This window comes from Paenisporosarcina quisquiliarum, assembly GCF_043641925.1.
GTDB classification, from domain to species: Bacteria; Bacillota; Bacilli; order Bacillales_A; family Planococcaceae; genus Paenisporosarcina; species Paenisporosarcina quisquiliarum_A.
The window spans coordinates 1-54528 of sequence record NZ_JBHZRU010000014.1 but is presented as its reverse complement, the minus strand read 5'-3'; the positions used below and the strand labels follow the sequence as shown (position 1 = coordinate 54528).

The 54528-nt window shown below is 38.5% G+C and carries 70 protein-coding genes, 1 other RNA gene and 4 riboswitches (1 of these 75 only partly in view); of the genes, 21 read left to right on the top strand and 50 right to left on the bottom strand.

Annotated elements, in window-relative coordinates:
• Positions 1-400 carry the 5' portion of a metallophosphoesterase family protein gene (locus ACHUE4_RS11465; RefSeq protein WP_394190122.1) on the bottom strand. It extends 332 nt beyond the left edge of the window, so only the first 400 of its 732 coding nucleotides appear in the window; its start codon is at positions 398-400; its stop codon lies beyond the left edge, outside the window.
• A 141-nt stretch (positions 401-541) separates the two neighbouring features.
• Between ACHUE4_RS11465 and ACHUE4_RS11460 the strand changes: the two genes are divergently transcribed.
• Both ACHUE4_RS11460 and ACHUE4_RS11455 read left to right on the top strand, forming a co-directional pair.
• Entirely contained in the window at positions 542-1516 is a 975-nt protein-coding gene (locus ACHUE4_RS11460; protein WP_394190120.1) for a F510_1955 family glycosylhydrolase, read from the top strand.
• Between the two features lie 85 nt (positions 1517-1601).
• A complete protein-coding gene (locus ACHUE4_RS11455; protein ID WP_394190117.1) occupies positions 1602-1928 on the top strand; it encodes a four-helix bundle copper-binding protein in 327 nt (108 codons plus the stop codon).
• 113 nt (positions 1929-2041) lie between these two features.
• Here the strand turns inward: ACHUE4_RS11455 and ACHUE4_RS11450 are convergent, their stop codons facing one another.
• From ACHUE4_RS11450 to ACHUE4_RS11420, 7 genes are all read right to left on the bottom strand, one after another.
• Entirely contained in the window at positions 2042-2623 is a 582-nt protein-coding gene (locus ACHUE4_RS11450) for a histidine phosphatase family protein (RefSeq protein WP_394190115.1), read from the bottom strand.
• Positions 2624-2670: 47 nt separating this feature from the next.
• A complete protein-coding gene (locus ACHUE4_RS11445; protein WP_394190113.1) occupies positions 2671-2916 on the bottom strand; it encodes a hypothetical protein in 246 nt (81 codons plus the stop codon).
• Positions 2917-3042: 126 nt separating this feature from the next.
• On the bottom strand, positions 3043-3777 hold the full coding sequence (locus ACHUE4_RS11440; protein WP_394190111.1) for a class I SAM-dependent methyltransferase: 735 nt from the start codon (positions 3775-3777) through the stop codon (positions 3043-3045).
• A 103-nt stretch (positions 3778-3880) separates the two neighbouring features.
• Positions 3881-4165, bottom strand: coding sequence for a hypothetical protein (locus tag ACHUE4_RS11435; protein WP_394190109.1), 285 nt, complete (start codon positions 4163-4165; stop codon positions 3881-3883).
• 57 nt (positions 4166-4222) lie between these two features.
• A complete protein-coding gene (locus ACHUE4_RS11430) occupies positions 4223-4777 on the bottom strand; it encodes a GNAT family N-acetyltransferase (RefSeq protein WP_394190107.1) in 555 nt (184 codons plus the stop codon).
• A 99-nt stretch (positions 4778-4876) separates the two neighbouring features.
• The gene (locus ACHUE4_RS11425) at positions 4877-5338 is read right to left on the bottom strand and encodes a GNAT family N-acetyltransferase (protein WP_394190105.1); all 462 of its coding nucleotides are present in this window, start codon (positions 5336-5338) and stop codon (positions 4877-4879) included.
• A 223-nt stretch (positions 5339-5561) separates the two neighbouring features.
• The gene (locus tag ACHUE4_RS11420) at positions 5562-5966 is read right to left on the bottom strand and encodes a DUF6843 domain-containing protein (protein ID WP_394190103.1); all 405 of its coding nucleotides are present in this window, start codon (positions 5964-5966) and stop codon (positions 5562-5564) included.
• 415 nt (positions 5967-6381) lie between these two features.
• Between ACHUE4_RS11420 and ACHUE4_RS11415 the strand changes: the two genes are divergently transcribed.
• On the top strand, positions 6382-6939 hold the full coding sequence (locus ACHUE4_RS11415; RefSeq protein WP_394190101.1) for a TVP38/TMEM64 family protein: 558 nt from the start codon (positions 6382-6384) through the stop codon (positions 6937-6939).
• 320 nt (positions 6940-7259) lie between these two features.
• Here ACHUE4_RS11415 and ssrS read toward each other — a convergent pair.
• Positions 7260-7453, bottom strand: a non-coding RNA gene (gene ssrS, locus ACHUE4_RS11410) — 6S RNA.
• 162 nt (positions 7454-7615) lie between these two features.
• Between ssrS and ACHUE4_RS11405 the strand changes: the two genes are divergently transcribed.
• The 5 genes from ACHUE4_RS11405 to ACHUE4_RS11385 all read left to right on the top strand — a co-directional run bounded on the left by ACHUE4_RS11405 (position 7616) and on the right by ACHUE4_RS11385 (position 10385).
• A complete protein-coding gene (locus ACHUE4_RS11405) occupies positions 7616-7711 on the top strand; it encodes a YjcZ family sporulation protein (protein ID WP_394190099.1) in 96 nt (31 codons plus the stop codon).
• A gap of 150 nt (positions 7712-7861) precedes the next feature.
• Positions 7862-8641: an alpha/beta fold hydrolase gene (locus ACHUE4_RS11400; RefSeq protein WP_394190097.1), complete on the top strand. Its 780-nt coding sequence runs from the start codon at positions 7862-7864 to the stop codon at positions 8639-8641.
• Positions 8642-8665: 24 nt separating this feature from the next.
• Positions 8666-9316: a plasmid pRiA4b ORF-3 family protein gene (locus tag ACHUE4_RS11395; RefSeq protein ID WP_394190095.1), complete on the top strand. Its 651-nt coding sequence runs from the start codon at positions 8666-8668 to the stop codon at positions 9314-9316.
• 11 nt (positions 9317-9327) lie between these two features.
• Positions 9328-9969, top strand: a complete 642-nt coding sequence (locus ACHUE4_RS11390) for a plasmid pRiA4b ORF-3 family protein (protein ID WP_394190093.1) — start codon at positions 9328-9330, stop codon at positions 9967-9969.
• Between the two features lie 278 nt (positions 9970-10247).
• Positions 10248-10385, top strand: a complete 138-nt coding sequence (locus ACHUE4_RS11385; RefSeq protein ID WP_394190091.1) for a hypothetical protein — start codon at positions 10248-10250, stop codon at positions 10383-10385.
• A gap of 40 nt (positions 10386-10425) precedes the next feature.
• On the opposite strand, the gene ACHUE4_RS11380 is transcribed toward ACHUE4_RS11385, so the two are convergent.
• From ACHUE4_RS11380 to ACHUE4_RS11340, 9 genes are all read right to left on the bottom strand, one after another.
• Positions 10426-10959: a cupin domain-containing protein gene (locus tag ACHUE4_RS11380; RefSeq protein ID WP_394190089.1), complete on the bottom strand. Its 534-nt coding sequence runs from the start codon at positions 10957-10959 to the stop codon at positions 10426-10428.
• A gap of 1 nt (position 10960) precedes the next feature.
• Entirely contained in the window at positions 10961-11590 is a 630-nt protein-coding gene (locus ACHUE4_RS11375; RefSeq protein ID WP_394190087.1) for a methylthioribulose 1-phosphate dehydratase, read from the bottom strand.
• Positions 11587-12246, bottom strand: a complete 660-nt coding sequence (locus ACHUE4_RS11370) for a 2-hydroxy-3-keto-5-methylthiopentenyl-1-phosphate phosphatase (protein WP_394190085.1) — start codon at positions 12244-12246, stop codon at positions 11587-11589. Before ACHUE4_RS11370 ends, ACHUE4_RS11375 begins: the two co-directional genes overlap by 4 nt.
• Positions 12243-13469, bottom strand: a complete 1227-nt coding sequence (locus ACHUE4_RS11365) for a 2,3-diketo-5-methylthiopentyl-1-phosphate enolase (protein WP_394190083.1) — start codon at positions 13467-13469, stop codon at positions 12243-12245. The genes ACHUE4_RS11370 and ACHUE4_RS11365 overlap by 4 nt, the downstream gene beginning before the upstream one ends.
• Positions 13470-13540: 71 nt before the next feature.
• A riboswitch (SAM riboswitch) is annotated at positions 13541-13646 on the bottom strand.
• A 95-nt stretch (positions 13647-13741) separates the two neighbouring features.
• Positions 13742-14056, bottom strand: a complete 315-nt coding sequence (locus ACHUE4_RS11360; RefSeq protein WP_394190081.1) for a DMT family transporter — start codon at positions 14054-14056, stop codon at positions 13742-13744.
• Positions 14056-14388, bottom strand: a complete 333-nt coding sequence (locus ACHUE4_RS11355) for a DMT family transporter (RefSeq protein ID WP_394190079.1) — start codon at positions 14386-14388, stop codon at positions 14056-14058. Before ACHUE4_RS11355 ends, ACHUE4_RS11360 begins: the two co-directional genes overlap by 1 nt.
• A 54-nt stretch (positions 14389-14442) precedes the next feature.
• A riboswitch (guanidine-I (ykkC/yxkD leader) is annotated at positions 14443-14545 on the bottom strand.
• Positions 14546-14633: 88 nt separating this feature from the next.
• The gene (locus tag ACHUE4_RS11350) at positions 14634-15074 is read right to left on the bottom strand and encodes an NUDIX hydrolase (RefSeq protein ID WP_394190077.1); all 441 of its coding nucleotides are present in this window, start codon (positions 15072-15074) and stop codon (positions 14634-14636) included.
• Positions 15075-15170: 96 nt separating this feature from the next.
• Complete coding sequence (locus ACHUE4_RS11345; protein WP_394190075.1) at positions 15171-15743, bottom strand: MEDS domain-containing protein; 573 nt, start codon at positions 15741-15743, stop codon at positions 15171-15173.
• 226 nt (positions 15744-15969) lie between these two features.
• Positions 15970-16107, bottom strand: coding sequence for a hypothetical protein (locus ACHUE4_RS11340; protein ID WP_394190073.1), 138 nt, complete (start codon positions 16105-16107; stop codon positions 15970-15972).
• Between the two features lie 170 nt (positions 16108-16277).
• Between ACHUE4_RS11340 and corA the strand changes: the two genes are divergently transcribed.
• Positions 16278-17240, top strand: a complete 963-nt coding sequence (gene corA / locus ACHUE4_RS11335; protein WP_394190071.1) for a magnesium/cobalt transporter CorA — start codon at positions 16278-16280, stop codon at positions 17238-17240.
• Positions 17241-17575: 335 nt separating this feature from the next.
• Here corA and lepB read toward each other — a convergent pair whose 3' ends face one another.
• Both lepB and ACHUE4_RS11325 read right to left on the bottom strand, forming a co-directional pair.
• Positions 17576-18205, bottom strand: a complete 630-nt coding sequence (gene lepB / locus ACHUE4_RS11330) for a signal peptidase I (protein ID WP_394190069.1) — start codon at positions 18203-18205, stop codon at positions 17576-17578.
• A gap of 150 nt (positions 18206-18355) precedes the next feature.
• Positions 18356-19183: a VanW family protein gene (locus tag ACHUE4_RS11325; protein ID WP_394190202.1), complete on the bottom strand. Its 828-nt coding sequence runs from the start codon at positions 19181-19183 to the stop codon at positions 18356-18358.
• A gap of 132 nt (positions 19184-19315) precedes the next feature.
• Between ACHUE4_RS11325 and ACHUE4_RS11320 the strand changes: the two genes are divergently transcribed.
• The gene (locus ACHUE4_RS11320; RefSeq protein WP_394190067.1) at positions 19316-20071 is read left to right on the top strand and encodes a hypothetical protein; all 756 of its coding nucleotides are present in this window, start codon (positions 19316-19318) and stop codon (positions 20069-20071) included.
• A gap of 223 nt (positions 20072-20294) precedes the next feature.
• Here ACHUE4_RS11320 and ACHUE4_RS11315 read toward each other — a convergent pair whose 3' ends face one another.
• On the bottom strand, positions 20295-20705 hold the full coding sequence (locus tag ACHUE4_RS11315) for a pyridoxamine 5'-phosphate oxidase family protein (RefSeq protein WP_394190065.1): 411 nt from the start codon (positions 20703-20705) through the stop codon (positions 20295-20297).
• Between the two features lie 66 nt (positions 20706-20771).
• Positions 20772-21791, bottom strand: coding sequence for a PQQ-dependent sugar dehydrogenase (locus tag ACHUE4_RS11310; protein WP_394190063.1), 1020 nt, complete (start codon positions 21789-21791; stop codon positions 20772-20774).
• Positions 21792-21922: 131 nt separating this feature from the next.
• On the opposite strand from ACHUE4_RS11310, the gene ACHUE4_RS11305 reads away from it, so the two are divergent.
• On the top strand, positions 21923-22114 hold the full coding sequence (locus ACHUE4_RS11305; protein WP_394190061.1) for a CsbD family protein: 192 nt from the start codon (positions 21923-21925) through the stop codon (positions 22112-22114).
• A 42-nt stretch (positions 22115-22156) separates the two neighbouring features.
• Here ACHUE4_RS11305 and ACHUE4_RS11300 read toward each other — a convergent pair whose 3' ends face one another.
• From ACHUE4_RS11300 to ACHUE4_RS11260, 9 genes are all read right to left on the bottom strand, one after another.
• Positions 22157-22897, bottom strand: coding sequence for an STAS domain-containing protein (locus ACHUE4_RS11300; protein ID WP_394190059.1), 741 nt, complete (start codon positions 22895-22897; stop codon positions 22157-22159).
• Positions 22884-23537 (bottom strand): cobalamin B12-binding domain-containing protein, encoded by a 654-nt coding sequence (locus tag ACHUE4_RS11295; RefSeq protein WP_394190057.1) that lies wholly within the window; start codon positions 23535-23537, stop codon positions 22884-22886. The genes ACHUE4_RS11300 and ACHUE4_RS11295 overlap by 14 nt, the downstream gene beginning before the upstream one ends.
• Before the next feature lie 29 nt (positions 23538-23566).
• A complete protein-coding gene (locus tag ACHUE4_RS11290; protein ID WP_394190055.1) occupies positions 23567-23911 on the bottom strand; it encodes a hypothetical protein in 345 nt (114 codons plus the stop codon).
• On the bottom strand, positions 23908-24213 hold the full coding sequence (locus tag ACHUE4_RS11285) for an antibiotic biosynthesis monooxygenase family protein (RefSeq protein ID WP_394190053.1): 306 nt from the start codon (positions 24211-24213) through the stop codon (positions 23908-23910). The genes ACHUE4_RS11290 and ACHUE4_RS11285 overlap by 4 nt, the downstream gene beginning before the upstream one ends.
• 121 nt (positions 24214-24334) lie before the next feature.
• Positions 24335-24817: a GNAT family N-acetyltransferase gene (locus ACHUE4_RS11280; protein ID WP_394190051.1), complete on the bottom strand. Its 483-nt coding sequence runs from the start codon at positions 24815-24817 to the stop codon at positions 24335-24337.
• Positions 24818-24876: 59 nt separating this feature from the next.
• Positions 24877-25689, bottom strand: a complete 813-nt coding sequence (locus ACHUE4_RS11275) for a metallophosphoesterase (RefSeq protein WP_394190049.1) — start codon at positions 25687-25689, stop codon at positions 24877-24879.
• A 12-nt stretch (positions 25690-25701) separates the two neighbouring features.
• On the bottom strand, positions 25702-26319 hold the full coding sequence (locus ACHUE4_RS11270) for an NAD(P)-dependent oxidoreductase (RefSeq protein WP_394190047.1): 618 nt from the start codon (positions 26317-26319) through the stop codon (positions 25702-25704).
• A gap of 67 nt (positions 26320-26386) precedes the next feature.
• Complete coding sequence (locus ACHUE4_RS11265) at positions 26387-26833, bottom strand: DUF4385 domain-containing protein (RefSeq protein ID WP_394190045.1); 447 nt, start codon at positions 26831-26833, stop codon at positions 26387-26389.
• Positions 26834-26864: 31 nt separating this feature from the next.
• Positions 26865-27251 (bottom strand): VOC family protein, encoded by a 387-nt coding sequence (locus tag ACHUE4_RS11260; RefSeq protein ID WP_394190043.1) that lies wholly within the window; start codon positions 27249-27251, stop codon positions 26865-26867.
• An 87-nt stretch (positions 27252-27338) separates the two neighbouring features.
• Here ACHUE4_RS11260 and ACHUE4_RS11255 point away from each other — a divergent pair, with 87 nt between their 5' ends.
• Positions 27339-27713: a VOC family protein gene (locus ACHUE4_RS11255; protein ID WP_394190041.1), complete on the top strand. Its 375-nt coding sequence runs from the start codon at positions 27339-27341 to the stop codon at positions 27711-27713.
• Positions 27714-27911: 198 nt separating this feature from the next.
• Here ACHUE4_RS11255 and ACHUE4_RS11250 read toward each other — a convergent pair whose 3' ends face one another.
• From ACHUE4_RS11250 to ACHUE4_RS11230, 5 genes are all read right to left on the bottom strand, one after another.
• Positions 27912-28346 (bottom strand): GNAT family N-acetyltransferase, encoded by a 435-nt coding sequence (locus ACHUE4_RS11250; RefSeq protein WP_394190039.1) that lies wholly within the window; start codon positions 28344-28346, stop codon positions 27912-27914.
• A 110-nt stretch (positions 28347-28456) separates the two neighbouring features.
• A complete protein-coding gene (locus ACHUE4_RS11245; protein ID WP_394190037.1) occupies positions 28457-28984 on the bottom strand; it encodes a P-loop nucleotide/nucleoside kinase family protein in 528 nt (175 codons plus the stop codon).
• A 74-nt stretch (positions 28985-29058) separates the two neighbouring features.
• On the bottom strand, positions 29059-29415 hold the full coding sequence (locus ACHUE4_RS11240) for a cupin domain-containing protein (protein ID WP_394190035.1): 357 nt from the start codon (positions 29413-29415) through the stop codon (positions 29059-29061).
• A 27-nt stretch (positions 29416-29442) separates the two neighbouring features.
• The gene (locus ACHUE4_RS11235; RefSeq protein WP_394190033.1) at positions 29443-30912 is read right to left on the bottom strand and encodes an amidase family protein; all 1470 of its coding nucleotides are present in this window, start codon (positions 30910-30912) and stop codon (positions 29443-29445) included.
• 253 nt (positions 30913-31165) lie between these two features.
• Entirely contained in the window at positions 31166-31882 is a 717-nt protein-coding gene (locus tag ACHUE4_RS11230; RefSeq protein WP_394190031.1) for a CBS domain-containing protein, read from the bottom strand.
• An 88-nt stretch (positions 31883-31970) separates the two neighbouring features.
• Between ACHUE4_RS11230 and ACHUE4_RS11225 the strand changes: the two genes are divergently transcribed.
• Both ACHUE4_RS11225 and ACHUE4_RS11220 read left to right on the top strand, forming a co-directional pair.
• Positions 31971-32375, top strand: a complete 405-nt coding sequence (locus ACHUE4_RS11225; RefSeq protein WP_394190029.1) for an HIT family protein — start codon at positions 31971-31973, stop codon at positions 32373-32375.
• 81 nt (positions 32376-32456) lie between these two features.
• Positions 32457-32666, top strand: a complete 210-nt coding sequence (locus ACHUE4_RS11220) for a hypothetical protein (protein ID WP_394190027.1) — start codon at positions 32457-32459, stop codon at positions 32664-32666.
• A gap of 83 nt (positions 32667-32749) precedes the next feature.
• Here ACHUE4_RS11220 and ACHUE4_RS11215 read toward each other — a convergent pair whose 3' ends face one another.
• From ACHUE4_RS11215 to ACHUE4_RS11195, 5 genes are read right to left on the bottom strand one after another with little or no spacing between them, the layout of a single operon-like run.
• Positions 32750-33532 (bottom strand): ABC transporter permease, encoded by a 783-nt coding sequence (locus tag ACHUE4_RS11215; RefSeq protein WP_394190025.1) that lies wholly within the window; start codon positions 33530-33532, stop codon positions 32750-32752.
• Complete coding sequence (locus ACHUE4_RS11210) at positions 33529-34431, bottom strand: ABC transporter ATP-binding protein (protein WP_394190023.1); 903 nt, start codon at positions 34429-34431, stop codon at positions 33529-33531. The genes ACHUE4_RS11215 and ACHUE4_RS11210 overlap by 4 nt, the downstream gene beginning before the upstream one ends.
• Positions 34428-34628, bottom strand: a complete 201-nt coding sequence (locus tag ACHUE4_RS11205) for a PLDc N-terminal domain-containing protein (protein WP_394190021.1) — start codon at positions 34626-34628, stop codon at positions 34428-34430. Before ACHUE4_RS11205 ends, ACHUE4_RS11210 begins: the two co-directional genes overlap by 4 nt.
• Before the next feature lie 12 nt (positions 34629-34640).
• On the bottom strand, positions 34641-35756 hold the full coding sequence (locus tag ACHUE4_RS11200; protein ID WP_394190019.1) for a DUF1648 domain-containing protein: 1116 nt from the start codon (positions 35754-35756) through the stop codon (positions 34641-34643).
• Positions 35756-36142: a GntR family transcriptional regulator gene (locus ACHUE4_RS11195; protein WP_394190017.1), complete on the bottom strand. Its 387-nt coding sequence runs from the start codon at positions 36140-36142 to the stop codon at positions 35756-35758. Before ACHUE4_RS11195 ends, ACHUE4_RS11200 begins: the two co-directional genes overlap by 1 nt.
• A 159-nt stretch (positions 36143-36301) precedes the next feature.
• Positions 36302-36408: riboswitch (TPP riboswitch) on the top strand.
• Between the two features lie 144 nt (positions 36409-36552).
• On the opposite strand from ACHUE4_RS11195, the gene ACHUE4_RS11190 reads away from it, so the two are divergent.
• The 5 genes from ACHUE4_RS11190 to ACHUE4_RS11170 are packed head-to-tail and all read left to right on the top strand — an operon-like array spanning position 36553 to position 40524.
• Positions 36553-37158, top strand: coding sequence for a YkoF family thiamine/hydroxymethylpyrimidine-binding protein (locus ACHUE4_RS11190; protein ID WP_394190015.1), 606 nt, complete (start codon positions 36553-36555; stop codon positions 37156-37158).
• Between the two features lies 1 nt (position 37159).
• The gene (locus ACHUE4_RS11185; RefSeq protein ID WP_394190013.1) at positions 37160-37759 is read left to right on the top strand and encodes an ECF transporter S component; all 600 of its coding nucleotides are present in this window, start codon (positions 37160-37162) and stop codon (positions 37757-37759) included.
• On the top strand, positions 37752-39173 hold the full coding sequence (locus tag ACHUE4_RS11180; protein WP_394190011.1) for an ABC transporter ATP-binding protein: 1422 nt from the start codon (positions 37752-37754) through the stop codon (positions 39171-39173). The genes ACHUE4_RS11185 and ACHUE4_RS11180 overlap by 8 nt, the downstream gene beginning before the upstream one ends.
• Positions 39163-39924, top strand: a complete 762-nt coding sequence (locus tag ACHUE4_RS11175; protein ID WP_394190009.1) for an energy-coupling factor transporter transmembrane component T family protein — start codon at positions 39163-39165, stop codon at positions 39922-39924. Before ACHUE4_RS11180 ends, ACHUE4_RS11175 begins: the two co-directional genes overlap by 11 nt.
• A gap of 39 nt (positions 39925-39963) precedes the next feature.
• Complete coding sequence (locus tag ACHUE4_RS11170) at positions 39964-40524, top strand: GNAT family N-acetyltransferase (protein WP_394190007.1); 561 nt, start codon at positions 39964-39966, stop codon at positions 40522-40524.
• Positions 40525-40950: 426 nt separating this feature from the next.
• On the opposite strand, the gene ACHUE4_RS11165 is transcribed toward ACHUE4_RS11170, so the two are convergent.
• Positions 40951-42576 (bottom strand): diguanylate cyclase domain-containing protein, encoded by a 1626-nt coding sequence (locus ACHUE4_RS11165; RefSeq protein ID WP_394190005.1) that lies wholly within the window; start codon positions 42574-42576, stop codon positions 40951-40953.
• Between the two features lie 236 nt (positions 42577-42812).
• Here ACHUE4_RS11165 and ACHUE4_RS11160 point away from each other — a divergent pair, with 236 nt between their 5' ends.
• Positions 42813-43586, top strand: coding sequence for a FixH family protein (locus tag ACHUE4_RS11160; RefSeq protein ID WP_394190003.1), 774 nt, complete (start codon positions 42813-42815; stop codon positions 43584-43586).
• A 119-nt stretch (positions 43587-43705) separates the two neighbouring features.
• On the opposite strand, the gene ACHUE4_RS11155 is transcribed toward ACHUE4_RS11160, so the two are convergent.
• From ACHUE4_RS11155 to ACHUE4_RS11125, 7 genes are all read right to left on the bottom strand, one after another.
• A complete protein-coding gene (locus ACHUE4_RS11155) occupies positions 43706-45694 on the bottom strand; it encodes a catalase (RefSeq protein ID WP_394190001.1) in 1989 nt (662 codons plus the stop codon).
• A gap of 104 nt (positions 45695-45798) precedes the next feature.
• The gene (locus ACHUE4_RS11150; RefSeq protein WP_394189999.1) at positions 45799-46617 is read right to left on the bottom strand and encodes a YihY/virulence factor BrkB family protein; all 819 of its coding nucleotides are present in this window, start codon (positions 46615-46617) and stop codon (positions 45799-45801) included.
• A 116-nt stretch (positions 46618-46733) separates the two neighbouring features.
• On the bottom strand, positions 46734-47810 hold the full coding sequence (locus tag ACHUE4_RS11145; RefSeq protein ID WP_394189997.1) for an iron-containing alcohol dehydrogenase family protein: 1077 nt from the start codon (positions 47808-47810) through the stop codon (positions 46734-46736).
• A gap of 15 nt (positions 47811-47825) precedes the next feature.
• The gene (locus ACHUE4_RS11140) at positions 47826-48659 is read right to left on the bottom strand and encodes a MetQ/NlpA family ABC transporter substrate-binding protein (protein ID WP_394189995.1); all 834 of its coding nucleotides are present in this window, start codon (positions 48657-48659) and stop codon (positions 47826-47828) included.
• Positions 48660-48677: 18 nt separating this feature from the next.
• A complete protein-coding gene (locus ACHUE4_RS11135; RefSeq protein ID WP_394189993.1) occupies positions 48678-49349 on the bottom strand; it encodes a methionine ABC transporter permease in 672 nt (223 codons plus the stop codon).
• Complete coding sequence (locus ACHUE4_RS11130; protein ID WP_394190200.1) at positions 49339-50352, bottom strand: methionine ABC transporter ATP-binding protein; 1014 nt, start codon at positions 50350-50352, stop codon at positions 49339-49341. Before ACHUE4_RS11130 ends, ACHUE4_RS11135 begins: the two co-directional genes overlap by 11 nt.
• 68 nt (positions 50353-50420) lie before the next feature.
• Positions 50421-50529, bottom strand: a riboswitch (SAM riboswitch).
• Between the two features lie 79 nt (positions 50530-50608).
• Positions 50609-51406, bottom strand: coding sequence for a carbon-nitrogen family hydrolase (locus ACHUE4_RS11125; protein WP_394189991.1), 798 nt, complete (start codon positions 51404-51406; stop codon positions 50609-50611).
• 85 nt (positions 51407-51491) lie between these two features.
• On the opposite strand from ACHUE4_RS11125, the gene ACHUE4_RS11120 reads away from it, so the two are divergent.
• Entirely contained in the window at positions 51492-52655 is a 1164-nt protein-coding gene (locus ACHUE4_RS11120) for a pyridoxal phosphate-dependent aminotransferase (protein ID WP_394189989.1), read from the top strand.
• Positions 52656-52711: 56 nt separating this feature from the next.
• Here the strand turns inward: ACHUE4_RS11120 and ACHUE4_RS11115 are convergent, their stop codons facing one another.
• Entirely contained in the window at positions 52712-53848 is a 1137-nt protein-coding gene (locus ACHUE4_RS11115) for a polysaccharide deacetylase (RefSeq protein WP_394189987.1), read from the bottom strand.
• Between the last annotated feature and the right edge of the window lie 680 nt (positions 53849-54528).

Sequence of the window (54528 nt, the reverse complement as noted above, 5' to 3'; positions counted from 1 at the left end):
CTTGTCGTTTGTTTTCTTCTATATGATAGTGAATGCCTAAAACCCGCGTGCCGTTTACTTGTTTTTCAATGATGCGTGGCAATTGTTTAAGTTTAGTTACATGGTTCGGGTTTAATCGTTCAGCAATCCATTGATGATGCTCACGTGTGTGTTTGTAAGTTTCTGGATGGCCTTCACCTGCAATTAATGACAAGATTGCTTCATCGTGATTTCCGGTAATCATTCGGATATCTGATCGACCAAATAGAATGTCGAGTACTTCGTTTGAGTCCGGTCCCATGGCAATCATGTCGCCTAAACACCAAATTTCATGGATGTCCCCTCGCTTGTCGATTTCTTGTAAAACTGCTTTTAATGCTAGTTCATTTCCATGAATATCTGTGATAATCGCTAGTTTCATCTGTTTCAGTCCTTTTCACAAAGTCGTAACAATAGTTTACCTCATTTACCTACTAGAGGCAGATGGAAAGCCTTTTCAACCGAATTTTGGGTATAATGAGGGCAGCATTGGTACTTTATTGACGAAAGCGAGTGAATGAACATGAAAAAATGGATACTTATTTTAGGGGTGGCAGCAGCTACACTTTCTGCCTGTTCAAATGATGAACCCTCGTCGGTCGCTAAAAACGATCCGAAAAAAGCTGAAACTCAAGCAGAACCAACTCTTCCGAGTGAAGGGTTTTATGTAGATGCAACAGATTTGAAAGTAGATCATATTCATGGACTAGGATACCCCGCTTCAGGCGATGCATTTATGCTTGCCTCTCATCATGGCCCGGTGATGTATGAAGATGGTGTTTGGAAAGAAACGAAGACTGAAAAGCATGATTATATGGGATTCCATGCAGTATCCGATGGCTTCGTTTCAAGTGGCCATCCTGAACCTGGCTCAGACTATGAGAATCCCCTGGGTTTATTGAAAAGCACGAATTTAGGTGAATCGTTTGAGCAATATGCTTTTGAAGGCGAAATCGATTTTCACTATTTAGGTGCCGGTTATGAAACTGGGCGGATTTATGTATTCAATCAAATGCCGGTTGAAGGCATGGAAAATGGATTCTTTTACACGGATGATTTAGGCGAGTCTTGGGAAACGATGGCAATGGAACGATTTGACGCACAGCAAATGTCGAATATTTCAGCTCATCCAACGGAAGCGGATACGGTAGCGATTGGCACAGAACGCGGTGTTTATACATCTAACGATGGAGGGAAATCGTTTGAACTGGCAGTCGAAGGCGTTTACACCACTTATGTGATGCAAGGAACGGATGCTGCGTACATCGCTGAATTAAAAGATGACAAGATGGTGTTGCATAAGACTGATTTAGCTTCAGGCGAAGGTGAAACGCTCGCTATCCCTGAGTTAACTGCTGAGAACTCCATTATCTTTATGGCACAGCACCCAACGAATACGAAGGAATTAACCTTTGCTACGCTCCAAAATGATGTCTACCAGTCAACCGATGGTGGTGCGACTTGGGAACAATTACTGAATAAAGGTTCGGTAAAATAACGAACTTTATGGGTAAATCAAGTTTAAAGTGCTTTTTCAAGGGAAGGATACTACTAATCACTTGAAGAAAGCGAGGAGAAGAAATTTGAATATGTCCTATGAAGATTGTTTGAAGGCCTGTCAGGAATGTTTAGAGGCGTGTAATGTTTGCTTTGACTCCTGTCTCAAAGAAGAGGATGTCAAAATGATGGTTTCATGTATTCGACTCGATCGAGAATGTGCGGATGCGTGTAGTTATGCCATTCAAGCCATGACGCGAAACAGTCCATTTGTTAAAGAAATTTGTGAGTTATGTGCGGAAATTTGTGATCGTTGTGCAGAGGAATGTGGCAAACATGACCACGACCATTGCCAACGTTGTGCTGAGGCATGTCGCAAATGTGCAGAAGCTTGCCGTGCAATGGTAGCTTAATAAAAGTACAAAAGAGCCTTAATTCGCTATTTGAATTAGGCTCTTTTGTATGTTCACACTTAATAGGTTCCATCGTTTTAGCAATTGATTTAGAAGTCCTACAATTTGGTTATTTAACTGTTAACACTTACACCCCATATTCTTTGAACGTTCAGTAATTCCTGTTCATTGAATTCCATTCTATAAATATCAGGTTTTGATGTGCTATGTAAAAAATCCAAGTCATAAGTGCTATCGAAATACCCCATCATCAATGTCATAACAGCCCCGTGAGTTCCGATTACTACTTTTTCATTTCTCTTCGTATCTAGTAGTTCCTTTAAAACTCTTATAGCTCTTTTTTGACAATCAGCATTTGATTCTCCTCCCTCTAAGGAGAAATTTGAATCGAAAAATGACTTATCCAAAATCTGTACTAATTCTTTATCCTCTAATCTTTTGTTTTCAGGAGAAAATATCCTCTCTTTTAAATTCTCAAAAACTAAAACTTCTTGTCCTATTTCTTGGGCAATCTTTTCAACAGTCAATAATGAACGTATGTATGGGCTTGAAACAACTGCATCGATTTTTTCATCTTTCAATATGTCAGTTACTCGTTGAGCATCTAAATAACCTTTATCAGTTAATCCTCTTGTTCGTTCATTGCCTTCTTTTGGCGATTCACCGTGTCTCACCATATAAATAACAGTACTCAATATACTTCACCACCAATGAGTTTCTTTTGTTTTCCTGCCTTTTTAGTTCAATAAGAGGGTGAATAAATCCTATCCGTATCAGTATCAATAACAAAATCAGCTTGTATATTGCAGTCATAAGGAATTTGTTCAAAGTTATGAATCCTGCAAAATACGTTTGGAAGATCTTTCATCTCATAAGTTAATTTCTTTACTTGCAAATATTTTTGCTTTAACTGTTGTTTGGAACACTTTTTCCCAGAAAGAACAACTTGATGGAAATAACCATCGATTTCAATAATCAATTTTATCACTACTGGTTGCTAGTCAGTCTTATAGCTTAGATTTGTAATGCAGTAATTTCACCAAAACCTTATTAAACTAAACTGCCCTAATGTTGAATATGAAAAAGAGCTCTACTCGTTTATTGAAAAAGAAAATCATTTTTTTGCCTTGATAACTATAAAGGAAGGTCGTCTTTCTTCATTAATTAATTTCGGCATTTTTTCTAAGCCTGCTGGAGTTGACTGGGGTTCAATGATTTCCTCTAATACAAGACCGTTTTTTATCAGCGTATTAATTAATGTTGAAATTGTTCTATGGTACTTAATAACACCATCTATATACCAATGTTGTTCTCTTTCCCCTTCTACTTGATAATTATCCAATGCCCAATATAATCGATTTCCCTCTTTATCCTTTACCCAATTGTTCATCTCGTGCCGTGCTGTAACAATTGGATGTTCAGTTGAATAAATGAATTCACCATCTTTATTTAATAAACTAGTGACTTTTTTAATTAAGGCTGAGTAGTCAGCAATATAATGAACGGCAAGAGAGCTTATGATTAAGTCGAATTTTTGATTATGCAATTCTAAATCTTCTATTGCAATACAAAGGTAATTGATTTTCTCATGTTTGTTTTCTTTGTTAGCCTTTTCAATCATATTCATTGAGATATCTATTCCTAAAACACTTGCTGCTCCATTGTCTATACAATACTTTGCAAATTGACCGGATCCACAACCTAAGTCTAATATCTTCTTTCCTTTAAGACTTGAAATTGCAGATTTTAATGCAGGTTGTTCAACAAAATCGTTGTAGGATATTCCACTCTCCCGCAAAGAGGTATACCCTTTAAAGAAAATGTCATTATCATAGATATTTTGTTTCAATTAATCCCATCCCTAGTATTATTGATATTTGGTAAGTAGAAACAGAGCACGTATCTGTTTTCATTAAATTTCGCGTTAGGTGACGTACTTTCATGAGTAATCGTTATTCAAATGGATAAAAAATTTTCCAAGATAAAACTAATAAGCCTAAGATGAATACCCCAAACAAAAAAGAGATAACTTTAAAAATAATAATATGGTATCTGTGCGGAGTAAATCTCTCTGATATTGACAGTAGAAAACCTAACAATAATTCAACAAAAGAAAATGTAGCAAAGCCTCCAGTAAAATCGTCATCCTCTTCATACTTTTTAAAAGCAACATAAAAAGCATTTCCAACCAAAATTAATAAGAACAATGAAATTATAATTAAAACATATATATTCATTTAAAATGCCTCTCCTCAAGCATAGGAAACATATACATATTGACAAAATAATTTATATCAGATGGTTTTCTTCATCCATTCTTCTCTTGTCAATTTCATATTTATAGAATCTATACATTCTCCTTCGTATTCTAAGTCGTTTTCATCTCTGCTATCTACAACAAATCCAAACTTTTCGTAAACATGTTTAGCTCTTGGATTAAAGTCATATACACTCAACGTAAGTTGATCTAGTTTGATTTTTTTAAAGACATAATCAATCATCAGCTGGGTAGCTTCTGTACCTAATCCCTTATTCCTTCCTCTTGGTCCAATGAGTATCCTAAAATTCATACTATGATATTTTTCATCGTATAAATTGACAACTACTTCCCCCACTAGGATACCTTGTAATTGATCAACAATTGCGAGGTCTAATCGATCTGTTTGTTCATTTCTTGTATTGTACCAATGATGAATTGATTCCCGATTAAAATCGGAAGAACTTCCTGTAAGTTTTATTGCTTCTGTATCCTGTAAACATTCTTCTATATAAGGAAGGTCTTGTTCTTTAAAAGCTCTAAGGATAACTTTTTGTCCAACTAAAAGTGGCTTTTCACCTAAATATACCATTCGTTTCACACTCCATTTTAAATCATCAGCAAAGTTCCTAAATGGAATCTTGAGCTAACCAAAATTGCATTTGTAAGTCACTATTCTATATCTTCAATATCAGTAATAAATCATTTTCAGAAATTCATATCTACTACCATTTGTATCTTGCATAAAAGTTTCATCTTCTTCGAACCCTAATTTTTTATATACTTTTATTGCCCTTTGATTAAAGGTAGCTACTGACAATGTTATTTTTTCTGGGTTGTATTTAGCTTTGGCGAAATCTATTCCAGCTATTAAAAATATTAAGCCATTTCCATTACCCGTTAAATCTGGTCTCATTCCTAATCCTAAATCAATAGTACTTTCAGCAACTTTATTAAAACTAAAGAAGCCCATAACCTCAGTACCATTTATCACAACAAAGTGCGAGTTTCCTCGCTTATCTGGGTCAAGGAATTCAACTAAATCTTCTTGATCCGATTCCATATCGTAAAAAGAAAATTCACCATTATAATGCCAATTAAAAGCTATATCTTCTGCCCGCTCTTGTGTCATTTCTTCGAATTTATACTCCACTATTTCTAACTCCTTTAATTTATTTTTTAATCAAAACATCCTCCTTTCTCGATGCTGTAGTGGCACCAACAATACTGTTTGCAATGACTGCTACCGTTGTGTTGAGGCATGTCGAAGCTTGCCGTGCAATGGTAGCTTAATAAACGTACAAAAGGGCATAATTCGCAATTGAATTAGGCTCTATTTAAATTTCACCTTTAATTCATTGAAAAAGGAAACAACTTTAGTAACAATGCTCCTGATTTGAATCGAATGTTATCATCATCCTTTCGGAATTTCCGTTCGTCGTTGATGACACATTATAAAAATCATTTGTATTTATCTCACTGACTCTTTTCCCATCATTATCGATATAAAAAGCTTTTATTTTGTACCACCCTAAATCCATAATTAAATCATACGATGATGAAGTTGAAATACTTCCGTTTTCAGGGACTATTAATAGTAGTGTATCATCTATAATTTCGAGTTCTTTTTTGTTAGGCTCATTGAAATATATGTCAATACATCCTTTGAAACCTTTAGGCAAATGATAAACAATGGTAGTATCATTGTTTGGTTTAATTAGCCACCATATGAGAATTAACGACAGAACTATACTAATTAATATACAAATATTCTTTGTCATATCACTTTTTAAAACCTAGAATCTTAACTTCTACATTTTGCATTTTCAAGACCTCGAAACTTCTACTATCGTCACTTCTCCAACAGGTATCTTCCAAGACAAATACAGTGTTCTTTTCAACTTTCATTGGCTCCATTGTAGTGTAATATTCTTTCCAAAATTTATCATAGGCTCTCAACAAAACCAACTCCTTCTTAATAGTATACCAGTAATATCCATTTATTTTTTTGAATACAAAGAATATTCTGTGGACAATACGCAAAAAAAGCTGAGTTTTCTAGCTATTAGTTAAAAAATATTACTTTCTTCTGTGGGGGAGTTAAATAGTTTTTATCGTATTTTTAAAGCGTGAATTTTGACCATTAATGGGTCCAGTCGTGATACGATAAAAGTATCATTTTTTTAAGGAGATTTTATGGCGTTTATTGAATCTTTATTGGCTACTCTGCCTATTCCCTTTGCTGTATTTGTTAGCATTGTATTAAGTATACTAATCAGTATTCTTGGCGTTGTTCCGAGTGCATTTTTAACGATATTGAATGTGACCGCGTTTGGTTTCTGGGGAGGGTTTTGGGTTTCTCTCGCAGGAGAAATTGTTGGGAGTTTGATCGCCTTTTGGTTATACCGCAAAGGATTACGTACGTATGTCGATCACAAGACAAAGCAATCACCACGTGTGCAACGGTTGTTGAATACAACAAATAGAGAGGCGTTTCTATTGGTTCTCGGATTGCGATTAATGCCTTTCGTGCCATCTGGTTTAGTGACGTTTTACGCATCTGTTGGGAGCATGAGCTTCATCACTTTTGCCATTGCGAGTAGCTTAGGTAAAATACCTGCATTATGGATTGAGGTTTTTGCGGCAAATGAAGTAATGGAATGGACTGTTACTGGTCAGGTGATTAGTGGATTGCTTGTTTTCGGTTTACTTATTTATGGGTTTATTAAGATTAGAAAAACACCTTCAAATTGAATTAAGGTAGTAAATGCCTTAGTTACAACTGTAAGGAGTTTTTTTCGTTTGAATAAAGAGTGTTCATAAGTTAGAAATAGTTAAATATATGCTGAATTATGCAGACACAGCCTGTCCAGAATTGTGTAAAAAACGTGAATTTTAGAATGTGGGTGGTGAAATCTAGAATCGGACCAGTGAATGCTAGAATGTCACGGTCGAATCCTTGAATGCACCGCTCCAATCCTTGAATGTCACCCGCAAAATGGAGAAAGTCATTTCTATAAGAACATAGAAAAAACCGATCTCCCTGAGGAGACCGGTTTTATGAAAGATAAAGTTCAAAAGCCGCGTTTGCCGTATTTCGTAAGAAAGTTTAAAACCACCACTTCTCAAAGTGGGTGTTTTCGGAAACGCTCCTGCGTGTCCTCATTGTCCGAAGAGAATGAGGCATGTCATTCCTGTTCCCAGTTCAAACTCCCTGTTACAGCTTAAAGGTTTAAACTTAATATTCATACGCACAATGCAGCTTGTTTTCATATCATACACACTTTTTAAATGAATTTCAAAGGAAATTGTTTCCTCGCTCAAAATTTTCACTTCTTACAAAATTATTTCAATTCAATGTGTCCTCCCCAAAACGACTGCGAAATCTCGCATATGCTATATCATCCTGTTAGAAAAGGAGGTGTTAGGCATGGGTTACGAACACAAAAACAATAATGGCTTTGCTCTATTGGTTGTTCTTTTCATCCTTTTGATCATCATTGGGGCTAGCTACCTTAACTACTAAATCCACGAGCAGTAACAAGGTAGGCTCACCTCGCAACTTCCGGAGCGCTCAATGTGGCGCTCTTCCACTTTTTTATCTTCGAATGGGTGTTACGTCTTGAATCTTTGGGTATAGTTTGGAATAACAGATGATTCCATTAGAGGTGACGATATGACTACGTTTCAATCAAATGATGTTTCCTTGGTGTATGAAGAGTTCGGTGAAGGTGAACCGCTCGTGCTTCTTCACGGGTTAACAGGCAATCGACATATGTTCGATCAAGATGTACAAGTCTTAAAAAAATATTTTAGAACCATTGTGCTTGATGCACGTGGGCATGGAGATTCGGACAAGCCTTCTTCGTATACGTTAAATGATCATGTGGGAGATGTATTGAATTTACTCGATCATTTAGAAATTGAAGAAACGTATTTAATTGGCGTATCGATGGGAAGTTATATTGCTCAAGGAGTAGCGATTGCTTCTCCAGAACGTGTGAAAAAATTAGTGTTAGTTGCGACGAAGTCTGAAGGAAAAACTTCGTCTATGGAGGCTTTATTCGAAAAATATGCAGACGAGTTAAAGGGGTTAACTTTCTCTCAGAAAGTACTGAAAGTTTCCCCATACATGTTTCATGATTTGACGGCTGTTGGTCAATGGAGCAAGGAAGCGGCAGAAAAAGGAACGCCGTTGACCGTTGAACAAATTACGGCAGCGAATAAAGCTTTAGAAGGTTTCGACTTTACGCAGGACTTGTATCGCGTCACAGCAAAGACCCTCGTCATTAGTGGGGATCATGATGAACTCAATCCTACCGAATTAGGACGAGAAACAGCACGTCTTATTCCGATTACGACATTTGTAGAGTTTAAACAGTCAGGACATGCACCTAATGTCGAGCAGCATTTACTATTTTTAGATTTTGTCCTCGAGTTTTTAGACGTAAAATAATTCAAAGCAGAAAGGAATGAGACTATGAAGGCGTATCAATTTTTGATAAAGCTTGAGGGTGTAGAACAGGAAGTTTGGCGTCGAATTGTCATTCCTGCGGAAACCAATTTTAAACGATTGCATGAAACGATACAGATGGCGATGGGTTGGTCCAATTATCATTTATACACATTTAATATTCCAATGACCAATGGTCGAGTATTAGAGCTTGCTGAAGATCAAGATATGATGGATGATCATCGATCACAAATCCATTCCGTCATCATGAATGTAGATTTAAAGGAATTAAATACAAACCCTGATTATCAACAATTGGTACGAACAGATATCAAATTGGCACAAAAAACGAAACTTCCAAGGTATGTTGAAAGCGTACCAACGTTTACCTATCGCTACGATTTCGGGGACAATTGGGTTCACCAGATTGAACTAGAGAAAACAATTGAAGACTATGAATTTGTTTACCCACAAGTTCTCGACGGAGAAGGCAATTGTCCACCTGAAGATGTCGGAGGTCCTATTGGCTACGCCAATTTCTTACAGGTAGTAGAAGACCCTCAAAATGAGGACCATGAACATTTGAAAAACTGGGCAGCCAGCCAAGGATACAGTGCATTTGACCCTACTTTTACGAACCAATTAATGCAATCTATTTTGAAGTTAAAAAAACGTTGAGGTGATGTGTGATGAAAGGCTATCAATTTATGGTGACACTAGATCATGTTCAGCCAGCAGTATGGAGACAAATCGCCATGCCTGCTGAGTTAGATTTCTATGACTTACACTCAGTTATTCAAACCGCTATGGGGTGGACGGATTCTCATTTATTTTCATTTGAATTAGAAGAAGCAGAATCTACGAATAGAATAAGATTGTTAGGGGACGAAGAGTCAGTTGAGGAGAATTTCCAACAGGCGCAGCATTTCATGCAATCTCCACCTGAGAAAGGTTCATATGAAGAAAGTATGTTCCAGCACTTCATTCGAACAAAAGTTTTGTTAGCTCGTGATATTCACTTAGATACGTATGTAGAGGAAATTGAGTCGTTTACATATGCCTATGATTTTGGGGATGGATGGACCCATCAAGTGAAATTAGAGAAAATTATTGACGATTTTGAGTATGATGCGCCTACTATTCTAGCAGGAGAAGGAGATTGTCCGCCTGAAGATGTTGGTGGTCCTCCTGGGTATGAGGAATTTAAGCGAGTGATGAAAAACAAAAAAAATCCGGAGCATGCTCATATGAAAGCTTGGGCAAAAGAACAAGGATTTAAAGCATTTGATATAGACGAAGCGAATGAAACTTTGGAAGAAGAATGGTGTTAATACTCTAAAATGAGTTCTTATTTTTAAAATTTGAATGCTCATAAATGTGGTCGGCTATTTCTTTCACTTTCCGCGGACGAAACGCAAGCCTCCTCGATTAAGCTGTCACTGACAGCTTAATCTGCGGGGTCTGGCGTATTTCGTTTTTCCGCAGGAGTCTACAGAAATAGCCGATCATTTTCCTGTTAAATAGTGAGCAAAGTTATGCTTACAGAAGAGGTTTAATTACAAATTCAAGATATACATACAAAATGATTGTTTATTAAGAATTGATTGGAATGGAGACGGCGACTCTAGCGGAATCAGCACGAACTGAAGACCCTGGACTGAGCATCGCGAAGGAAGCGGCTGAAGTCGTGCCCGCAGAAAGCGTCCGTCGCAATGGAAATCAGCATTTTTATTTATCTACAATCTAACCTGACCTCGAGATAAAAGAGGTCAGGTTTTTTCTCGTTATTAATTTACGACTTCTTCTTTTTCATATATCGGAACCCAGCCTTCTGTTGTGACAAAAATACGCACTGCTACTACTTTACGATCTTCCATTAACGTGAAGTAGTGACGCACATTTTCAGGTACGGAGATTAAATCACCTGGTTGAAGTTCAACATCAAAGAATTCACCGTCTGCCGATTGAATCACAAAAATTCCATGTCCACTTACGATAAAGCGAACTTCGTCATCTTCATGATGATGCTCCTGTTGGAAGTTTTTCAATAGTTGTTCTAAGTTTGGCGTCGTTTCAGACAGTGAAATGACATCAGCTTGTTGATAGTTTCTGCGCTCAGAAATATCCGCAATCTCAATCCCAAAGGCTGATAAAATTTGTTGTTTCTCTTCATCCGATAAATCGAATTTTTCACGAAGGTTTTCTGGTAGTTTTTCGATATCCCATTTTTCATAAATGACTTCATTTTTGTTCAAAAATTCAATCACTTGTGTTGGATCTTCAATGCGTTCTCCGCTTGCATGTTTTTTAATGAATGCCATTTTAAAAACTCCCCACTCTGTTTTTTATCGTTGCTAGTTTTACTTGGTATGAGAACAAAAACTCCCAGGCTTCAAGTAGCTTTTTCGCCTCAAAAGCGTCTCTTCCCCACACAGTAATGCCATGATTTTCAATTAAGACCGCTCCTGAATCCCCAATCACATATCGATCAAATTGTTCGGCAAGTGTTGGGATATGCGCGACATTTTGAATAATGGGAATTTGCACTTTGGCATCTTGTTCCCATGAGCCTAACGCTTTAATGATTTCGTTGCCCGTAAATTCGATATGCGTTTCGTGTTTATACAATTCAGTGATCACATTGTTATCAATTGTATGTACATGAAGCACACAACCAGCATTTGTTTTGTTGTAAATTTTCGCGTGCAATAAGGTTTCGGCAGAAGGTTTCGATGAAGTTTCTTCTATACGCTCACCGTTTTTATCGACCAATAAAAAATCATGACTCGTAAATGTGCGCTTGTCTTTTCCAGAAGCTGTGACGAGAAAGGTCAAAGGTTCATTGGAAACTTTAATGGATAAATTACCGCTTGTGCCGTAAAACCAATCGCGTCCAGCTAGCTCTTTTTTAACAGCCGCTAGTTCGTTCCAACGTGTTACATATAGGCTCATGAATGTACCTCCCGCTTCTCCAAAATGTGTATGACATCGTGAAATGTGGTGAATGGTTCATAAGGAATGGCCAGCTCCTCACATTTTTCGATGAGGAAGTCCCTCGGAATGACTTTGTCTGCCAGCTTTGCTGCTTGCAAATCAGTAATGGAATCACCTATCACGATTTTATAAGTGTTTTCGTCACTTAACTTGCGAATGATGGACGGTTTGCAGCACCCACAACCGTTTGAGCAAAGTTCATCACAGCTGTGTGGCCACTCAATTGCGATTGATTCGCCAGAAAAATCCGCCTCATTGCAATAAATATATTGTTGTTCTATCAGACCTTTTAAAAGGGGCTGCACGAAAAAGTCGATGCCCCCTGAAACGATGTATAACGGGATGTGATGTTCGTTCGTATACGCGACGAAGTCTTCAAACCCATCTCGAATTTCTGCTTGTGCCAAAACGAATTGAATGACTTCCTCTTTTTGCGTCGCTGGTAACAAGTGAAATAATTGCGAAACACCTTGCTGAATCGTCATTTCTTGACTGAGGATCTGGTCTTTGATCGCTTCCCATTGTGGTGGAGCAAATTTCTTCATGATGGCCATGATGTTGTCATTCATTGTAATCGTACCGTCAAAGTCACAAAAAATAATAGGTTGCTTCATCGGACTTTGTCACCCCACAATTCAAGAGCTAGTCGCAGCTCTTCATTGTTTTGCACCGCTTCAGATAGGGCTCGATTGGTTATTGTCGCATCCACTGCCTGTCTAAATGCCTTTCCTCCTGCGGTTGCTCCTCCTGGATGACCGTGCACGCCGCCTCCAGCATTGATCACGGAGTCCAATCCAAAATCCGCAATGAGTTGCGGCACCATCGCTGGATGGATACCTGCAGAGGGGACCGGCAAGGTTTTATTCAACAAACATGGCTCTGTTAGTTCTTTGGCTATATCGAGTGTTTCTTGTTTTGCTAATGCAACACTGCCGTATGGTGATGGGAATAAAGAGAAATCCGCTCCTGTATACCGAAGCAACTTTCCGAGTAACAAAGAATTTGAGACACCATAAAATGGGGACGGTGTAATTGCGCCTGAGAAGGCTGGGTGGGCCATAATCGGAACGGTAATTTCCTTGTCTTCAGCTAAACTTTGAAGTACATCTAGACCATATGCAAAAACGTTAAATAATAGTATATCTGCTCCTAATTCAACTGCCTTTTTCGCTTTTTCTTTCAAATCATATGTTCTGCCAGTTAGGTTCGCTGCAAAACGCGTACGGTGACCGGTTTGCTCATACACGTTTTCTAACACTTCTTTCGCTTTCGTTATTCGTTGTTCAAATGGGGTTAACGGATTGTCGAATAAAATCTCATCATCTTTTACAAAGTCCACACCACCGAGAGCCTGTTGCTCTAATTGGCGAGTGAAAAAGTCGATATCTTTGCCGATGATTCCTTTGAAGATGCTCATGACAAATGGTCGGTCATGAACACCAGTTAATGTGCGAATTCCTTCAATGCCAAATTTCGGTCCCGGGAAGTGATTGAGTAGCGTCTCATCGAATGATAAGTCCGTTAATTTAATTTCGCCATCTAGCGATAATTTGCCAAACGTTGTCGTCAAAATGGCGGGAATGTCTGGGCTGAAATTTGCTGAAGGATAAGCAATTTCAATAATTCCTTTCGTTCGTGTTTCTGCAAAATGGCTAGCTGTTGTTCCAAGAGACTCTACACGGACGACTCTCCCTTTATGTTTTTTCAATTGTTCTTGTTCAAGTAACGGCAAGTCGGTCCATGAACCGATCGTTAGCCCTAGGGCGATGCCTTCTGCTTTTTTCTCTAAATTTTCTTCGATGCTATGTACCAAATACGTAGCCTTCACTTCTGTCACATCGATCACCTCTTTATTCCAAAATAAAAAACCTCTTCACAAAAAAGAAGAGGTTAGTAAGAACTAACATCCTCTTATCTGTCAGCTATTGCTGCAAGAATTAGCACCGTGCCTACTCGCGTAAGTCGGTTGCCGGGTTTCATAGGGCTAGTTCCCTCCACCTGCTCTTGATAAGAAAAATGTAGATATGAATTTTTTGAAATCTAAATTGGATTATGACAGGATACAAAATTGTTGTCAACACAATTTTCTAAAAAATTAAAATATAATTTTTAGGAAATGAATTTCAATCCAACAGCAGCTCCTAGCACCATCGAAATGAAAAGAATGCGTAACCCCGTTCTTGGTTCTCCGTAAAAAATCATACCTAAAACGGCTCCACCAGCTGCCCCAATACCTGTCCAAACTGCATACGCTGTTCCCATCGGAAGAGTTTCCATTGCTAGTGCTAAAAATAGAAAGCTTGCAGTAAAACTAACGACTAATCCGGCAATGGACTTCCAGTTTCGCTCTTTATGCACTTGATTAATCATGAGAACGCCCGTCATTTCAAATAAACCTGCCGTGAATAAAAAGATCCAAGCCATTAGGTCACCTCCTCCTCATGTTTCGTTACAAGCTTCAAACCAACTACGCCAACTAACAACATAACAATTAAACCAATCTTCGCTAAGCTAATGGTTTCACCAAAAAACACGCTATCAGCTACTACCGTTCCTGCTGTACCTAATCCAACAAATACGGCATACACCGTCCCAACCGGCAATGTTTTTCCAGCCATGATCATCAGATAGAAGCTGATCGCAATGGCGATGATCGTGCCAAGCCATGTCCAACTATCATCTGCGTGTTTTAGACCAATCACCCAGCACACTTCAAAACCGGCAGCTATGATTACTTTCATCCATTCTTTATTCATATAACAGTCTCCTTAAACTAAAATAAGCCCGAGAAATGAACGTATGTCTACGTTATCTCCCAGGCTTTTGTCCTTCCGTGTATCTTTGCAGAGTGCAAAGCGTTTTCTCTCGGACCAGTCCAAACGAAGTGTCTGCGGAACCCTAGAAAACTTGTTCGCCAAGCTTGAATGGCGCTTTATGAAATTCATGTATTGCAGTAAGGATATTACAGACTCCCGCTAGAGTCAAAAGAAATGGGCTATTATTAGCAATCCTTCCATGCTTTCTCCAACAAAATGGAGCGAAATGCAGGTAAGAGAGAATCAAAATCTTTCGAATGCAATTCTTCACGAGTGACCCATCTACTTTCAGAATGCTCTTCATTGAGTTGAAAATTCTTTAACTGCTGCTCTGAAATATTTACAACATATGTATAGAGGAGTCGATAGATTGGCTCACTAGCTGTTTGCCCTTCAAAAGTACGGACATGGATTTCCTTTAATCCCTGTAAATCCATATTCGTTTCTTCTTTCACCTCACGAATCGCAGCTTCTGCGGGAATCTCGTTAAATTTCACTTTCCCCGCTGGCACGTTCCATACTCCGGGAGCAACGACCGATTCGGTGGAACGCTTGGTTAACAAGATTTTGTCTTCGTGCATTAAGATGATTTCTACTGAAACCCGATAATTTGGATGTTTGTTCATACTTAATCTCCGTTTCCTATGAGAAATATAACTTGCGCTCAAAAAAATGCCTTGCAGTTGAAGGCATCGGCATTGGATGTTTATTCGAAATAATTTTCAGGTTACCTTATCAGTAGGTTGATATTGTTCGGAAACAACCAGATTTTCTTCTATAAGTACATATGGATGTGTTTCCATTAAAAATGTTTTAACATACTCAGGTAATTTCTCTCCATCGTAAGCACAAATTAATGGAAAAGATAGTGCATTTACTTCTTCATCTACTATTCTCTCAAAATCTTCAATGAGATAGAGAGGTTCTTGCATAGTCGCCCATTCCACATGCGCCCATGATCGGAATGCAGTGCCATTTTGAATATATGGTTGCACCACTTTTTTAAAATATTCATGTATGGCCGGTGGATGATAACTCCCACTTGAGAAGTAAAAATCTAAGCTGTTTACATAGTGAACAAGCTCCAATTGCGTTTTCGTATACTTGGAACTCATTTCTTCTTGAATTTTAGGATATAGACGTGCATTTTCAATCAGAATAATGTATTCACCCGCAACAATTCCGTCATGAATATAATTCAAAATTTGCTTCATATAATCTTCTTCTTCATGAAAAGAATACAGAACATGAACATTCCTTTGGTCCTCAATCAATTGATTCATTTTGGTAGTCATTGAATCATTCCTTCACTCTACTTATTTATTATTTTAGATTATACTAGAATATTCTAAATAGAGCAAAATGACTGGATAAATGAACCAATTATCAATAGATACATCATATAAGTAGGAACACATCAAATTTATAACAGGTTTTAGATGTTTATTTGATATACAATCGTAAATTATAGTTTATTTCATAATAAAAACCCTCTTTTTTCAAGAGAGTTCAACTAGCTCATTATGATCGCGCCTTGATGGGAATGCCGTGTTTTTTTTGAAACGGGAATTTCCCCATTACTCCAGCGACGCTGCTAATGGCAAATACCGAAAATAAAGCAATTGGAAATGCAGATTTTCTAAAATTTTGTAGTGTCATCAAATGGTCTCCTTCTTTGATTCTTATATTTTAAGTGTAATGAAACTATATGAAAGAAAAGTGAAGGACATGTTAAGGATTGTGTAGGAAAGGTAAAATATTTAGGACAATGGGATTTTCTATATTCGTGGTAAACTACTACCATATACAGGTTGAAACGAGGTTTAAGAATGATTCGAACATTTGGTGTTACGGCTGATAGCCATTTAGAAATGGACTTCCCATTAGAAGAACTTCATAAAAAATCATTCGAGTGGTACTGGGTAGATTTTGATCAACCAACTCAGGAAGAATGGACATTGTTAGATTCTTTCTTTCAATTTCATCCACTTGCTATAGAAGATTGTTTGCATCGATTGCAGCGTCCAAAAGTCGATTTTTATGGTGACTACCATTTCTTTGTAGTCCATACAATGAATGAAGAAACACTAGAAGCTGAAGAGTTAGACTTATTTATTGGCAAAAACTTTGTCGTGACTTTCCATCATACCCCCGTTGAAGAGTTAGATTTGGTAAGGGAGAAACTACAAAGGGATTCCTCATTTTGGGAGCGTGGATCGATTTACGCCATGTACCAAATTCTCGACAAAGTGGTCGATTCTTATTTCCCTTTAGTTTATAAGATTGAGGATCACTTAAATGAAATTGAAGATCAAATGACATTTGATATGAAGCATTTTTCCATGGAGTCTGTTTTTGATATGCGTAGTGATTTATTGTGGTTGAGACGAACCATTTTGCCGATGCGGGATTTAATGTATCGTGTGCTAAGTTCGAGTCGGTTTGATTTGCAGGGACATGAGAGAGCTTATTTCGCTGATATTTCCGATCATCTTGTTAAACTAACAGAAATTGTGGAATCCAACCGCGAATTGACTGCAGATATTCGAGACAGTTATATGGCGATGAACTCGAATCGTATGAATCGAATTATGATGATTTTAACGATTGTCTCGTCTATTTTTATTCCGTTAACGTTTATCGCGGGAGTGTATGGCATGAATTTTGAGAATATGCCTGAGCTTAATATGGAGTATGGTTATTTCTTTACTCTTGGCACGATGATTTTTATTGGACTTGCGATGCTTGTGTGGTTCAAATATAAGGGATGGATGAATTTATTTAAGCAATAGAGAAAATGGAGTTGTCTCAAAAGTCATGAAAAGTGACTAGGAGATGACTCCTTTTTTGATTTTCGTTTCAGACGGACGCTTTCCGCGGGCATGGCTTCAGTCTCCTCGTCGCTTCGCTTCTGCGGGGCCTTTAGCTCATGCTATTCCCGCAGGAGTCGCCGTCTTCCACTACAATCCCTCACCTACTATAAATGCGAGTTCTCAAACTGTATGCCAAAAAATAAGGATAGTAAAAGTCTCTTTTTTCTATCCCAAATCAGATTAGATACTTATTGGAAAACCCCATTCATTAACCAAAGCATAAGTTCTTTGAAACTAATGCGCATTCACAAAAATCATTTCGAATAGCCCAATACTGTTCCTTGTATTCTTTCAACTGGTAACAAGCCAAAATCTTTGCTGTCTGTTCCTCGCCACCACTGATCAACTAACACGAATACAGTGCCTTCTTCTACATGTACTGGATTCATTTCTGTTTTGAAGTAACGCTTAACTGCATCAATGTCTTCTACCCCACTTAAATCTGCATGTTCGAAGTACTCTTCTTCTGTAGCTCCTGTTTTGGTAGCCTCCCCATAAAAGGTATCCAATTTTTCATGGTTTATATAAACGTGACCATACCTAATCATGACGGTCTCTCCAGGTAACCCGACAACTCTACCTAAATAGTTTTCTGGAATTCTAGAGTTTTTCTTAATTGCCGCTTCTAGCATTTTATAATAAACAACATCACCGCGTTCAAGAGTATCATCATTTGGATCTACTACTAATTCACTGTGTGTTATTGAATCATAATCATGATTTCCCCTATCCATAGCGTCTGAACCCCATTCCACCAACAAGTGATGTTCTTCTGGTGTCACTGTTTCAATTTCTGAAGAAGTATTGTCATCTGTAACGGTTTTCAATTCTGGAGTGCAACCCACTAACATAAGTCCGAGTACAATAAGAATAAGTTTATTCAACCCACCAACCCCTTTTACATATTATACCAAGGTCAAGTCGATTCACTTCTTTGTTTTATGAATTTTCTGTGAATTAAAAATGAATTCTTATGAACAATATAATATCATCGCATTTAGCAAATTATTTTTAGCCACCTTCAGTGTTCAGTGTTATCCACGTTCATCCCCCTGACTTAAAAATGGCGGGTACATTGTAATCGCGTGGTTTTCCGTAATGAACTGATCATCAATGCATTCCTTGTTTCGGTTATAGACTTCTCGGTAAATGGTGTTGTGTCGAACGTATCCTCCCCATTGTTCTAAGGTGAACTGATGGTCTTTCTCATAAACTTTATAAGTGTTTGTTGGTTGGCTAACGGATCTCCATTCACCCACTAACGAGACATCTGTTAAATAAATGATGAGTTGATATGGTTCGGTGGTTTCGTTTTTTATTTGAAGATCTAAATAATTATAAGCACAAGTTGCTCCACTTCCGAATGGTTGGCTACGTTTAGAATCTGGAAAGACATCGTAGCTATGACGGTATCTTTCTGTAATAGTTAGCGGTGTATGTAAAGTCATCCAGTAAATTAAGTTTGATAATTGGCATAAGCCCCCGCCTACTCCTGTTGTTACTTTTCCATAATGCAATATCATCCCATCTACATAGCCTTTTCTTTTCGTTGTGGCACCAATTGTTTTCCAATATGAAAAGGTTTCTCCGGGTTGAATCACGATACGGTTAATCTTTTTAGCAGCAATCTTTAAATTTGTTATCTTGTTATACTGCAATTGCATATCGACATCTTTTAATTGGCGGAGCAAAGGCGTTCGATGTTTAAAAACACTATGAGGTAACTTCTCTTCCCCTTTGTTCTTCGCATATTTCTTGTCATCAAATACCCACTCCGTATATCGTTTCATTCGATACACTTTCTTTCCGAAAAAAATACGTAAGTTGCTTCGTTTGATTGGTTTTAATGAATTCACTTGAATACCCCTTTAATAATTCTTTATCTCTCTATATAATTATTCCTTAATATGGTATTCGATACGTTTTTGAATTTACCTTCTGTTAATTTCAATAGGTAAACTATTCTTATCATAGATTTTGAAAGGATGTATGGGATGAGAGCACCGCAAGAGATACTAGATGTCTGGCACTTATTCGATGATAAACCGATGGATACAGTGATGAAATTCTGGTGGTCAAAGCAGCCTGAAGGCGGAGGGCAGCGAAGTGTTTCATTAATAAAAGAGCATTACGCACAATATGGAGTTGCGGGAAATTGTGTGGACTTGTCATTATGGTTAATTGAAGAATTTCGGTATAGAGGAATCGAAGCTTATGGGATAGCGGATGACGTGAATGCAGAGCGAGCACATATAGCAGTAATTGCAGTTGATCAGAACGGCAATAAGTATTTATGCGACCTTGGAGATCAATGGATTCAGCCTATATTAATAAATGAAAACCTTGAACCTTCTCAAGAGTGGTTATCAGGTTATTTCCCTGCTGCAAAAGTAAAACAAGAAACCATCGGTCACAAAACTAAATTGCTATTTCAACGCCCAAATGGCAAAGTATCTTCTTCTAATTTTAATACGACACCATTAAAAGATGATTTTCTGTGGGATCTTTCAGAACGGGTACAACTTGTGTTTCGTAAGAGTCCACTTATTGAAATTCGACTTCCCATAAATGATGAGATCGCTCATTGGGAGTTCGATAATTGGACGAGTTTTTTAAGTACATCCGATAAATTAACGAAGGAAGAGTCCAATTTATCACTAGATGACTGGGTTCAACGAATTCATATGAGGACAGGTATGAATAAAGCATTTTTAGATGAGGCATTGAGGTATTATAAAGAGCTCGACTAGTAGAACTCTTACTAGTTAACTTGCCCGTGAGACGTGTTTGTGCGATCAGCGTGTCTGTTTACGCGATAAACATCCGAAGTGACTGATAAATTTCCCAAGCGCCACATTCACTTTCATTTACACTACTGCTTCTGTTAATTCTCTACAATTCAATACTCACTTAAAGAAAAGGACTGCCAATGAGTCAGTTTTCACTGGCTTTCTTGGCAGTCCTTTTTACCTTTTAAAATTCAATGGTTTCTGGTGGTTGACCACTTTTGTTCATCAATCGAATGGTTTCTGGTTTCACGACCAGAATGACTAAATCCGGATCTTCTGGTCCATCAAACCAGTTTTTCATATGATCGTTCCATATTTTTTCTTTTAGACTTTCGTCTGTACTTTCGCTGACTTTGCCTTCGATTTCTAGGAAAGCATCGCCAAACCCTTCACCTTCATATCCAATTAAAATATGTGTGTAAGGATTTGCTTCAATGTCTTCGACTTTATGTGTGTTTTTGTTCGTTGGTGTATATAGGGTGAAGTCTTCATTGAAAAATGTCATGTACCTGGAATGTGGTTTGTTACTTTTCACTGTTGCCATTGTCCCGATGCGGCTTTCATTTAAAATGTTCAATGCTTGTTCTTTACTCATTTAAAAATCAGCTCCTTTTCGAAAGTATTCCTTCCACGTGAGCCAATTAAACATACGAATGTGCTGTTATTCTTTTACATAACGATAAAGGATATCGTCATCCGCACTTGGTGATCCGCGACCGTCTGTATTATTCGATACAAAGTATAGTTGTTCCCCATCTGAAAACACATCTCGAATTCGGCCATAGCCTGTGATGGTTTCTTCGATTTCAGCTGTTTCACTGTTAACTACTAAAACTCCTTCTCCGCGTAAGGCAGCTACATATAGCTTACCTTTATGGAACGTCATACCAGATGGAGCCCATGTTGTATTCGAACCAGAATGTAGCAATGGTGATACTAGCCCTTCTCTTTGTTCATTGCCTTCAATAAGCGGCCACCCATAATTTTTGCCTTCTTCAATTCTATTAATCTCATCTTTTGCAGATTGACCGTGTTCTGAGGCAAACATCTCTCCGTTTTCATTCCAAGCAATGCCTTGTGGGTTTCGATGACCCATACTGACTACTGACCACGTGTTATCTTCATTTAACCGCATGATTTTCCCGTTTTTCGAAGTTGGGTCTTGTGCCAAGTTCGGAGTTGAAGCGTCACCAATTGTGACATATAGGCGTTGATCTGGACCTATTTCTAATCTTCCTCCGTGATGTACATTCCCTGTTAAAATGCCATCTAACAGAATGGCTGTTTCCGTCCATGGATTGCCATCTAGTTTTAAAGTAACGACACGATTATATGGTTGTCCTTCTACATCATACGTATAATAAGCAAATGCTTCCTTCGTTTCTTCAAAATTCGGCTTTAATACAAAACCTAAAAGGCCCGCTTCGGATACCCTTGCAAGAGGTGAGGATAGTTTGACTTGCTGATGTGTAACTTCTCCATTTGAAGAAACCCTTGCAATGGTCCCAACTCTTTCAGAAATAAAGAAGTCTTCTCCATGTTTATTTATTGACCATGGAATTTGGAGATTTGTAGCCACTTCTTGAACTGATTTTTTTGCTTCCGTATCATTTGAAAAATCGAGATACCCACAACCACTAAGTAAAACCATTGCTGTGACTAGAATGATTAATTTTCTCATGCGTTAGCACCTCTTTCTCTACTTCTTTTCATTATACCGAATATTCAGATATATCATCTGTAGAAACATGTCGTTTAAATCATTTCTCTTGGGGTATACATCTAATAATATGAACTGAAGGAGGAATTGCATTGACGAAGGATAATGGATTGACAGACAAACTTAAAGGTGAATTTAACCAAGCCAAAGGTGAAGCTAAAGACCAGTTTGGAGATGCTACAGATAATAAGAGCCTTCAGGCAGAGGGTAAAGTAGATAAAGTTAAAGGTAAAGCTCAAGAAGAGCTTGGCGAATTAAAAGATCGACATACCGATCGCACATAAGTAACAAAAACAGTTGCTCTCATTAGTTGAGGGCAACTGTTTTTATGTTAACAAAGCAATCGCTTGTTGTAAGGTCGGCAAATAGGTAGATGTGTTAACTTCTCGATTTTTAAGGAAATGCGTATGCATCGGCTTAACTCCCACAATGTATGTTTGAATTCCCATGATTTGCAGGGTTTCCATGAACGCTTGAAACAAAGAAATTCCAATGTCCGTAATCTGATCGATTCCATTAAAATCAAAAATGACAGTTGAGTAATCTTGTTCATATAAAGTTGCTGCCAGGCGATCCTCGGTGTTCGAAATTAACTCTTGATCAAAGTAACCAAACAAAGGAACGAGTGCAACTTTATTGGATAATCCAATGACAGGCGCAGATAATTGCTTAATTTGTTTTAGCTGGGTTTCAGCTAATTCTTTTTGAGATAATAATTCGAAATCCACAGTAGCTAGACGATTTTGATGTTCTTGAACGACACTCATTATCTTATCTAACTTACTGCCAATGGCATAACATTGTAGAAAACCTTTATCATCTTTCCAAGTGATCGAGACGGCAAAAAGCTCAGGGTTCTTTTCTTTCGTTGTTAGGGTGATTTCAATGGATTTTAGCAAATCATCACTTAGTAAACGTCTTTTTTTCGAATGGCTTTCTTCATCCATAATATCGGTGAACCACTGGATATCTCCAAAAACTCTTTCAGCAGATGCTGATAATTCAAGCACATGAAATGACCGATCAATAATAAATGTCGGAAATGGAAGTTCTTTAATTATATTCATGCATCTTAACCTCTTCCAATTCTGTCATCCACGTTTGTAACTCTTCAAAGTCACTGACCATCTTCGTTTTCGGTGATGCGTACTTTAACAAATCATAAGTAGACAACAATCTACTACCCACAATGACTTGCGGATGACTATTTATCGCTTCTAAAGCATCTACATATTCTTTAAGCTGATCTAAGTGATGAATGATGGTTAACGATATTCCGATTACATCAGGAGAAAAACGTTCAGCAGCTTCAACGGCATAGCTAAGTGGCAAGTTAGCCCCCATAAAACGCACATTCCATCCTTGCTGCTCAAATACATGCGCTGCCATCTTCATACCTAATGAATGTTGTTCCTTCTCTACACTGAAAAACATGGCTTTCTTAGACGAATTTGTTAATGGTTTCTTGTTAACGACACTATGGAATTTAGCGAGTACAAAGTCGCATGTAGAAGTCGCTAAATGTTCATCGGCCACCGTAATTTCATCTTCTTCCCACATACGTCCAATCTCTTGCATTGCTTTGGTTACAAAATTTTGATAAATAGATGCAACGGTGGTTTGATTCGAATAGAGTGTTTCAAGCATTTGAAACGCTTCGTTTGATTGTCCATCAATAAGGGCAAGTGCTAAATTTTTTGGGGTCATTTCTTTCACCTCAGTCCATCAACTTTCAGCTATTGAATTGCTTGAATTCCTTGAAGCAGAATATGTTGGTACGTACTTGCTTGTGGGTCAGCACTCGACTCTAATCGATCATGGATTCGTTGAAAATTATCGATTACATGATGTTTATTCATGCCACGAGCAGTCAGTAAGTTGGTCAGCCATATCGCATAATTGGAAAACACTTCTGGCTGCCCTAATTTTGCAGCTGTATCCAAATGATCGAAATGATGATGATTATCTTCGTAGCATCGTGCTTTTCCAGCTTCGCCAAAACGTGTCAAAATCTCTGGATATGCTTCATAGATTTCAATAACAACTTCATCAATAACTTTTTCTCTGGCTTGTTGGTTCATGTTGCCACCACTTGGTACTTCGAAACTTTCGGGACTATCGCTGCTAATTCTTGGTCTGGATAGTTTTTTTCTAAATCATGTACATGTTTGAAGGCTTCACTGGTAACCCACTTCATATAAGCAGATTTATCCACCCATTGCATATGTACGGTTAGCTCCTCAGGACGCTTTTCATTTTGTAATAAATGAAAGGATTCAAATCCTTCAAATGTATCCACAAGTCGAGACCGATTCTGATAAATCGCAATGACTTCATCAGCCTTCCCCTTTGGAACATGTACCATCGAATGGACAATATACATAGAGTTGATCCCCTTTCACTTTGTACTTTTTTGATTTCAGTCTTAATATCTTATCACAGTTTTGTTCGAATATCTAAATATACACTTTAGTCGACCAATTTAAGAAATCACTTTTTCAAGATTATTCCGCTTTTACATAAAGGTGTAAAGCCCACTGTTCACCTTTTAAACCATTGTAACGACGACCTTCATCTACAAATCCACCTTTTAAATAAACAGCTCGTGCAGCCTCATTCATATCATTAACGCCTAAAACCACTTCATCAAATTGTGGGAAATGCTCACGAATAAAATCTGGTAGAGCTAAAATCGATTCCTTTGCAATTCCTTGTCCTTGATAATCAGGATGAATTGAATAGCCTCGAAGCAAAACAGAATTAGGATTTTCCGAATAAAAATAGCGATCATCGCTAACTTCTAATATAAAAAATCCCGCTACTTGATTTCCTGCCAAAATCGTAACAGGTGTTCGTGAATGCGAATCTTCTTTTAGTAAGTCCAGTGGATGAGCTGTGAACTCTAATTGCTCCGGAGTTAAAGGGTAAAAAGTAAACGCTTGTTGGTGATCGGGTTGATATGGGAGTAACGTAACTTCTGTTGACATGTTCATCTCTCCTTATTTTCTAATAGAATATTGGTTTCACTTACATCCTTCGTAAAGGTTTAAGAACTTTGCAGGGTAACGACCACAATTTCTGGTAAGTTAAATAATCGCAAGGGGAGAATACTGTTCCCCAACCCTCGACTAATCACCAATTTGGATTGTTCTTTTTCATGTATACCGTCTGTAAATTCCGGGAAAAAACCTTGGCCTGGAGCGATTAATCCGCCTACAAATGGGATACGGAATTGACCGCCATGTGCATGACCAGAAAAAGTTAAATCGACTTCAAACTCTTCATAAGTTTGAAAGTCTTCGGGCCGATGTGCAAGCAATAAGGTAAAACTCTCACTACGAATTTCTGCTTCAGCTAACATTTCTGATGCAGTCTGTCCCATTAACGGATCTTCAATACCGCTTATAGCGATAGAGTCATTTCCATGCTCAAGCATAAGGGTTTCATCCGAAAGAACTTGGACACCAAGGGCTTTCAGTTCATTTTTGATATGCTGAACATCATTGGTGGCAACTTCGTGATTTCCCGTTACATAATAGACATCTGCTAATTTCACTAACTGATTCACGAGATCTAGGCTATTGGGTAAATCATAGCGTCTGCTATCCACCAAATCTCCTGTAATAACAATCAAATCCGGTTTAGCTTGTTTCACTTTTTTCACTAATCGCTGTTGATTTTCTCCAAAAGTGGCATCATGCAAGTCAGACACTTGCACAATGCGATACCCATCAAATGCGGCTGGGATATCTGCCGAACTAACTTTGTGATTCGTCGTGGTGATCCAGTTATTATTTATATAAATAAAAACGATGATACTTAGTAAAATAGAGACATATTTTATTAATTTAAAAATCATTATTAACTCCTTTTAATAAGCTAGCCCCACTCTCGTGCCAATAAACTGTGGATCTAACAATTCATTGTAGGCACATAACGCCGTATCCCCTACAGATATCTCAACGCCACCTTTAGGTAAAAAGTTTCTTTCAGTTCGCCACTTGCCAGTCTCTTCTCCATCAGGCAAGTAAGTCGGGCAGATAATTGTCCACTCTAAATCTGTACTCTTTAATTGTTCGTATACCTTTGCGTGCTCTTCAGCAGCTAAAGTTAAGCGACGTTTCGATTCGGTGGATTGAAAACGATACACATCGGGATTTGTTCTGCTTTGCAAAATACCCGCTGTCCCAATTGTAATAATCCGCTCGACATTCCCCGTTTTCATCGCTTCAATTATGAAAGGGATGGCATCCGTTAATGTCGTGGTTTTATCGGTCCCTATGGCACTCATGACAGCATCCGCATTTTCAATTGCTTGACTCACAAGTTCTTTATCACGAATGTCCCCAGTGAGTATGCTTAGATTGTTATGAGTCGGTAATTTTGATGGTGTGCGAACCAATGCAGTGACGTGATGTCCATCTCGAAGTGCGAGTTTAAGAATTTCACTCCCTACCCTACCTGTTGCACCAAAAAGTGTTATGTTCATTACGATTCCTCCATGTTTTTCTTCTCTACTAATGGCTAGCTATCATATAGCCGCCTAACTACAACTCTTATCCAAACTCTTTTTGATGATGTTTTTTACGTTTGAGATAATCCTCATCTTTGCGAATTTTGTCCCACTGTTTTTTAAAAATAGCTGCAGATTCTGCTTTGATTGGATCTATGTCTCTCTCTTTAATGGAGCCGTCTTCATTATACTTACGACCACCCTTGTAATTCGTATATCGTCGAGCTCTTGTATAGCCCATTTGAATGAATTTTCGAGCCATATCCATCCCTACAAAATCATTCTTCTCACGATACTCCTCAAACAATTCCATAATCTTTGTGGACGATTCTTTTGCTATATCCGGTGTTTTAAATCGCCAGTGTGGGAGAATTTCACTTTTATACGGTTCTACCAATAAAACCCCTTGCTCGCCACGTCCTACTCGGTACAACTCTGGCTTTTCGCGAAAATTAATCGTATCAAAATCTAAATCATAATCAAACGGCATGGTCGAATCACTCCTTTACTTCCCATACCCTTTATGTAGGTGCAACAACCTCCAGTTTTACACGGTCAGGATCTTCAAAAAAGACAGCATAATATTGATTTCCTCCTGCGTAGGGATGGCGATCCTTATACAAAATACTTACTTGACGTTCTTTCAGTGCCAAAGTGAGTTGATCTACCTGCTCTCTAGATTCTCCATGGAACGCTAAGTGATTTAAACCGGTATGTCCTCTATGATATGAATGCTCTAGATGGTTCATTTCCGTTTGAACAAATACAAGGTAGGTTTGATCTTTTATATAACTAAAGCCTTTTGGCCATTCTTGATACAATTCATATCCTAAATAAGGTAAAAGAAATTGATAAAAGTTTCTTGATTTTTCCAGATTGGAAACATTGATTTCTACATGATGCAACATGGAATTCACTCCTTTTTTTAAGGATACCATAGCAGGAGATTTTCCTTTCATGTCGAAAACATATAACCGAAAGGGTGTGCGATTCTTATGGCCAAATCAAAAATTTCATACATAGGACAAATTGCAGTTAACGTAAAAGATGTAGGAAGAGCAGTTGAATTTTATCGGGATGTTGTAGGTTTACCACTTTTGTTTGAATCGAATGGGTTAGCCTTTTTGCAATGCGGAGAAACAAGGCTACTATTGAGTTTGCCAGAAAAAGAAGAATTCAATCATCCTTGTTCAGTTATGTATTTCAAAGTGGACGATCTGCATGAAAAAGTGAAGACCATGAAGGAATTAGGAGCTCATTTCATCGATGAACCACATATGGTTGGCAAAATGGGGAACACCGAGATTTGGATGACGTTTTTCAAAGATACGGAAGGCAATACGCAGGCAATTATGAGTGAGATTGAGTAACCACATCAAGTAATTGTGTAAGTATCGATTAAACGGAGTAAGAAATGGGGGTATAAGTAATTGAAAGGGTATAAAAAACACTATGGTTATCATAGTGTTTAGGCTCTTTTAGTAAAATAGTTTCGGTTAAATTAGTTTCCTATCCCAATCTTATTCAAGTTAACAATCCCCTATAAAACAACTTAATATCTATTAGGATTATTTTTTTGAAATCACAGTAAACATGCCAGTCATATTGGGGGAGAAGTCTTTAAAATTAAATTTCTCATAGAACGTTTCTTTACCTTGTGATGCAAATAATCCAACAAACGCCTTGTCTGGGGCATTTCTATTCAAGTATTCAACCAAAAGATTCATTATTTCATTTCCAATACCATGTTTCTGATAATCTGGATGAACCACGATATCTTGGATATAAAAATAAATAGCCCCATCGCCAACAATTCTGCCCATACCCACAATTTGTTCATTATCCTTAACTGTGATGCAGTGGATAGAATTCTTTAGTGATGTTTCCGCTACTTCAAAATTCATATAATTAGTCCATCCCACAGACTCACACAAATATTTGTATTCTTCCAATGCGGGAATATTATTTTCAATCTTATAGTTTTTCAAAATGTTACCTCCCATGCCTCAAACTTCACCAATATATATACGACATCGTTTAATTTACTCCTCTTCTTCGGCTTCAGCTACCCCGCCGCGTTTGAAGTAAGACTTAGTGGTTTTTAATTAATCGTCTAATTTTCAATTTCAATTTCACCTTCACCACTAGGCACTTCGAAACCATTAATGTAAGTAGTTAAGAGTTCTTCTGAAATAGGGAACGAATTTGCGTCAAAACGTTTGTTACGTAATTTTAGTCGCTCACGTAAATCATCTGAATGAACTTTTAAATAGATAAGTTTCCATTTACCGCCAGAATCCTCAATCAGTTTTTTATATTGGTTCCTTCTTGCACGATCCCAAAAACTGAAGTCAATTACCACCTGTTGTTTATCGTGAATAAGCTCAATTAAACGGTTCCGTAATTTCCTCTCTGCATCCTTTCTATATTCCTCGAATTTATCCATTGGGAAATCAATCCCCCAACGACCATTAGTAGCCCATATTTCTTCATCAATAGAAAGTCGGACGAAACCCTCCTTTTCTAGTAGTTGTGAAAAAGTTGTTTTCCCTGACCCGGCCACACCACACATCATCACTACTAAAGGAGTTGCATCATTTCGTTCACGATGAATTAATTCAAAGTTAAATTTTTCAAACATCTGCATACCCCCACATTTCTTGATGTAAATTTTGCTATTTCTATACGTCAAATCCTAAACTATTAATCTTCCACTCATTTTTTTAATGACATGAATAACGAAGGGTTTAACTCACTACTTTCAATTACAATAGCAGTCAAACCCTTATCTGTCTTCGTTTCATGCCATTCATCTTTTTCCCAAAACACTGCGTCTCCTGGCTGAACTTTAATGTTCTGCATTTCATCATTGCGAACATATCCTTCTCCATTCATTACTAACAAAAGTTGAGGGACTACTGCCTGGTGATATCCTACAACACCATTTGCTTCTAAGTGCATACAGCCAATATTAGATGCTTTGTCTGTTTGAACAACGTGAGACATTATAAAATTCGAATTAAATTTTGAAATACTCTTACCACTATCTTTACTAAATTTATAAAACTCCATTAAGTACCTCCATAATGATTTCTCTTTCTATATTAATTTCGGGTATTTCCGATGTTTTGTAGCTTGTTCAAAAGCATAAGCAAGTTTTATTAATACACCTTCACTAAAAGCCTTCCCTGCAAATGTAATGCCAAATGGCCTTCCACTTTCCATGTAACCAGCTGGCACAGCTATAGATGGATAGCCAGCTTTAGCACATATGGTTGAGCCAATATAAGATGGAAAAATTATCGCATCAAGGTCATACTTTTTTAAAGTAAAATCAATCCCCATGTCCTGAGAAAAATACAAATCTTCTAATTTCGCATTCAAATATTCCGGATTTCTTAAAGTGTTTGGTAAATTCTCTCTATACTCCAACATATTCTGACCATATTTTAAAGCCTTCTGTTCATGCTGTTTATTAAATTGAATTAATTCTGTGTCAGAATGAATTGGTAAATGAGACGGTAATCGAGATAAATAATTTCCTAAGCTATGTTTCATTTCATATATCGGTACTCCCCAACTCCAATCTCTATTGAAAGAAGGGATTTCGATAGTATCAACAACATCTGTTCCTTCATCACGTAATGTTTGAATAACATGATTAAACAGATTTTCATCGTATTCCCCTGAATGATAATAGTCTTCTGAAGCTTTATTAAATATACCGATTCTAGCACCTTTCAATCCTTGAGAATCTAAAAAGACTGTATAATCATGTTTAGAAATACCTTCGCTCTTATAAGTAGCTGGATCGAATTTATCGACACCTGTTAAAGCACCTAACAAAATCGCTGCGTCCGTAACTGTTCTTGCAAAAGGTCCTGCTGTATCTTGTGAGTATGTAAAAGGGATTATTCCCGTGCGACTTATTAACCCAACCGTAGGTTTAATTCCAACTACTGAGTTTTGAACTGCAGGACTCAAGATGGAAGCATCTGTCTCAGTTCCAACAGATAATACTGTAAAATTTGCAGCAACTGCCACAGCAGAACCTGAACTTGATCCACCAACAAATAGTTCAGCATCGCCGTATGGATTTAATACTTGTCCACCTCTTGAACTATAGCCTGCCCACATTTCTTTTGACATCCCATTAGCTAGTTCTGTCATATTTGTCTTACCTAAGATTATTGCACCTGATTTGCGGAGTTTTTCAACAAGAAATGCATCATGCATGCTATTATAATTTTCTAATGCAAGTGTTCCTGCACTTGTATGCATTGAATCATTTGTTTCAATATTGTCTTTAAGGAAAACGGGTATTCCATGTAAAGGTCCCCTAATTCCCTTTGTTTTTCTTTCATAATCTAGTGCTTCCGCAATAAAAATTGCATCTGGATTTATTTCAAGAATAGAATTTACTTTCGGACCATCCTGATCATATTTTGCTATTCTGTGCAGGTAATACATGACCAACTCTTTTGAGGTTACTTCTTCATTTTCTATAGCAGTTTGTATATCATCAATCGTTAATTCTTCTCTGAAAAAATCATTAAACTTAATTTCCATATAACGCTCCTTAAATACTTCAAAATTTCCTTTTTTAAGATACTCTTCTGTATAAATTCAAAATAACCTGCCGATTTAGTTGAATCAAAAAAAGCTGAGATTTATAATACTTCGATGAAATTTCAAAAATGCCTTTTTTTATTCAAGACTAACCTGCCTAATATCCATTGTACTTGTGTAAATTAAAATTTTTTGTTAATAAAAGCACCTCTACTTCAAGGTGCTAATACTGAATATATTCAGATGTTTACCGTCACGTCTCTATTTTCATTAAATCCAAAGGCGTCACAATACCAACGAGACCATTTTCGTCTGTAATAAGTAATGCTTCGAGTCTTCGTCCTTTAGCGATGGCGTCTTTAAACATTTCTTCCGCTTCGAAAATGGACAAATTTCTAGGGACAAAAAGATGATTTTCCTTCTTCTTTTCATGTTGAAGAATAGTTTCTAGGTCTATTTCCCAGGAAATATCGCCTGTTTCGACACGATTTGCTACCCAAAACATAATGCCTATAGCGGTTAATAAACCAACAAATTTATTGTCTTTGTATATAGGAATTTGTGTGTACTGTTTATCACGTATCACCAATAAAGCTTCTTTCAATGTATCGGAAGCTTGAAGCGTACTAACTTTTCTAGCAAACATTTCCCCTACCGTAATTGGTTTTGTTAGTTCTTGTTCTATGGCTTCAATTGATTCCACAATTTCATCATGAGGTTCTGCAATGGCATACTCTGTTGATGTACGTTGATGTACAATGGCATTGCGCAATGTGGAAAATTCTCTTAAATCATTTTCAAATCGACGAATCGTTGCATTTTTACGTTTTGATAGTTCAATTAATCTAAAGAATGAAAGATGGTCTTTTGCTCCAATAATATCTTTCATCGCTTGTTCAATTCGATGAAAAGCCGTTAGAAAGCGATCGGAATTGCGATTCGCTTTTTCAACTTGAGTTTGTTTGTCCATTTTGCATTCCTCCCATATGAAACAAGTTCTACATAGTTTGCATCTTTTCCTTTGAATTAATTAAAATAAAGAGCAAAGAGGTGAAAAAATGTCTACAACTAAGTGTTGCCCGTTTTGTGAACCACAACATGATCCCGATCAGAAAATTATTTTCGAAAATGAATTTTGTTACTATTTACAACATCCAAAGCACCAAGACATTTTAGAAGGCAGTGGACTTATCGTGCCAAAAGTTCATCGACAAACGGTATTCGATTTAACACCTGAAGAATGGGCTGCAACGTATGAATTAATGCAGCAAGTCAAACAATATGCAGAGGAAAACTATGCTCCCGATGGTTTTACACTCGGTTGGAATGTCGGAGAAGCTTCCAATCAATCGATTCTCCATGCACATTTTCATATTCTTCCGCGATTTGCAGACGAACCTTTTGCAGGAAAAGGAATCCGAGCTTGGTTTAAATCCGAAGAGAACCGTCGTCCTGGTCGATAATCGACCATACATATTTCCGTTAACAAGGCACAACCTACAGGTGAACATGACAATTGTTTATTTGAGAGGAGAAAGTGCTATATGAAGCTTGTATTATTAGCTATTCTGTCCTTCATTATGCTTGCTGGTTGCACAAATAACCAAGGTTCTTCAATTGGAACGATGGATGAACCTTCTAGGGATGAAACGCATGAAGCAAGACCAGCCGATCAGAAACAGGATGACAACATGAAGGGCAACGATAATTCTAACGGCCAATCAAATGGGATGGATACAGATCCTCACAAATAGGTACTGTTCACTGAAAAATCCCTCACTCGAACTAATCGAGGAGGGATTTTTTCATTTAGCTATTATTCTTGACCTCAACACTCTCACACTTTCGTTTTAGAAGCATTGCGTTTTGACATCCACGTACCAAATATCATTAAAGCAATAATGGCAATGATCGTGACGGCCATGCTCCACCAGAAATCTCCCATATTAGGTGACCCGGTTAACCATTGTGTTGCATAAGTTGAGATTTTCCAAGGTGAGACAGTCCAATACGTTCCTAATAAGGAATCGATGATTTGGATGACCAATACCAACGCTAACGAAACGCCTGCAGCTCCTCCTGTCGGTAACCACGCACTGGCTGCTAAAACAACAGTCACGACAAACAAAATCCACACACTATACGTTCCAGCAAAAGCAAAGAAATCCGAAGCAGGTACATTCCCGAACAACAGCTCAGTGTAGTACCAACTTGTTAACAATCCGAGCCATACACTCCCTACCGCAATGATACTCACTACTTTCCACTTGCTTAAAAAGTAGCTAAAGAATGAAATAGGTCGTACATATAGCAATGTACCCGTGCCGTTTTTTCGCTCTCTAGAAATGGTTCCCATGAATCCAAGGACTAAAACGAGCATGCCAATGAATTGATATTGCCCCATCGTTGACATCAAGATTTGCGCAGCGGTGAACTCAGGAAAAGGAAACATGGCACCTTCAGGAATGTTGCCAACCGCCTCAAGAATTTGAGGTAAATAATGATTGGTGACGGGTTCAGTGATACCGAAGAAAACGAAGATTAAAGGAATCCATAAAACTTTATAATTACGCGTATTTTCACGCCATTCTTTTTGGAATAAAACAAGTAAGTCCTTCATCCGCGACCAGCCACCTTCAAAAAGATTTCTTCTAAACTTGCAGTCTGTCGTTCAGCTTTCCGAACTGTTAACCCGCTTCCTGCTAAATAACCCAACAAATCTTTCATTTCAGGCACACCATTCGTGATGTCAATCAAACCTAATGTACCCTGATAACTTACTTTCCAAGGTGCTCGTGCTGCGAAATTAAGTGCATCTTCTTCACTCGTGAACTCTACTAAATAACGCGGAGAATCATATTTTGCTCTTACATCCCCAAGCGATCCTTGTTCGACTAATTCACCTTTTCTTAAAAACAACAGTTGATCTGTCATTTCTTCCGCGTCATTTAATATATGAGTCGAATATAAAATGGTCATGTCCTGTTGTAAGTTTTTTAGTAAGTCCATGACTTCGCGACGTCCGACAGGGTCAAGAGCTGATACAGGTTCATCTAGCAATAACAGTTTCGGTTTATGAACGATGGCTTGAGCTAACCCAAGACGTTGTTTCATTCCCCCAGAGAACGTACCTGTTTTTTTCTTTAACGCTTCTCCAAGGCCAACAAACTCTAGTGTTTTTTGTGCTTCGGTTTTTGCATGCTTACTATCCATACCGCTTAATTTCGCAGCCATTTCGGTGAACTCTAAAGCGGTTAGCCATGAAAAGAATTGTGGATACTGCGGTAAAAATCCAATTGACTTTCTTACGTCAGGATTTTTTTCACCATTTACTGAAATCGTACCTGTCGTTTGGTTAAGTAAACCGGCTAACATGGACAAAGTCGTCGTTTTACCCGCTCCATTTGGTCCAATTAAAGCAGTGGATGATTTTTCTGCGAGTGAAAAACTGACGTCCTTTACAGCATGCTCAGCTCCGTATATTTTTGTTAAGTGTTCAGCTTGTAAAATCAGCGTCATGATTGTTTTCTCCCAATTACAAAGTATAGAACCGGACCCCAAATGCTACCAAGTATTACGATGATCGCCCATAACCATTTCGGTCCATTTGTTTGGTTTATCTTTGATAAGTCAATAAGTGCAATAATCAATAAAATCAGTTGTATCACCAAAATCGGTGCTATAATCCCCCATGAAATACCTTGTAACACTTCCATTTTCCCCACTCCTTATGATTGTAAATTTACGATTAAAATAATACTTCCGATTAAGATGGCAAGAAAAACCCAACTCTTTATATGTCCCATGTTAACCGTCCATCCAATGCCAAAACGTTTCTCCACTAAAATACTCGGATCATCCTTATTGACATAAAATAAGCCCAATTTCCAATAACGATCATCATCGACATCGATATAAGCTTCATCTGACTGATCGGAACTGCCTACCTTTATTGGGATCATCGTTCCACTTTGCCCTACTTTAATCGTGTAATATAACACGGATCCTAAAATCACAATTAGGTAACCAATGGTAAATGCCAACGTGACGCCGGTCGACATCGTCGATGGTGCAATTATGGTTAATTGCAAATAACTCATGAACACAGTCATCGAGATCGTGACGATAAATAATAACCAACTGGAATACTTCCGAAAAGCAAGTTGTTGCTCACGAGAGCGTTTTTTATGTCTCACGCGAATTTTCGCTCCTGATTGCTTCATGGCACGATTGAAAAACAACATCATGCCTTGCAACAGTAAAGTCACTAACGGCAAGGAACTGACAGAAACATAACTCTTCTTTGCAAATGCATCTGCTTCACCATTTGGACCCCAGTGTGTTGGAATTTGATCGGGTAGTGAATCATACTGACTTAAACCATACGCGCCTAATCCTATGGTGATCAGCATCGGTAAAATGAAATACACGTTAGGCAATAGTTTTAGCTGTTCTCTAAATTGTAAGTCGACTACTTTTCTTTCCACTTGCCCAGCAATCCACTGTTCATCTTTTTTCCATCTCATTAATGACAGATGATTCTTTGCATAGAGCACCATCGAAATGGTCAAAGCGGCAAGTTGAATCGCCATTCCAACTAATCCAATTTGATTGTCTGAAGGTTGAACCATCCATAGCCAACCAATAAAAATCAGAATTAGAAATCCTCCGGTTGTTAATACGGTATTCGTATAGCGAGATTTTAAGCGTTCAATGCGTACATCCTTTACATGCGTATCTGGAACATACACACCAAATACTTCGCTTTCCTTTAAGAATCTCGGTAAAAATGCTTGAAGGCTAATGATAAACAGAAGAATGATGATAAAAATAATGGCTGCCATTATTCTCCCTCCTTTATTTTCAAAATTAGTTCTTGTACCAATTTCTCTAAATCTTCGTTAGACAATTGAAGACAAAGCGCTTCTGCGATAATGGGTCTTAATTCTTTCTTCAACCGATCTCGATCAGAAGGAGAAGCATGTCGCACACTATGTTCATGAATGAATACTCCTTTTTTCTGCACAATCTGAATAAATTCCTTCTCTTCTAGATAATGATAGGCTTTATTCACCGTATGCATGTTCATCCCAAGATCTGCAGCAAATGACCGAACAGATGGCAAGGAATCTCCTGGCTTTAACTCCCCTTTTGCTACACCTTCAATGATGCTTTGAGCAAGTTGTAAATAAATCGGCACGGCCGAATTTGTTTCAATCTCAATAAACATATGCGACCCCCCTTTGTTCTATTAATAATAGAACAGTCTTGTTATATACAATATAGAACAGATGACAATTTTGTGCAACAATTTCATTCAACTATTTACAACTCAATTTTAGTACGCTACAATGAAGCCGTTCTGAAACATACATAAAACTGCATACGATTTCTGCACTAGGGGTGCTATATGTTGGCTGAGATGAGAGCATTTGCTCCGATCCCTTAACACTCGATCCAGATAATACTGGCGTGAGGAAGTGCGGCTACTTTTGCCGAATTCTTTTTCCTTTGGCTCAAACAGCTGCATTCCAATCGAATGCAGCTTTTTTTATATGTTCCAAACAAAATACTGGTGCCAGGCACACATTCAATCGTTTTTGAATTGTGTGTGTACCTGGCACCATAGGAGGAAGAAGAATGAAACAAGAGTTTAGTTGTGGGACTAGTCCAATTGTGGGTCTACGATTTTCCATTCACCCAATGGCGGACAATTTCATCGACATTATTAAAGGGGCTTTACGGGAAGCGGACACATCCAATGTGTGGATGCATACGGACGATGTGAGTACCGTTATGCGAGGAAAGGAAATGCATGTTTTTGATACCGCGAAAGCGATCGTTTTGTATGCAGCAAAAACAGGTGCCCATATAGCTTTCAATGGCACCTTTTCAATCGGTTGTCCTGGTGATACGCAGGGGGATGTTTATTTAGAAAAGGATGATGTTCTATTAAACACGCCACAGATCCAAGGAATCAAACAATATGTTTCTTCTCAATTCGCCTTATATCCGATGAACAACCCGGATTATATGTCTGCTATTTACAAAGAAATTGAGCGTGCGAAAGAGCATGGTGTATATAACGAATCCATGCATTACGCAAGTGGACTTCACGGAGATATTCATGATGTCTTTGCCTTTTTAGAAGAATCGTTCGCTCATGCGCGTTCAGCAGAGCATTCCCATTTAGTGATGACTGTGAATATGAGCATCAACAGCCCTTCTCACAGGGAGGAACAATAATATGTTGAAGTCCTGGAAGTTAAAAGAAGTTGTTTTGTTGTCTGTATTTGCAGTCGTTTTTGCCGTTGTCTATCTCCTGTTCGTTCACGTCGGAAATATATGGGCTGGGGTCATTGGTCCAATTGCTTATGAGTGGATGTTTGGTATTTGGTTTATTGTATCGATCATCAGTGCGTATATCATTCGTAAGCCCGGTGCTGCCTTACTCTCTGAAACAATGGCAGCCATTATTGAAGTCATGATTGGCAATGCTGTCGGCCCTCGCTTAATATTGTCAGGCATCGTTCAAGGTTTAGGAGCTGAAGCGGCTTTTGCTGCTACTGGATACAAGCGTTATGACTGGTGGGTTCTCTGTTTAGCCGGAATCGGTTCAGCGGTATTTAGTTTCGCCTATGGATTCTTCGTTTCTGGGTATGCCGCTTTAGACCCTTCTTTATTAGTATGGATGTTTACACTTCGAGTCATCAGTGGAGCTGTGATTGCAGGACTAGGTGGAAAATATCTGTCTGATGGTTTGCTAGCAAGCGGAGCCCTTCGAGGATATGCGATTTCACAAGATTCTATTAAGTATCGCCAAGTAAAAGGTGAGATTCTTGAGTAATCCCATTATCAATTTTAACGAAGTTTCTTTTCGTTTTCCTGAGGATTTAACCCCTATCTTTACAGGGGTTTCATTTTCAATCGAGGCAGGGGAACGCGTCGTGTTATTCGGTCCAAGTGGTTGCGGCAAGAGCACTTTGCTCTATTTGATGAACCGTCTGTATCCTTCTAACTGTGACGGTATTTTGGATGGCTCGATTACGCTCTTCCATAAAGACGCAACCAGCTACAAACCTGGGGAAATCAACCAAAGAATCGCTACTGTCTTTCAAGACCCCGAATCACAGTTTTGTATGCCGACCGTTGAACAGGAAATGGCCTTTACATTAGAGAATTTCAGCCATGTCAGCAGAGCCGAAATGGAATCTCGCATTACGAAAACACTTTCAACATTAGGACTGACACATCTCAGAAAAGCAACCATTCAAACCCTTTCTGGGGGAATGAAGCAACGAGTAGCTACAGCATGTGCATTATTAATGGAGCCCGAGGTTTTATTACTAGATGAACCGCTCGCCCACCTGGACCCATTAACGGCGCGACAATATGTACAGTGGTTAAATGAACTTCAAGTTTCACAAGCAATGACGATTGTCGTGGTGGAGCATCGGTTGGATTTATGGGGAACTTTCTTTACACGAGCGATTCATGTTAGTGGCTCTTTCTTAACTGAAGATAATCCTGTGAGCTCAGCCATTGCATTTCCAAAAAAATCTTCGTCAATGGAAGAAGAAGTTATTTTTGAAGCACATCAAATCTCTGTATCAATAAATAACCAAAGGCTGTTACAAAATATCTCGATGCAATTGCATAGAGGTGAAATAGCTGTGTTAGCCGGACCAAATGGTTGTGGGAAATCCACCTTTCTCAAGACCATTTGCGGAATTTACAACAATTCAGAAGGAAGCATAAATTGTGCGGGACATCTTCCAGGATATGTTCCTCAATCCCCCGAACATTTATTTGTCACGCAGCGCGTGTCTGAAGAAATTCGATTCTCCAATCATTCAAGTAATGAGCAAATTTCAGACATAATGGAACGTTTAAGGTTAGACGAAATTCAAGATGCCCATCCGTTCTCAGTGAGTCATGGGCAAAAGAGACGAGTGGCGATTGGTGCTATGCTCGCAGATCAAAGACCAGTCCTTTTACTCGATGAACCGACTTCAGGACAAGATGCATCTGCCCTTCTCGAATTGTTTTACTTGTTCGATCTGCAAGCGAAAGAAGGAATTTCGATCTTAATTGTTACTCATGATATGTCTTTTGCAAAAGCAATTGCCGACACCATTTATTTAATGAAAGATGGCGAACTTACAGGTAAGTTTGGCACGCACCAATTTTGGAATCAAACCGCTTTACTGTCAGATCATCAATTAGTTGCTCCGGTAGGAGATTTTTCATATGCCTATTAAAATGTGGTTACATGATATGAATCCAAGTGTGAAATTTATCGTAGTCATTGTTTCAATGTTAACGTTAGCCTGGTTTTTTAACCCTTGGACCCCTTTCCTGTTTTTTATAGGTATCACCTTTTTTCAAGTTGTATTTAGTCAGGTCAATTGGCGATTGTGGGGTTTATTGATGATTCCAATTGCTTTCACTGCAATCGGTTATTTATGGACAACAATCGTCTTCGCCGCTGACACGTCAGGACAGATCATTTTTTCATGGAATGGGTGGACAGTAACCGACCAACAATGGGAAACTTCTTTATCATTAGCCTTTCGTGTTTTTGCCTTCTCATCTATGTCCTTCATGTTTGCATTGACTACGGATCCAGTGAAATTCGTCATGAGTTTAATGCAGCAATTACGACTATCGCCCAAACTCGCGTATGGGGTAATGGTCGGCTATCAATTTTTACCGGTCGTAAAAGAAGAGTTTACTCAAATACGACACGCACATCGACTACGAGGCATTGGCGCTGAAAAGCAGAAATGGAAAAGAATCGTTGGCACTAAGAGATTGGTTATTCCCTTACTTTCAAGTGCGGTTCGACGAGCTGAAAGAGCAGCTTTTGCTATGGAGGCTCGAGGGTTTACTGGAGAAAAACGAGAGGTTTTTTATGAACCCATCTCACTCAACTTACGGGACGGACTTCTGAGCTTTCTTCTACTCATTTTGCTAATCGGATGCTGTTTAGTTGGTTGGCGCTTGTCCTAGAGGAAAATTTGGTATAGTGGAATCGAGGAGTTGACCGTCATGGTGCATATACGAAAAGCGAAACCGACTGATGCAGAGGTAGCCGTTCCACTAATCATGGATGCCATTGGAAATATTGCTGAACAAATGACCGGCGAAACAAACCCAGTTGCAGTCGAACACGAAATGATTACCTTATTTAAACGCCAAGACAATCGACATTCCTTCTTAAACACATGGATTGCCGAAACTGGCAAGGACATTGTCGGCGTAATGGTATTTTATACAGGTGCTCAAGCATTACAACTTGATGCCAATTTAGTCGAGTGGCTGGAAGAGAAAAATGGACTTCCAGTGGACATTCCACCTGAAGCTCATGTAGATGAGTATTATATTGATACCGTTTGTGTAGATCCCCGATTCCGAGGACAAGGCATTGGCAGTTTATTATTAAACCACGCTGAAGTGGTTGCATGCGAAGAAGAAAGTGCGAAGTTAGCACTCAATGTAGAAATAGAGAAAGAAGCGGCCATTCGCTTATATAAACGCCTCGGCTACCAAATCGCTGAGCCATGGGTCATTTATGGCGGACAGTTCCATCATATGTCGAAGAGAATATAAGTAGTTGGCTATTTCTTTCTCTTTCTGCGGACGAAACGCGAGCTATATTTACAGGGATTTCAGTTGATTGGAATGAAGGTGGCGTAAAACATCTGCTCCTGTTTCTGCATCGCTGCGCTAGCTTCGAAACATGAAAGTGCGTTGCATCGCTGCGCTAGCTTCGTCGCAAAGATTAGCACCAAATTCTTTGGTCCTAATCTTTCCAGCGGAATATGCAAGAACTGAAGGCTCTGGACTGAGCATCGCGAGGGAAGCAGGTGAAAGAGGAACAAAGACTAAAACCGCCACGTCCTGTGGCAACGTCTTTGAAACCAACTTCCTGTTGGCCTCCGCGGAAAGCGACCGTCGCAATGGGAAATCAACATTTCACAAATTTCCCCTCATAATTATCATTATTTGTCTCCATTCAAAAACGCATAGCCTGGGCTATGCGTTTCGTTTATTTCTATAAAAAGTCCCTTGGTTTTTGCCATTTTGTTTGGATTCATACAACGCTTCATCTGCCAAGTGCATAGCTTCGATTGGATGGTCACTATCCATCGGATAAATAGCTGCACCAATACTACAACCTATTGTCACTTTGGCATTTGTTAATAAAATCGGTTTACAAATAAGTGAAATAATTTCATCCATACACGCTTGACCTTCTTGAATAGAATCATTTTTCGAACTAGTGGTTAGAAAAACAAATTCATCCCCACCAAGTCTAGATACAAACTGGTTTCCATTTGCAAAATTAGTTAAACGTTCAGCTACTACTTGTAGAACCAGATCACCAGCTAAATGTCCGTATTGATCGTTAACATTTTTAAATCCATCTAAATCCATAAAGAAAATGAGCCATTTTTCATCACTCGTCAATAGCGTCGTTTCCATTTTTTCATAAAGGGCAATACGATTAGGTAAGCCCGTTAATGTATCTTGATGTGCAAGAGATTCCATTTCAGTCAAAGCGGTTTGAGTCGTCGTAATGGTTTGAACCATGTTACGAATCGACACGGACAATTCCTCGACTTCCTTCACTCCATGAATAACCGGTATTTCACTATGCTTTCCTTCACCTATTTCTCGAGCGGCTGCAGCAATTTTACGAATTGGACGTGCTATTTGATCGGCTAATACCCATCCAATCATTGAAAACAGCAAAATAGCGACTCCACCGATGACCCACATAAATTGTTCCAATTCATTAATGGCCTCATAAGCAATATCAATTGGCTGCCGTACCAGTACTGTCCATCCTAAACCCGCATAATCTGCATGTCCATCTCCAAGAGTACTTCCCATTACATAGGTTTTATTATCCACCCACTCCGTAACTGACCACTGGTCCTCGGAATACTCTTGATCGCCCAAAATTTGTTTCTCTATAGTCTTTCCAACCATGCCTGCCGGTCCTAAAATAATCGTATTATCTCTTTTACTCACAATAAAAACATCTAATTTATCTTCTAGATTTGGTGTATTAGTTAAGGTGGACTCGACTTCTTCAGCCCATTCCCAGCTTAAATGGGTCGCAAGCACTCCTAGGAATTCTTTATTTTCATCAAAAATGGGAACACTAATATCTACAAATTGCAGAGGTTCTCCACTTGTGTTCGGCAAAAGATTTGCTAATAAAACCGCTTCATGTACATCTCCAATAAACGGTTCTTTCTGAGCATTCAAGAAAACAGGTCGCTCTGCAATCGATTCACCTTTTAATATACCGTCACTTGAAGCAATCACTTTGCCTTGTGCATCCGTTAGACCAATCCATGAAAAAGTAGGGAATTTCGATTTTAACTCGTCTATTAAGATTTGTTCTTTTTGTAAATCCTGATTACGAAAAGCTGGAAGGCTACCCACTAATTGAACTTCTTTGAATCGAGTTGCCATAAACAAATCTAATTTATCCGCCATTTGGAAAGAGTAACCAGCCAAAGATTGACCTACTTCTTTTTGAACAACATCCGTTGCTTTTTCTGTAAAAATTGAACCTAATAAGAAGGTTAAAATCGTTAACATGCCTGCAAATAACAGGGTCACAATTGTTCTTAAGTATACAGACATATAAATACCCTCCAAATTAGTCATAAAGTAATATATTAACATGGTTTTTAAGGAAAAACTGGTTTTTATTTAAATTATTCTCATTTAGATATTGCTTTGTTTACACGAATTCGCCATATTATTTTAATATACATTTCGACATACAACTCATTTAAAACTGTTCGAGGTTTTGTCACACTATGTAAGGACTAGATTTGCTACAATGACACCATATATAAGAAAAGAGGCCATACACTATGAACCGATTTTTATTAGGAATTACACTAGTCCTTTCATTTATATTAAGTGCATGTGGTGCTGAAGAGGATCATAATAATCACTCGATATCAGACGATGAAGTACCTGAGATGTTAATGGTGGAACTAACCGTCCCTGAAAGAGTCGTTACGGGAGAAGAAGTTGAATTTATTGCGAAGGTAACTCAAGGTGAAGAGATTGTAGAAGATGCAAATGAAGTGAAATTCGAAGTTTTAAACAAGTCGACTGGCGAAAAAGAAATGATCGATGGCTCGTTAAATAAAGACAAGAATTATTCTACATCCTATAGTTTTGAAGAAGCCGGAGTGTATGATATTACATCACATGTAACTGCACGAAATATGCATACCATGCCTACTAAAACCATTAAGGTAACTGGTGAGGAAGTAGCAAATACCACTACTGAAGCGAATTCAACGTCTGAAACAACTTCACACAGTGAAGGAACTGGACATCACGGTCCTGGTGCAACGATTGAGTTTGAAGATGGAACAGCAACAGTTGGAGAAGCCGTTGAACTTACTGCAACCATCTCCATGTCAGAGTCTCCACTTGAAGGTGCACGAGTTCAATATGAAATTGTCCGCAATGATGCGGATTACCACCACTGGGTGGAAGCTTCTGAAAATGAAACTGGTAAATACCAAGTTGAATTTACCTTTACTGAATCAGGCACGTACGAAGTCCAAGTTCACGTGACAAAAGGTGACGACATTCATGATCATGTCATAAAAACGTATATAGTGAAATAAACAAAAAGGGATGTCTCAAAAGTATTTTTCAACTTTTTGGACATCCCTTTTCTATTTGCCTCTATTAGAACGTGATTTATTATAAGTTAAACCAAACCTTTTAACAAAACTCCACAGTGTCACACTTCTCGTTGCCAATGTCTATGTGCAGTGACTGCATCAACGAAGGGCTGAGTTTCCTCCCCTTTAACAACACCTGGACCTTCTTTCCCTTCCAAAACAGAACCAGCACTTGTCGAAGCACCAACAGCTTTAAAGTGATTAAACGCTTCAGTTACATAACGCTCGCTCTCTTTTATGAACTTTTTATCCTCTTTCATATTCGCCACATAAATAGCATCAAACAATACCGGGTCAGCCGTTAAGAAAGTATGGTCAATTGGGAATTCACCAATGTTCCCTAACTTATCGCTGATGATTTCGACATTTAAGCCTGCCCCTTTATATGCTTGTACTAGTTTCTGAAGGCGAGACGCATCACCGTCTTTATTGGCAATCAAACCAACTTTACGTGTATCTGGTTTCTTTACCATATTTTCTTGGCTAAGCGCTGGTGAGGCTTTCGTGACTTCGCTACCGCCACCTGTTGGCATATTTGCACCAACAGCATCCGCAACAGTTTTTGCTAAATCCAAGTCAACATTCGCAAACATGTCTACTGCTTGTTGTTGAACAGACTTGTTTTTCACTTTCCCAATTTCAAAGCAGAAAGCATCTGTAATATGTTGTTTCTCAGGCTGACTCATACTGTTCCAAAACATCGTTGCTTGAGTGAAATGGTCTCTAAAGCTATCACTGCGATTGCGAACTTTTCGACCTTCCATCTTCTCTTGGTAGTGCTCATATCCGCCCTCTTCAGGTGTAGAAGTAGCCGGCGTGTTATTTGCAAGAGAGTTGTTATGATAACTTACAGGACCTTTATTAATCGTCATACGCCCATAGCCATCTCTTTGGTTGTTATGGAATGGACAGACTGGTCGATTAATCGGTAGCTCATGGAAATTCGGACCACCAAGTCGAATTAATTGCGTGTCCGTGTATGAGAATAAACGACCTTGCAAGAGTGGATCATTTGTAAAATCAATGCCCGGTACAACATGACCCGGATGGAATGCTACTTGCTCTGTTTCCGCGAACACATTATCTACGTTACGATTCAACGTCATTTTCCCAATGAGTTTAACTGGAACATCTTCTTCCGGCCATAATTTAGTTGGGTCCAATACGTCAAAATCAAATTTAAATTCGTCTTCTTCCGCTAATAACTGAACCCCTAGTTCATATTCAGGAAAATCTCCGTTTTCAATGGATTCGTACAAATCACGACGATGAAAATCGGGATCTTTCCCGTTAATCTTTTGCGCTTCATCCCACACTAAAGAATGAGCACCCAAAACAGGTTTCCAATGGAATTTGACGAAGTGTGCAACACCTTCTGCGTTTACAAAACGGAACGTATGTACACCGAATCCTTCCATCATTCGGAAGCTGCGCGGAATCGCTCGGTCAGACATTGCCCACATAACCATATGCGCAGACTCTTGATTATTCGCTACAAAATCCCAAAATGTATCATGAGCACTTGCAGCTTGCGGCATTTCATTATGAGGTTCCGGTTTTAATGCATGCACTAAATCCGGGAATTTAATCGCATCTTGAATAAAGAATACGGGAATGTTGTTTCCTACTAAATCGTAGTTCCCTTCTTGTGTATAAAACTTCGTTGAAAATCCACGTGCATCTCGTACCGTTTCACCAGAACCTCTAGAACCAGCTACCGTTGAGAAACGCACAAACACAGGTGTTTTAGTGGACGTGTCATTTAAAAAACCAGCTTTTGTATAGGAAGCCATGGATTCATACAATTCAAACTCTCCATGGGCTGCATAGCCTCTCGCATGAACAATTCGCTCAGGAATTCGCTCATGATCAAAATGGGTCATTTTTTCACGAAACTGAAAGTCCTCCAATAATGTGGGACCGCGAACGCCAGCTTTTAGTGAAAACTCATCTTCAGATACCTTTAATCCTTGATTCGTTGTCATTTTTTGATCTCGATCATCTACTCGAAATTGTTCTAACTGTTGATCTTTGCTATTTTTCCCCATTCCGATGCCTCCTATAGTGAATTTCAGAATACTCTATCTCTATTCTTTACCACGAGGACTGTGTGGGAAACATGAATATAAGAAATGGGTATAAAAGTCTTGTGTTAATCTCGAATCATCAAACGATTCTTTCGCAGTTCGGCAATGAGTAAACCTGACAATAAAATGACGACAGCTGTTAAATAAAACCACAGTACTAACACGATTATCCCTGATAGTTGCCCATACAAACGTGTGTAATTTACGTTTGATACGTAATCGGCAAACAGTAGCGAGACAATTTGCCAACCTACCGCTGATAATAAAGCGCCTGGCCACACCTCAAAGAAAGTAAGTCGATTACTTGGAACGATTTTATAAAATAAAAGGAAAAATAAGAATAGAAATACTGTTCCTAGTCCCCATTTAACGCCTGGCCAAATATAGATCCAACCTTGCCATTCATCGAGCGTACCAGCTCGTGAGACCACCCAGTGCAATCCGCTTTCTAGAAATGGTAAGAACAGTGATAAGGGCACCAAAGTCATAAACAACAAGGTAACGCCTAAATCACGCAGTAAACTTTTCCAATATGGAAGTGTACTTTTGATTCCATTTGCCTCATTTAATGCACGCGCAAGCGCTTGAACGGCCATAGACGAAATCCAGAAAGCAGCGATTAAACTGAGTGACAAAACCCGTCCCTTATCTTCTTCTAAAATATTCAACACATTATCTTCAATAAACCGAAAGGATTCACCTGGTGCAAAAGGTCTTAAGAAATCTAATATTTGATTTGCATCAACAGGGAAGAAACTTATTAAGGAAATAATAAATATAAGGAAAGGAAAAACAGATAATAATAAATAATACGCAGTTTGAGCTGCTTCATCGAAAAAACGTTCCGCAAAAAAACGCTTAATCACACGGGTTACAAGTTTCATCTTTTGTTCCTCCAAGTTTGTTCATACAGTCATTGTGACGGATATATAGGCTATTGAGCAAGAAAAAGCCCGCACAATCTGTACGGGCTTTATACTTTATTCAATTAATGAAGGATCTAGAACCATTGAGCTTCCCATTTCCGCAACACATCGGCTACTTCAATAGGGGTTACTTTTTCATCTCTCATGAAGTGTATAGATTCTTCTTCTCGTGTAGCGAGTTGTGCAATTTCATCAATCCACTTATTCGAGATATTTAAATCTTGGAGTGAGATAGGTAACCCGAGTGCTTGATAAAATGGAATCAATTGCTTAAGTTCAACTTGTTTATTCTCTAATAATAACTGCACTAAAATTCCGTATGCTACTTTACTTCCATGAAGCGCTTCGTGTGACTCAGGTGCAACCGTTATTCCATTATGAATGGAATGAGCACCAGCAATTCTCCCAAATTTATCACCATAACCTCCAACCATCCCACCTAACATAATTATGGATTCAACAACCTTGATAAATGCGTTTGATAGTCGTTCTTCCTGCGTATCACTAACCGCTTGTTCTGCATACTCGAACATTTCATCCGCACATAACCTAGCTGAATAATGCGCTATTTTGAGTGCCACTGGGAGTTCGTTTAATTTACTTATTTGCACATCAGCTTCATACCATTTGGCAAGTGTATCTCCGATTCCCGCGATGAGATAGACTATAGGAGCTTTTATTAAAATGAGTGGCTCTATTAAAAGCAGATCCACACTTTTTGGATAAACCTCGTAATGGGTCATCACACCTTCATCCGTGTAAATCACACTAAGTGGTGTCCAAGGCGCACAGTTTGAAGCGATTGTTGGAATTAAAACCGACTTTGTTTGGCTGTGGTAAGCTGAAGCTTTAACTACATCCAGTACTTTGCCACCACCAACACCGATAATTGCATCTACTTCATGAGTACGTGCCAAATTGGTCACACGACGAATTTCACTTAATGAACATTCTCCGTTATAAAAGACGTGTATTACTATAACTTCATTTAAGATCGGAAAGTAATTGGTGGCAGCTTGCCAAGATTGTTCACCTGTTAGGAGAAGAACACGCTTGATCCCCCTCGCTGTCAACTTTAATTCCAGGAGGTTTAATACCCCACTTGTGCATACATATTCAGCTGGTCCTGCTCGAACTATGATGTCTTCCACAAAAGCCCTTCTCTCTTAGCGGTTTTTCATCCACTCTGGTTTACCAAAGCCTTCAAATTCAGCATCAATTAGTTCTTCGAATTCTCGTGATTCCACTATTTCCACTAAATCTTTTGCTAGCTGCGAATCTTTATTTGCCGTTGTAACGGCCACTAAATTCCGATATTGGTCAGGCATGTTTTCTAAAACCAACGCATCGAGTAAATCCATTTCAGCAGCTAAAGCAAAGTTTCCAGGAACAGCTGCTAGATCAGCACTATCCACTGAACGTGGTAGTTGACCTGCTTCAATTGGTTGGAACACTAAGTTTTTCACATTCTTTTGGATATCTTTTTCGGATACCGTTAACGGCTCAGCATCTGGATTCAGTTCGATTAACCCATGGTCTTGTAAAATTAAGAATGTACGCGCTGCATTCACAGGATCATTTGGAATAGTAATGGTCGCACCATCTTTAATATCATCAATAGACTCATATTTATTTGAGTAAATACCCATTGGTGCAGTAGGCACTGTGATTAATCCAGTCAAATCCATATCATTTTCCTTCGAGAAATTCTCTAAGTATATCGAGTGCTGGAAGAGATTTGCATCGATATCTCCACTTTCTAAGGCAACATTTGGTTGTATATAATCGCTGAATTCATGGATTTTTACTTCATACCCTTTTGCTTCTAAAGCTGGTTGAATTGCTTGTTTAAGCATGTCGCTATATGGACCGGCTGTTCCACCTAAATTCACCGATTTGTCGTTATCTGCATTTCCTTTAGATTCATTGTCATTCCCTCCACATGCTACAAGCGCTACAGCTAAAACTAGTAAAATCATTGTGAATAAAATCTTTTTCATCTCTGTATCTCTCCCTTTTTATCTTTTATCTATTGCTTTAGACGTCCAATCACCCAGTTGTTGAACGATTTGAACGAGAACAATTAAAATCACAACCGTCACAATCATGATGGTATCGTCGTATCGGTAATAGCCAAAACGAATCGCTAAGTCACCAATTCCACCTCCACCTACTACACCTGCCATTGCTGAGTAAGCAACAAGACTAATAATGGTCATCGTAATTCCTTGCACAATACTCGATTTGGCTTCGGGCAATAAAACATCTTTGATAATCATCCAAGGTGTTGCACCTACAGCTACAGCGGCTTCAATAACTCCCTTATCGATTTCACGTAACGATGTTTCTACGATCCGTGCAAAGAATGGAATAGCAGCAACTGATAACGAAACGCTTGCTGCTTCAGGTCCAATCTTAGAGCCGACAATTATCTGAGTTAAAGGAAGCAGCGCGACCAACAAAATAATAAATGGAATCGAACGGATTAGGTTCACGATAAAGCCAAGTGTTGATTTCAAAAATCGGTTTTCTAATATCAATCCCTTATCCGTTATGAATAGCACGATCCCAAGCGGTAATCCAATGACAATCGCAACAGTCAGTGAAACACCAATCATGTAAAGTGTTTGGTTAAAAGCTTTTAAAATATCTGGCCACATTTCAATAACATGTTGGATATCAATGCCCATTACGAATCACCTCCACTAAAGCCCCTCGGCCTTCCATATAACTAATCGATCGATTGATGTTTGCCGGATGACCTTGAAGTTCCATCAAAAACAAACCGAGTGGAACTTCCTGAATATATTCAATCGCGCCATGCAAGAAATTCCCTCGTACATCAAACTGCTGAACTGTATCCGAAATGACACCTTCTCCAGCCACATTTCCTTTAAATAAAACTTTGATAATACTTCCTGTGACTTTATTTAAGATGGCTTCAGGAACTTCAAACGACACCACACTGCTAATGAACTCTTTTGTCAATTCAGCTTGTGGGTTTGAGAAAATTTCATAAACTGAGCCTTCTTCAACAACTCGACCATCCTGCATGACAGCCATTCGATCACAAATTTCTTTCACCACATTCATTTCATGCGTAATGAGTACAATTGTGATGTTTAACTCTCGATTAATCTTTTTAAGTAAACGTAAAATCGATAAGGTGGTGTTTGGATCGAGTGCTGAAGTAGCCTCATCACACAACAGAACAGTTGGATTATTAGCCAGTGCTCGAGCAATTCCCACTCGTTGCTTTTGTCCACCACTTAACTGGGCTGGGTACACATCCTTTTTTTCTGTTAACCCAACCATTTCAAGCAGTTCCAAAACACGTGATTTAATTTCTCTTCTTGGGGTGTTTGCCGCTTTTAATGCGAACGCAATATTCTCACCAACCGTCTTTTGACTAATTAAATAAAAGTGCTGAAAAATCATACCGATCTTTAATCTTGCGTTCCGTAGATTTTCTCCTTTTAATTTCGTTAAATCTCGACCGTTTACCATAATACTTCCACTGGTTGGTTGTTCAAGTAGGTTAATACACCTAAGAAGCGAACTTTTACCGGCTCCCGAATAACCCACAATCCCAAATACTTCGCCTTCGGTTATGGAAAGATTGACTTGATCTACTCCTAATACCGTTCCTTTTTTCGTTTTGTATTCTTTAGATAAATTCTCAATATGTATCATGGCAATCTCCTTTTTGAGCATAAAAAATACCCCTTTCATCATGAAAGAGGCACCGAAAAATGGATTTTGGTTTATCTTTCAGAATGAGTTCATTCTGTAGGAATTGGCACCTTCCCAACATCTGTTGGGGGTTGCTGGACGTCATAGGGCCTATCCCTCGGTCTCTCTTGATAATTTCCAATATGTAATTGTTTTGTGTTTCGAACTAAATCTTACGATGTTTTTATAAAGGTGTCAATTGTTTTTTGAAAATACTTTATTCATTTTCAAAAAGGGGTTTGTAAAGAGTCGGTCTTCGATCTTCGAAAACAGGGATTCGTTGACGCACTTCTTCTACTTCAGAAAAATCCACATCAATTAGTGCATACTCTTCACGTTCACCACCAATCCATAAGATTTTACCCCAAGGTGCAATAACCATCGACTGCCCATTAAATCGGTTGTTGGGGTCCTGCCCAATACGATTTACTGCAATGACAAAACACTGATTTTCAATTGCTCGGGCTTGAAGAAGTAGTTTCCAATGGTCAATTCGAGATTCTGGCCATTGTGCTGGGACAAATATCACGTCAGCACCTGCTAAAGCGTGTGCTCTAAGCCATTCAGGAAATCGAATATCATAGCATATTACGCCACTTGCACGTATAGAACCTAGAGAAAATAAATTATCTTTATTCCCAGCATGTAAATACAGATGTTCATCCATCAATCGGAACAAATGAGCTTTGTCATAATCCGCGACAAGCTCTCCTTTGTTGGTATATACATACATCGTGTTATAAAACCGGTCACCTTTTTTTGTGGAAACCGATCCTCCCACAATATGAATATGGTGTTTTATAGCTAGCTCAGACAGGTATTGTTTTGTTTGTTCTCCTTCACGATCAGCTAGCTCTTCTAATTCGGTTAACGCATAGGCGGTATTCCACATTTCTGGTAAAACAACTAACTCTGCACCTTCTTTTGCCACTTGTTCGATCAATGTTTGAACCTTGTGAAAATTTTTTTTAGGTTCTCCAAACTCAATGTCGAGCTGAATGCAAGCGATTTTCATGAGTACACCACCTATAGACAAGATAAAGAAAAGATTATAAGATTTGGCTGATGATTGCAACTATTTCAGAAAATGAGGAAAAATCATGAAACTATCAAATAAACTACAACAATTGCCTCCACAATTTTTTGCTTCACTTGTTCAAAAAGTAGGTGCAGCAGTGGCAGAAGGACGCGATGTCATTAACCTGGGTCAAGGAAATCCAGACCAACCGACTCCTCCACATATCGTAAAAGCCCTTCAAGAGTCTGCAGAGAACCCGTTATCACATAAATATTCACCTTTCAGAGGAATTAGTGAATTTAAAGAAGCGGCAGCTGCATTTTATAAAAGAGAATACAATGTCGATATCGATCCTTCTACAGAAGTAGCGATTTTATTTGGCACGAAAATTGGTCTTGTCGAACTGCCGATGGCGGTATTAAACCCCGGGGATTTAATGTTGCTACCGGACCCAGGTTACCCAGATTATTTGTCTGGCGTTGTCTTGGCAGATGTCCAATATGAAACGTTACCACTCGTTGCAAAAAACCACTTTTTACCTGATTACAATGCAATTTCTGACGAAAGCAAAGAGCGTGCAAAACTGATGTACTTGAACTACCCAAACAACCCAACAGGAGCTACAGCAGACCTTGAATTTTTCAATAAAACAGTAGCATTTGCCAAAGAAAATGATATCGCAGTTTCTCATGATTTCGCTTATGGAGCCATTGGATTTGAGGGTGAAAAGCCCATCAGTTTCTTGCAAGCAGAAGGCGCAAAAGATATCGGTATTGAAATGTATACATTGTCCAAAACCTATAATATGGCTGGTTGGAGAGTCGGTTTTGCCGTAGGAAATAAAGAAATGATCGAAGCCTTGAATGTGATTCAAGATCATCTATTCGTTAGTCTATTTCCAGCAATCCAACATGCCGCAGTGACCGCTTTAAGTAATCATCAAGTAAACGTTACCGCACTAGTGGAACTATATGAAAGTCGAAGAAATGTCTTTATTAACGCCTGTCAAAAGATTGGATGGGAAGTAGTAGCCCCTAAAGGGTCATTTTTTGCGTGGTTACCTGTTCCAAACGAATACACAAGCCAAGAGTTTGCAGACAAACTTTTAGAAGAAGCTGATGTAGCAGTAGCCCCAGGAAATGGCTTCGGTGAATTTGGTGAAGGGTATATTCGTGTAGGATTGCTAGTGGATGAAAACCGATTAGTAAAAGCGGTTGAACGGATTGAGAAATTAGGAATTTTTTAATAAAATGATGCAGGGAACTTTTATTTGATGAACGTTCCCCTGCATCATTTTGGCTTTTAAAGGTCCTGATCTCTCCAAAAGTTTTGACTAACATGTAATTCCGGACTATACCGTTGAATCGGATATCCCTGTTTCTTTAGCCATTCAATGATTTGTGGCAAAGCCTTATTTGTCTGCGGCCGATCATGAAGCAATACGACGATTTGTTTATCTTTTGCTAGTCTAGCTTTCTCAACCCCAACTTGTACATTCTTTACAATTTGTTGATAGTTATCCTCTTTAATCTTCCAATCAACTGTATCCACGTCCCAGTCCCACATTTTATAACCATTCCTCTTTAACAAATCACGCATAGATGATGTCACATGAGGAGTACTACCATAAGGAGCACGAACCAAAGTAGATGTATGACCTGTCAATTTCTTCAGCAGACCATTTTCCGTTTGCATTTCTTTCATGAATGCCCCTGCATTCGCGTACACCTTCTTTTTTTCATGTGTCATACTGTGAAGGCCTAGATAATGACCATCTAAAAATGTTTGACTCGCTATAGAAGGGTGTCTTTGAACATCCTCCCCAATAAAAAAGAATGTCCCCTTAACTTTGTATTCTCTTAAAATTTGTAGATGAACACTCGTATAACGGTTTGGTCCATCATCAAAAGTTAAATACACTATTGGCTTATCTGAAGGTACAGGCACTGGTGGTTTCCGATCTTTTACGACTTTATTAATAAAATCTTGGTTACTAATATGAGGATAGGTTTCTGAAGTAAGTCTCGCAGTTAAAATAGAAGACATATACTCAACATTAAAACCTGTTACTTCCCCAAGAAAACGGATAGGTATATAAAGAACATCATTCATCATTTGAATGGCATTCGTCTCTTCGATGACTTCATTAACAAACGTTTCTTTTGTGTTGTAAACATATACTATGGATGTCCCATTTTTAGTTACTTTAAGTTGATCTTCTGTTTTCACAATGTCAGCGTATAAATATTGTGCCATTTTTTCAAAAGGAACAATCATCTGTCCATTTACAATTTGAACTTCTCCTTTTTCAAAATGTAACATTCGATCATGCAAAGCGACAAAACGGTTTGATTCGGCAGTAGCATGTCCTTGGTTAGGCCATAAAATGATGCACATGGCAAAAATTAATATGATGGTCATGTTTTGGTATGAGTTCATAATTCTTAGCTCCTTTAACTATCTAACTTCTTAGACAGTGTATGAAGCAAAGTTTTCTGGTAGTTTCATAATCGTTAAAAATATTTTATTACTTTTAAGTTAAGAGATTCTATGTCCCGATAAAGACAGAACCACAAACAGAAAACGTGTCAGTTGGTGAGCCAACTGACACCATTCTTGCGCGTTAAATTGTTTGATAATCGTGAATTTTAGAATGGGATGCCCGAATCCTTGAATAGCCCATGCGAATGCTAGAATAGCACCGGCCAAATGGAGAATACCCTCATCCAATCCTTGAATACCACCCGCGAAATGGAGAATGTATTTTTGGACCACTCTATATCTAAAAAACTATAAATATTAATGCAATTGATACAGTAAAACAGACCTCACCAACAGAAAACGTGTCAGTTGGTGAGCCAACTGACACCATTCTTGCGCGTTCAATTGTTTGGAATTCGTGAATTTTAGAATGGGATGCTCGAATCCTAGAATAGGCCATTCGAAATCTAGAATAACACTGTCCAAATGGAGAATACGATCTGCCAATCCTTGAATACCACCCGCGAAATGAAGAATGACACGATATCCCCTACTACGCTCAACCTAAAAAAGAACACAAAAAAACCAGTACCTCTCGGTACTGATTTCTTAGTGCCTAGCGACGTCCTACTCTCACA

Coding starts and splice junctions, on each gene's coding strand:
- ACHUE4_RS11460 (WP_394190120.1), top strand. CDS start 542: ATGAAAAAATGGATACTTATTTTAGGGGTGGCAGCAGCTACACTTTCT.
- ACHUE4_RS11435 (WP_394190109.1), bottom strand. CDS start 4,165: ATGAATATATATGTTTTAATTATAATTTCATTGTTCTTATTAATTTTG.
- ACHUE4_RS11430 (WP_394190107.1), bottom strand. CDS start 4,777: ATGGTATATTTAGGTGAAAAGCCACTTTTAGTTGGACAAAAAGTTATC.
- ACHUE4_RS11420 (WP_394190103.1), bottom strand. CDS start 5,966: ATGACAAAGAATATTTGTATATTAATTAGTATAGTTCTGTCGTTAATT.
- ACHUE4_RS11415 (WP_394190101.1), top strand. CDS start 6,382: ATGGCGTTTATTGAATCTTTATTGGCTACTCTGCCTATTCCCTTTGCT.
- ACHUE4_RS11405 (WP_394190099.1), top strand. CDS start 7,616: ATGGGTTACGAACACAAAAACAATAATGGCTTTGCTCTATTGGTTGTT.
- ACHUE4_RS11400 (WP_394190097.1), top strand. CDS start 7,862: ATGACTACGTTTCAATCAAATGATGTTTCCTTGGTGTATGAAGAGTTC.
- ACHUE4_RS11395 (WP_394190095.1), top strand. CDS start 8,666: ATGAAGGCGTATCAATTTTTGATAAAGCTTGAGGGTGTAGAACAGGAA.
- ACHUE4_RS11390 (WP_394190093.1), top strand. CDS start 9,328: ATGAAAGGCTATCAATTTATGGTGACACTAGATCATGTTCAGCCAGCA.
- ACHUE4_RS11385 (WP_394190091.1), top strand. CDS start 10,248: ATGGAGACGGCGACTCTAGCGGAATCAGCACGAACTGAAGACCCTGGA.
- ACHUE4_RS11380 (WP_394190089.1), bottom strand. CDS start 10,959: ATGGCATTCATTAAAAAACATGCAAGCGGAGAACGCATTGAAGATCCA.
- ACHUE4_RS11375 (WP_394190087.1), bottom strand. CDS start 11,590: ATGAGCCTATATGTAACACGTTGGAACGAACTAGCGGCTGTTAAAAAA.
- ACHUE4_RS11370 (WP_394190085.1), bottom strand. CDS start 12,246: ATGAAGCAACCTATTATTTTTTGTGACTTTGACGGTACGATTACAATG.
- ACHUE4_RS11360 (WP_394190081.1), bottom strand. CDS start 14,056: ATGGCTTGGATCTTTTTATTCACGGCAGGTTTATTTGAAATGACGGGC.
- ACHUE4_RS11355 (WP_394190079.1), bottom strand. CDS start 14,388: ATGAATAAAGAATGGATGAAAGTAATCATAGCTGCCGGTTTTGAAGTG.
- ACHUE4_RS11350 (WP_394190077.1), bottom strand. CDS start 15,074: ATGAACAAACATCCAAATTATCGGGTTTCAGTAGAAATCATCTTAATG.
- ACHUE4_RS11345 (WP_394190075.1), bottom strand. CDS start 15,743: ATGACTACCAAAATGAATCAATTGATTGAGGACCAAAGGAATGTTCAT.
- ACHUE4_RS11340 (WP_394190073.1), bottom strand. CDS start 16,107: ATGACACTACAAAATTTTAGAAAATCTGCATTTCCAATTGCTTTATTT.
- corA (WP_394190071.1), top strand. CDS start 16,278: ATGATTCGAACATTTGGTGTTACGGCTGATAGCCATTTAGAAATGGAC.
- ACHUE4_RS11320 (WP_394190067.1), top strand. CDS start 19,316: ATGAGAGCACCGCAAGAGATACTAGATGTCTGGCACTTATTCGATGAT.
- ACHUE4_RS11315 (WP_394190065.1), bottom strand. CDS start 20,705: ATGAGTAAAGAACAAGCATTGAACATTTTAAATGAAAGCCGCATCGGG.
- ACHUE4_RS11310 (WP_394190063.1), bottom strand. CDS start 21,791: ATGAGAAAATTAATCATTCTAGTCACAGCAATGGTTTTACTTAGTGGT.
- ACHUE4_RS11300 (WP_394190059.1), bottom strand. CDS start 22,897: ATGAATATAATTAAAGAACTTCCATTTCCGACATTTATTATTGATCGG.
- ACHUE4_RS11295 (WP_394190057.1), bottom strand. CDS start 23,537: ATGACCCCAAAAAATTTAGCACTTGCCCTTATTGATGGACAATCAAAC.
- ACHUE4_RS11290 (WP_394190055.1), bottom strand. CDS start 23,911: ATGAACCAACAAGCCAGAGAAAAAGTTATTGATGAAGTTGTTATTGAA.
- ACHUE4_RS11285 (WP_394190053.1), bottom strand. CDS start 24,213: ATGTATATTGTCCATTCGATGGTACATGTTCCAAAGGGGAAGGCTGAT.
- ACHUE4_RS11280 (WP_394190051.1), bottom strand. CDS start 24,817: ATGTCAACAGAAGTTACGTTACTCCCATATCAACCCGATCACCAACAA.
- ACHUE4_RS11275 (WP_394190049.1), bottom strand. CDS start 25,689: ATGATTTTTAAATTAATAAAATATGTCTCTATTTTACTAAGTATCATC.
- ACHUE4_RS11270 (WP_394190047.1), bottom strand. CDS start 26,319: ATGAACATAACACTTTTTGGTGCAACAGGTAGGGTAGGGAGTGAAATT.
- ACHUE4_RS11265 (WP_394190045.1), bottom strand. CDS start 26,833: ATGCCGTTTGATTATGATTTAGATTTTGATACGATTAATTTTCGCGAA.
- ACHUE4_RS11260 (WP_394190043.1), bottom strand. CDS start 27,251: ATGTTGCATCATGTAGAAATCAATGTTTCCAATCTGGAAAAATCAAGA.
- ACHUE4_RS11255 (WP_394190041.1), top strand. CDS start 27,339: ATGGCCAAATCAAAAATTTCATACATAGGACAAATTGCAGTTAACGTA.
- ACHUE4_RS11250 (WP_394190039.1), bottom strand. CDS start 28,346: ATGGGAGGTAACATTTTGAAAAACTATAAGATTGAAAATAATATTCCC.
- ACHUE4_RS11245 (WP_394190037.1), bottom strand. CDS start 28,984: ATGTTTGAAAAATTTAACTTTGAATTAATTCATCGTGAACGAAATGAT.
- ACHUE4_RS11240 (WP_394190035.1), bottom strand. CDS start 29,415: ATGGAGTTTTATAAATTTAGTAAAGATAGTGGTAAGAGTATTTCAAAA.
- ACHUE4_RS11235 (WP_394190033.1), bottom strand. CDS start 30,912: ATGGAAATTAAGTTTAATGATTTTTTCAGAGAAGAATTAACGATTGAT.
- ACHUE4_RS11230 (WP_394190031.1), bottom strand. CDS start 31,882: ATGGACAAACAAACTCAAGTTGAAAAAGCGAATCGCAATTCCGATCGC.
- ACHUE4_RS11225 (WP_394190029.1), top strand. CDS start 31,971: ATGTCTACAACTAAGTGTTGCCCGTTTTGTGAACCACAACATGATCCC.
- ACHUE4_RS11220 (WP_394190027.1), top strand. CDS start 32,457: ATGAAGCTTGTATTATTAGCTATTCTGTCCTTCATTATGCTTGCTGGT.
- ACHUE4_RS11215 (WP_394190025.1), bottom strand. CDS start 33,532: ATGAAGGACTTACTTGTTTTATTCCAAAAAGAATGGCGTGAAAATACG.
- ACHUE4_RS11210 (WP_394190023.1), bottom strand. CDS start 34,431: ATGACGCTGATTTTACAAGCTGAACACTTAACAAAAATATACGGAGCT.
- ACHUE4_RS11205 (WP_394190021.1), bottom strand. CDS start 34,628: ATGGAAGTGTTACAAGGTATTTCATGGGGGATTATAGCACCGATTTTG.
- ACHUE4_RS11200 (WP_394190019.1), bottom strand. CDS start 35,756: ATGGCAGCCATTATTTTTATCATCATTCTTCTGTTTATCATTAGCCTT.
- ACHUE4_RS11195 (WP_394190017.1), bottom strand. CDS start 36,142: ATGTTTATTGAGATTGAAACAAATTCGGCCGTGCCGATTTATTTACAA.
- ACHUE4_RS11190 (WP_394190015.1), top strand. CDS start 36,553: ATGAAACAAGAGTTTAGTTGTGGGACTAGTCCAATTGTGGGTCTACGA.
- ACHUE4_RS11185 (WP_394190013.1), top strand. CDS start 37,160: ATGTTGAAGTCCTGGAAGTTAAAAGAAGTTGTTTTGTTGTCTGTATTT.
- ACHUE4_RS11175 (WP_394190009.1), top strand. CDS start 39,163: ATGCCTATTAAAATGTGGTTACATGATATGAATCCAAGTGTGAAATTT.
- ACHUE4_RS11170 (WP_394190007.1), top strand. CDS start 39,964: ATGGTGCATATACGAAAAGCGAAACCGACTGATGCAGAGGTAGCCGTT.
- ACHUE4_RS11165 (WP_394190005.1), bottom strand. CDS start 42,576: ATGTCTGTATACTTAAGAACAATTGTGACCCTGTTATTTGCAGGCATG.
- ACHUE4_RS11160 (WP_394190003.1), top strand. CDS start 42,813: ATGAACCGATTTTTATTAGGAATTACACTAGTCCTTTCATTTATATTA.
- ACHUE4_RS11155 (WP_394190001.1), bottom strand. CDS start 45,694: ATGGGGAAAAATAGCAAAGATCAACAGTTAGAACAATTTCGAGTAGAT.
- ACHUE4_RS11150 (WP_394189999.1), bottom strand. CDS start 46,617: ATGAAACTTGTAACCCGTGTGATTAAGCGTTTTTTTGCGGAACGTTTT.
- ACHUE4_RS11140 (WP_394189995.1), bottom strand. CDS start 48,659: ATGAAAAAGATTTTATTCACAATGATTTTACTAGTTTTAGCTGTAGCG.
- ACHUE4_RS11135 (WP_394189993.1), bottom strand. CDS start 49,349: ATGGGCATTGATATCCAACATGTTATTGAAATGTGGCCAGATATTTTA.
- ACHUE4_RS11130 (WP_394190200.1), bottom strand. CDS start 50,352: ATGATACATATTGAGAATTTATCTAAAGAATACAAAACGAAAAAAGGA.
- ACHUE4_RS11125 (WP_394189991.1), bottom strand. CDS start 51,406: ATGAAAATCGCTTGCATTCAGCTCGACATTGAGTTTGGAGAACCTAAA.
- ACHUE4_RS11120 (WP_394189989.1), top strand. CDS start 51,492: ATGAAACTATCAAATAAACTACAACAATTGCCTCCACAATTTTTTGCT.
- ACHUE4_RS11115 (WP_394189987.1), bottom strand. CDS start 53,848: ATGAACTCATACCAAAACATGACCATCATATTAATTTTTGCCATGTGC.